The sequence below is a fragment of the Oricola thermophila genome (assembly GCF_013358405.1).
In the GTDB taxonomy this organism is placed as follows: domain Bacteria; phylum Pseudomonadota; class Alphaproteobacteria; order Rhizobiales; family Rhizobiaceae; genus Oricola; species Oricola thermophila.
Map to the genome: position 1 here is coordinate 2,380,073 of NZ_CP054836.1, position 57,182 is coordinate 2,437,254.

General features: G+C 63.2%; 52 protein-coding genes (2 of these 52 running past the window's edge). 26 read left to right on the forward strand and 26 right to left on the reverse strand.

What is annotated here, in order from left to right; genetic code table 11:
* The 6 genes from HTY61_RS11550 to HTY61_RS11575 all read right to left on the reverse strand — a co-directional run.
* On the reverse strand, positions 1-1,299 hold the 5' portion of the coding sequence (locus HTY61_RS11550; protein ID WP_175276932.1) for a sugar ABC transporter ATP-binding protein. It extends 186 nt beyond the left edge of the window; only the first 1,299 of its 1,485 coding nucleotides appear in the window; the start codon lies at positions 1,297-1,299; its stop codon lies beyond the left edge, outside the window.
* A 58-nt stretch (positions 1,300-1,357) separates the two neighbouring features.
* The gene (locus HTY61_RS11555) at positions 1,358-2,320 is read right to left on the reverse strand and encodes a substrate-binding domain-containing protein (protein WP_175276933.1); all 963 of its coding nucleotides are present in this window, start codon (positions 2,318-2,320) and stop codon (positions 1,358-1,360) included.
* Between the two features lie 274 nt (positions 2,321-2,594).
* The gene (locus tag HTY61_RS11560) at positions 2,595-3,572 is read right to left on the reverse strand and encodes a sugar-binding transcriptional regulator (RefSeq protein WP_175276934.1); all 978 of its coding nucleotides are present in this window, start codon (positions 3,570-3,572) and stop codon (positions 2,595-2,597) included.
* A 41-nt stretch (positions 3,573-3,613) separates the two neighbouring features.
* Entirely contained in the window at positions 3,614-5,077 is a 1,464-nt protein-coding gene (locus tag HTY61_RS11565; RefSeq protein ID WP_175276935.1) for an FGGY family carbohydrate kinase, read from the reverse strand.
* Positions 5,078-5,080: 3 nt separating this feature from the next.
* Positions 5,081-6,040 carry a transketolase family protein gene (locus HTY61_RS11570; protein ID WP_175276936.1) on the reverse strand — a complete coding sequence of 320 codons (960 nt, stop codon included), beginning with the start codon at positions 6,038-6,040 and terminating at the stop codon, positions 5,081-5,083.
* The gene (locus tag HTY61_RS11575) at positions 6,037-6,858 is read right to left on the reverse strand and encodes a transketolase (RefSeq protein ID WP_175276937.1); all 822 of its coding nucleotides are present in this window, start codon (positions 6,856-6,858) and stop codon (positions 6,037-6,039) included. The genes HTY61_RS11570 and HTY61_RS11575 overlap by 4 nt, the downstream gene beginning before the upstream one ends.
* A gap of 723 nt (positions 6,859-7,581) precedes the next feature.
* Between HTY61_RS11575 and HTY61_RS11580 the strand changes: the two genes are divergently transcribed.
* The 10 genes from HTY61_RS11580 (at position 7,582) to HTY61_RS11625 (ending at position 19,095) form a co-directional block, all read left to right on the forward strand.
* Positions 7,582-8,304, forward strand: a complete 723-nt coding sequence (locus tag HTY61_RS11580) for a FadR/GntR family transcriptional regulator (protein ID WP_175276938.1) — start codon at positions 7,582-7,584, stop codon at positions 8,302-8,304.
* A gap of 96 nt (positions 8,305-8,400) precedes the next feature.
* Positions 8,401-9,513, forward strand: a complete 1,113-nt coding sequence (locus tag HTY61_RS11585) for a substrate-binding domain-containing protein (protein WP_175276939.1) — start codon at positions 8,401-8,403, stop codon at positions 9,511-9,513.
* A gap of 70 nt (positions 9,514-9,583) precedes the next feature.
* Positions 9,584-11,149: a sugar ABC transporter ATP-binding protein gene (locus HTY61_RS11590; protein WP_175278527.1), complete on the forward strand. Its 1,566-nt coding sequence runs from the start codon at positions 9,584-9,586 to the stop codon at positions 11,147-11,149.
* On the forward strand, positions 11,146-12,174 hold the full coding sequence (locus HTY61_RS11595) for an ABC transporter permease (protein ID WP_175276940.1): 1,029 nt from the start codon (positions 11,146-11,148) through the stop codon (positions 12,172-12,174). Before HTY61_RS11590 ends, HTY61_RS11595 begins: the two co-directional genes overlap by 4 nt.
* A gap of 10 nt (positions 12,175-12,184) precedes the next feature.
* Positions 12,185-13,189 (forward strand): ABC transporter permease, encoded by a 1,005-nt coding sequence (locus tag HTY61_RS11600; protein WP_175276941.1) that lies wholly within the window; start codon positions 12,185-12,187, stop codon positions 13,187-13,189.
* A gap of 305 nt (positions 13,190-13,494) precedes the next feature.
* Positions 13,495-14,568 (forward strand): ABC transporter substrate-binding protein, encoded by a 1,074-nt coding sequence (locus tag HTY61_RS11605; protein ID WP_175276942.1) that lies wholly within the window; start codon positions 13,495-13,497, stop codon positions 14,566-14,568.
* Positions 14,569-14,682: 114 nt separating this feature from the next.
* Positions 14,683-16,146, forward strand: a complete 1,464-nt coding sequence (locus HTY61_RS11610) for an ATP-binding cassette domain-containing protein (RefSeq protein ID WP_175276943.1) — start codon at positions 14,683-14,685, stop codon at positions 16,144-16,146.
* An 86-nt stretch (positions 16,147-16,232) separates the two neighbouring features.
* Positions 16,233-17,114, forward strand: a complete 882-nt coding sequence (locus HTY61_RS11615; RefSeq protein WP_175278528.1) for an ABC transporter permease — start codon at positions 16,233-16,235, stop codon at positions 17,112-17,114.
* On the forward strand, positions 17,111-18,151 hold the full coding sequence (locus HTY61_RS11620) for an ABC transporter permease (RefSeq protein WP_175276944.1): 1,041 nt from the start codon (positions 17,111-17,113) through the stop codon (positions 18,149-18,151). The genes HTY61_RS11615 and HTY61_RS11620 overlap by 4 nt, the downstream gene beginning before the upstream one ends.
* 20 nt (positions 18,152-18,171) lie before the next feature.
* Entirely contained in the window at positions 18,172-19,095 is a 924-nt protein-coding gene (locus HTY61_RS11625; RefSeq protein WP_175276945.1) for an SMP-30/gluconolactonase/LRE family protein, read from the forward strand.
* A gap of 206 nt (positions 19,096-19,301) precedes the next feature.
* Here the strand turns inward: HTY61_RS11625 and nanR are convergent, their stop codons facing one another.
* On the reverse strand, positions 19,302-20,021 hold the full coding sequence (nanR, locus tag HTY61_RS11630; protein WP_197945309.1) for a transcriptional regulator NanR: 720 nt from the start codon (positions 20,019-20,021) through the stop codon (positions 19,302-19,304).
* A 423-nt stretch (positions 20,022-20,444) separates the two neighbouring features.
* Here nanR and HTY61_RS11635 point away from each other — a divergent pair, with 423 nt between their 5' ends.
* The 5 genes from HTY61_RS11635 to HTY61_RS11655 all read left to right on the forward strand — a co-directional run bounded on the left by HTY61_RS11635 (position 20,445) and on the right by HTY61_RS11655 (position 26,197).
* Positions 20,445-21,683: an ABC transporter substrate-binding protein gene (locus HTY61_RS11635; RefSeq protein ID WP_175276946.1), complete on the forward strand. Its 1,239-nt coding sequence runs from the start codon at positions 20,445-20,447 to the stop codon at positions 21,681-21,683.
* A 92-nt stretch (positions 21,684-21,775) separates the two neighbouring features.
* On the forward strand, positions 21,776-22,675 hold the full coding sequence (locus tag HTY61_RS11640) for a carbohydrate ABC transporter permease (protein ID WP_175276947.1): 900 nt from the start codon (positions 21,776-21,778) through the stop codon (positions 22,673-22,675).
* Entirely contained in the window at positions 22,672-23,550 is an 879-nt protein-coding gene (locus tag HTY61_RS11645; RefSeq protein WP_175276948.1) for a carbohydrate ABC transporter permease, read from the forward strand. The genes HTY61_RS11640 and HTY61_RS11645 overlap by 4 nt, the downstream gene beginning before the upstream one ends.
* A gap of 37 nt (positions 23,551-23,587) precedes the next feature.
* A complete protein-coding gene (locus HTY61_RS11650; protein WP_175276949.1) occupies positions 23,588-25,117 on the forward strand; it encodes a DUF5060 domain-containing protein in 1,530 nt (509 codons plus the stop codon).
* Between the two features lie 12 nt (positions 25,118-25,129).
* Positions 25,130-26,197, forward strand: a complete 1,068-nt coding sequence (locus HTY61_RS11655) for an ABC transporter ATP-binding protein (protein ID WP_175276950.1) — start codon at positions 25,130-25,132, stop codon at positions 26,195-26,197.
* Between the two features lie 69 nt (positions 26,198-26,266).
* Here HTY61_RS11655 and HTY61_RS11660 read toward each other — a convergent pair whose 3' ends face one another.
* The 5 genes from HTY61_RS11660 to HTY61_RS11680 all read right to left on the reverse strand — a co-directional run bounded on the left by HTY61_RS11660 (position 26,267) and on the right by HTY61_RS11680 (position 32,376).
* Positions 26,267-27,076 (reverse strand): SDR family NAD(P)-dependent oxidoreductase, encoded by an 810-nt coding sequence (locus HTY61_RS11660; protein WP_175276951.1) that lies wholly within the window; start codon positions 27,074-27,076, stop codon positions 26,267-26,269.
* Positions 27,073-28,596 carry an aldehyde dehydrogenase (NADP(+)) gene (locus HTY61_RS11665; protein WP_175276952.1) on the reverse strand — a complete coding sequence of 508 codons (1,524 nt, stop codon included), beginning with the start codon at positions 28,594-28,596 and terminating at the stop codon, positions 27,073-27,075. Before HTY61_RS11665 ends, HTY61_RS11660 begins: the two co-directional genes overlap by 4 nt.
* Positions 28,597-28,615: 19 nt before the next feature.
* Positions 28,616-29,755 (reverse strand): fumarylacetoacetate hydrolase family protein, encoded by a 1,140-nt coding sequence (locus tag HTY61_RS11670; RefSeq protein WP_175276953.1) that lies wholly within the window; start codon positions 29,753-29,755, stop codon positions 28,616-28,618.
* A 94-nt stretch (positions 29,756-29,849) separates the two neighbouring features.
* Positions 29,850-31,643: an IlvD/Edd family dehydratase gene (locus HTY61_RS11675; protein WP_175276954.1), complete on the reverse strand. Its 1,794-nt coding sequence runs from the start codon at positions 31,641-31,643 to the stop codon at positions 29,850-29,852.
* Positions 31,636-32,376 (reverse strand): GntR family transcriptional regulator, encoded by a 741-nt coding sequence (locus HTY61_RS11680; protein WP_175276955.1) that lies wholly within the window; start codon positions 32,374-32,376, stop codon positions 31,636-31,638. The genes HTY61_RS11675 and HTY61_RS11680 overlap by 8 nt, the downstream gene beginning before the upstream one ends.
* Positions 32,377-32,574: 198 nt before the next feature.
* Between HTY61_RS11680 and HTY61_RS11685 the strand changes: the two genes are divergently transcribed.
* The 3 genes from HTY61_RS11685 (at position 32,575) to HTY61_RS11695 (ending at position 36,087) form a co-directional block, all read left to right on the forward strand.
* Positions 32,575-33,588, forward strand: coding sequence for a TRAP transporter substrate-binding protein (locus HTY61_RS11685; RefSeq protein WP_175276956.1), 1,014 nt, complete (start codon positions 32,575-32,577; stop codon positions 33,586-33,588).
* A gap of 137 nt (positions 33,589-33,725) precedes the next feature.
* Complete coding sequence (locus HTY61_RS11690; protein WP_246272789.1) at positions 33,726-34,490, forward strand: TRAP transporter small permease subunit; 765 nt, start codon at positions 33,726-33,728, stop codon at positions 34,488-34,490.
* Positions 34,491-34,494: 4 nt separating this feature from the next.
* Complete coding sequence (locus HTY61_RS11695; RefSeq protein WP_175276958.1) at positions 34,495-36,087, forward strand: TRAP transporter large permease; 1,593 nt, start codon at positions 34,495-34,497, stop codon at positions 36,085-36,087.
* Between the two features lie 125 nt (positions 36,088-36,212).
* Here HTY61_RS11695 and HTY61_RS11700 read toward each other — a convergent pair whose 3' ends face one another.
* From HTY61_RS11700 to HTY61_RS11750, 11 genes are all read right to left on the reverse strand, one after another.
* Positions 36,213-37,055, reverse strand: coding sequence for a fumarylacetoacetate hydrolase family protein (locus HTY61_RS11700; protein WP_175276959.1), 843 nt, complete (start codon positions 37,053-37,055; stop codon positions 36,213-36,215).
* Positions 37,056-37,079: 24 nt separating this feature from the next.
* Positions 37,080-38,372 (reverse strand): L-fuconate dehydratase, encoded by a 1,293-nt coding sequence (locus HTY61_RS11705; protein WP_175276960.1) that lies wholly within the window; start codon positions 38,370-38,372, stop codon positions 37,080-37,082.
* Positions 38,373-38,394: 22 nt separating this feature from the next.
* A complete protein-coding gene (locus HTY61_RS11710; protein WP_175276961.1) occupies positions 38,395-39,129 on the reverse strand; it encodes an SDR family oxidoreductase in 735 nt (244 codons plus the stop codon).
* A gap of 19 nt (positions 39,130-39,148) precedes the next feature.
* Complete coding sequence (locus tag HTY61_RS11715) at positions 39,149-39,601, reverse strand: MaoC/PaaZ C-terminal domain-containing protein (protein WP_175276962.1); 453 nt, start codon at positions 39,599-39,601, stop codon at positions 39,149-39,151.
* A gap of 2 nt (positions 39,602-39,603) precedes the next feature.
* Positions 39,604-40,677 carry a Gfo/Idh/MocA family protein gene (locus tag HTY61_RS11720; protein ID WP_175276963.1) on the reverse strand — a complete coding sequence of 358 codons (1,074 nt, stop codon included), beginning with the start codon at positions 40,675-40,677 and terminating at the stop codon, positions 39,604-39,606.
* Complete coding sequence (locus HTY61_RS11725) at positions 40,670-40,999, reverse strand: L-rhamnose mutarotase (RefSeq protein WP_175276964.1); 330 nt, start codon at positions 40,997-40,999, stop codon at positions 40,670-40,672. Before HTY61_RS11725 ends, HTY61_RS11720 begins: the two co-directional genes overlap by 8 nt.
* Positions 41,000-41,002: 3 nt before the next feature.
* A complete protein-coding gene (locus HTY61_RS11730) occupies positions 41,003-42,124 on the reverse strand; it encodes a mandelate racemase/muconate lactonizing enzyme family protein (RefSeq protein WP_175276965.1) in 1,122 nt (373 codons plus the stop codon).
* Positions 42,125-42,128: 4 nt separating this feature from the next.
* On the reverse strand, positions 42,129-43,226 hold the full coding sequence (locus HTY61_RS11735) for an ABC transporter ATP-binding protein (RefSeq protein ID WP_175276966.1): 1,098 nt from the start codon (positions 43,224-43,226) through the stop codon (positions 42,129-42,131).
* Between the two features lie 2 nt (positions 43,227-43,228).
* Positions 43,229-44,095, reverse strand: coding sequence for a carbohydrate ABC transporter permease (locus HTY61_RS11740; protein WP_175276967.1), 867 nt, complete (start codon positions 44,093-44,095; stop codon positions 43,229-43,231).
* A gap of 2 nt (positions 44,096-44,097) precedes the next feature.
* Entirely contained in the window at positions 44,098-44,994 is an 897-nt protein-coding gene (locus HTY61_RS11745; RefSeq protein WP_175276968.1) for a carbohydrate ABC transporter permease, read from the reverse strand.
* 117 nt (positions 44,995-45,111) lie between these two features.
* Positions 45,112-46,428, reverse strand: coding sequence for an ABC transporter substrate-binding protein (locus HTY61_RS11750; protein WP_175276969.1), 1,317 nt, complete (start codon positions 46,426-46,428; stop codon positions 45,112-45,114).
* 167 nt (positions 46,429-46,595) lie between these two features.
* Between HTY61_RS11750 and HTY61_RS11755 the strand changes: the two genes are divergently transcribed.
* Positions 46,596-47,375 carry an IclR family transcriptional regulator gene (locus tag HTY61_RS11755; RefSeq protein ID WP_175276970.1) on the forward strand — a complete coding sequence of 260 codons (780 nt, stop codon included), beginning with the start codon at positions 46,596-46,598 and terminating at the stop codon, positions 47,373-47,375.
* Positions 47,376-47,447: 72 nt separating this feature from the next.
* The gene (locus HTY61_RS11760; RefSeq protein ID WP_175276971.1) at positions 47,448-48,284 is read left to right on the forward strand and encodes an amidohydrolase family protein; all 837 of its coding nucleotides are present in this window, start codon (positions 47,448-47,450) and stop codon (positions 48,282-48,284) included.
* A gap of 6 nt (positions 48,285-48,290) precedes the next feature.
* Here the strand turns inward: HTY61_RS11760 and HTY61_RS11765 are convergent, their stop codons facing one another.
* From HTY61_RS11765 to HTY61_RS11775, 3 genes are read right to left on the reverse strand one after another with little or no spacing between them, the layout of a single operon-like run.
* Complete coding sequence (locus tag HTY61_RS11765) at positions 48,291-49,424, reverse strand: extracellular solute-binding protein (protein WP_175276972.1); 1,134 nt, start codon at positions 49,422-49,424, stop codon at positions 48,291-48,293.
* Positions 49,421-50,581 (reverse strand): CaiB/BaiF CoA transferase family protein, encoded by a 1,161-nt coding sequence (locus HTY61_RS11770; RefSeq protein WP_175276973.1) that lies wholly within the window; start codon positions 50,579-50,581, stop codon positions 49,421-49,423. The genes HTY61_RS11765 and HTY61_RS11770 overlap by 4 nt, the downstream gene beginning before the upstream one ends.
* Positions 50,578-51,141 (reverse strand): MaoC family dehydratase, encoded by a 564-nt coding sequence (locus HTY61_RS11775; protein WP_175276974.1) that lies wholly within the window; start codon positions 51,139-51,141, stop codon positions 50,578-50,580. Before HTY61_RS11775 ends, HTY61_RS11770 begins: the two co-directional genes overlap by 4 nt.
* 287 nt (positions 51,142-51,428) lie before the next feature.
* On the opposite strand from HTY61_RS11775, the gene HTY61_RS11780 reads away from it, so the two are divergent.
* The 6 genes in view from HTY61_RS11780 to HTY61_RS11805 are tightly spaced (at most 54 nt apart) and all read left to right on the forward strand, a layout consistent with a single transcriptional unit that may run on beyond the window.
* Positions 51,429-52,595, forward strand: coding sequence for a substrate-binding domain-containing protein (locus HTY61_RS11780; RefSeq protein WP_175276975.1), 1,167 nt, complete (start codon positions 51,429-51,431; stop codon positions 52,593-52,595).
* A gap of 54 nt (positions 52,596-52,649) precedes the next feature.
* Entirely contained in the window at positions 52,650-53,390 is a 741-nt protein-coding gene (locus tag HTY61_RS11785; protein WP_175276976.1) for an ATP-binding cassette domain-containing protein, read from the forward strand.
* Positions 53,387-54,139, forward strand: coding sequence for an ATP-binding cassette domain-containing protein (locus tag HTY61_RS11790; RefSeq protein WP_175276977.1), 753 nt, complete (start codon positions 53,387-53,389; stop codon positions 54,137-54,139). The genes HTY61_RS11785 and HTY61_RS11790 overlap by 4 nt, the downstream gene beginning before the upstream one ends.
* Positions 54,136-55,134 (forward strand): ABC transporter permease, encoded by a 999-nt coding sequence (locus HTY61_RS11795; protein WP_246272790.1) that lies wholly within the window; start codon positions 54,136-54,138, stop codon positions 55,132-55,134. The genes HTY61_RS11790 and HTY61_RS11795 overlap by 4 nt, the downstream gene beginning before the upstream one ends.
* Positions 55,131-56,090: an ABC transporter permease gene (locus tag HTY61_RS11800; protein ID WP_175276978.1), complete on the forward strand. Its 960-nt coding sequence runs from the start codon at positions 55,131-55,133 to the stop codon at positions 56,088-56,090. The genes HTY61_RS11795 and HTY61_RS11800 overlap by 4 nt, the downstream gene beginning before the upstream one ends.
* Positions 56,091-56,093: 3 nt before the next feature.
* On the forward strand, positions 56,094-57,182 hold the 5' portion of the coding sequence (locus HTY61_RS11805; RefSeq protein WP_175276979.1) for a lactonase family protein. Its footprint extends 15 nt past the window's final position; the window shows 1,089 of its 1,104 coding nt (coding positions 1-1,089); the start codon lies at positions 56,094-56,096; the stop codon falls past the right edge of the window.

A 57,182-nucleotide genomic window follows, 5' to 3' on the forward strand; every position in this document is an offset into this window, starting at 1 on the left:
CAGCTTGGCATTGACGTCAATGCCGCGCGTGGGTTCATCGAGGATCAGGATGCGTGACTCGCGCAGCAGCCAGCGAGCAAGGATCACTTTCTGCTGGTTTCCACCGCTCAGGCTCGTAATCGGGTCACTCGCTTGGCCGACCTTGATCGGAATGCGCCGGATATAGCTTTCGACTTCCCGGAGCAGGTCGGAATGGCGAAGCCCCAGGAGGCCGCTCCACTTGCCCATAGTGGCTATGCCCATGTTCTCCGCAATCGAGAGCAAAGGGAATATGCCGTCCTGCTTCCGTTCTTCCGGCAGATAGACAAGGCCAGCGGCTATCGCATCAGCCGGGTGGCTAATGCGGCGCTCGGACCCGAAGACTTCAACCGTGCCGGAATGCGCCCGCGTCACGCCAAAGAGGCAACGCCCCACTTCGGTGCGGCCAGATCCCATCAGGCCCGCGACCCCGAGGACCTCACCGCGCCGGAGTTCGAAGCTTATGTCGCTGAACTCGCCTTCCCGGCTCAGGCCGTCGACACGGAGCACGACTTCTCCGTGATCACGCGAGATACCGTGCGGTTCGCGCTCGCCGACATCTCGACCGGCCATGAGACGCACCATCTCGTTCTTGTCGGTCTTGGCCGGGTCGAGTTCCCCCACCAACGCGCCATCCCGCAAGACGGATATGCGATCGGCCAGGGCGAGTATCTCCTCGAGACGGTGGGATATGTAGAAAACGGTTCCGCCTTGATCACGGAAGTGACGAATGAAGGCGAACAGACGATCAGACTCACGCTGGGTCAGCGCTGCCGTCGGCTCGTCGAAAATCAGCATGCGAGCGTCGGTCGCCACCGCCCTTGCTATCTGGACGAGTTGCTGCTGGGCCTTGCTGAGAGTGGATACCGGGGCATCAGGATCGATAGTCTCGTCGATCTTTTGCAAGTTTTCCATCGCGCTCGCCCGGGTCGCCTTCCAATCGATGCCGAAAGGAGTGGTCACGTGCGCACCAAGCGCCACGTTTTCGGCAACCGTCAGGAGCGGAACAAGGTTGATCTCCTGCGGCGCGATCGCGATGCCTGCATTTTGTGCATCTATCGGCGTCTGGAAATTCACCGACGCGCCATTGCAGAAGAGTTGGCCGGATGTCGGCCTGAACCTGCCACAGAACAGGTTCATCAACGTACTCTTGCCGGCACCGTTCTCGCCGATGACCGCATGCACCTCCCCAGGTGCCGCTCCCAGGCTGACGTCGCGAAGGGCTTGGACCACGCCAAAGGATTTTGAAACGTTCCGAGCTTCGAAAAAGAAGGATTGCATTACATCATCCGGAAAAATCGCGCGCGGATCGACCGCGCGCGATGGGGCTGCAATGGGATTACTGGGTCAGCAATTCCTTGGTCAGGATCTGCGACCCTGTCGCGTGCTCCTGCGGCGTGGTGTGGTTCTGGTTCATTGCCACCAGATACTTGACCGCCCAGTAGCCGATCTCCCACTGCCGTTGCGCCTTGACACCGGCGATAACGCCATCCTCGATGAACTGGAGCGTTTCCGGAAGATCGTCCATCCCGACGATAGTCACCTGATCGGTCTTGCCAGCATTCACGACTGCGCGTGCCGCGCCGATCGGGTTGGAGGCGTTTGATCCGAATATGCCCTTGATATCCGGATTGGCCTGCAGGGCGTTCTCGGTGAGGCTGACGGCCTTTTCCAAATCGTCGTCATCGGGCTGTTCGAACACGATCTCGATGCCGGGATGCCTGGCCATCTCGTCCTTGAAACCCTGCACCCGTGCGGCATGGTTGGCTGCCGTCAAGCTGCCGGCAAGTATTCCGACCTTTCCTTCATCGCCAATCTTTTCGGCAAGAAACGCAGCGAGATCCGCACCATCCTTGGCATCGTTCTTGTGCCCGACGAACTTGAAGTCGTCCGAGCAGAACGTATCGAAGGTGATTACGTTGGTACCGGCTTCCACCGCTTCGCCAAGCAGCTGCACATTGGTCGATGGATCCAGGCAAGACACCGCCAGTCCGTCGGGCCGACGGCCGATATTGGTTTCGATACGGCGATTGTGGTCGGCAACATCCGCCTGCGGCAGCTCGTCCCAGATCACATCGATTTCAACGCCCTGGGCCGCGAATTCCTCGGCTGCGGTAGCCGCACCCGCCTTAACGACCTCATACCAGGGGTGGATGACCTTCGGGATAAAAACGAAAGTCAGCTTGCCTTCGATCGGCTTGATCAGATCGCCCTGGTCGAAAGCCTGGGCAGGCTGACCGGCGATTGCCACTGCGGCAGCCACGAACCCGGCTACCGCCCAGGTTGCCATACGATTTTTCATGATACTCCTCCTTGTCATCTCGCTACTCCTCCCCCCGACCCGGCACCCAGAGCCGAAATCATCATGAGATGAATATTTATTCATCGCCGGAAGTTTTTTCATAGTAGATACAGGGCGACGGTCAGTCAAGCGCAGAAACCTCATGGACGAGGCAAAACCGCGCCATTTTCCTTGGTATGCATAACTGCATATATATTCACGGTCGATTGCGCGAATTTCGCGAGTCGGGACCGATCCGGGCCGTCTCCGCAGCCCCGCAACGATGCAGATGCCGTTAGCCGGCGGCCTCGCGCGCGCCGGAGGAGCCGACGAGGCGCCCAGCAGTAAATCTGTCGGTAATCAGGATATCGATGACACCCGTACGAAGCGCGCCGCGGATGGCGGCTGTTTTCGACCGGCCGCCCGCCAGCGCAATTACCCGGTCGACTTTCGACAGCTCCTCGAACGACATGCCGATCACCCGCTCGTCCAGCGGCGTCTTCACCAAGCCACCTTGCTCGTCGAAGAAGCGCAGGCTTATGTCTCCGACGCCACCGGCCTCGGCGATCTCCGCCAACTCCCGCGACGAAAAGACATTGCCACTTCGCGCCAGCATGCTCGATGGCTCCATTGCCCCGATTCCCACGATCGACAGGGTGATCTTGCCGAACAGGTTCATGGTTTCCCGAACAAAGGAATCGCTGAGGAGGACGAGTTTGGCCTCGCGCGACTGGGCCACGCCGGGCGCGCTCAACAGATGCGGCTCGGCCCCGGTCAGTTTCGCCAGCCTCGTCGTTAGCTGGTTGGCGTGCGTTTGAACTCTCGGATCCCCCATGCCGCCAAGCGTCTGCACGACGTACTTGGCCTTCCCGCTCTTCATCGGGTGAATGTTCTCCACCATCCGGAGAATCGTTTCCGACCAGCTGGATACCCCGATAATTTCGTCGGGCTGGAGCGTCGCTTCGACGAAATGCGCCGCGGCCTCCCCGATGCGCGCCATGATGGCGCCTTCGCGATCCTCCTGACATTCGACAACGACAGCCTCGGAAATCCCGAACCGCGTCCGCAATTCCGCTTCGAGCTCGGCATAGGTTCCCGACGGCGCGACCACCGTCGTGCGCACGATCTCCTCTTCCTGCGCCCGCTTGAGCATTCGCGAAACGGTCGCCTGCGATATGCGAAGATGCGAGGCGATCTCGGCCTGCCGCAGGCCTTCGATATGGTACATCTGAGCAACCCTGGCGATCATGCGGAGTTCGTTCAGACGGGACATGGAGCAAAACCTTCAGACAATATGCATTGAATATTTATTCGCTACACTTCCAGCGTCGTACGGGCAATGGCCCTGGCCCAGGCCGCAAGGCCGTCTTCCCGTTTTTCCCTTGATATGGACGGCAAAATTTCCGCGCCGTGATCGACAAGCCCGGATATGACGTCAATATCCGACCAGAACCCGACTGCCAGTCCAGCCAAGTAGGCAGCGCCCATGGCGGAGGCTTCGGAATTCCTGCTGGGCGCAACCGGACGGTCGATATAGTCAGCCACGAGCTGCATCAGGAATCTGTTTCGGCTCGGCCCGCCATCGACGAAGACACGCCCGACACCCTTCGCCGCCGAGGCGACGAGGGAGAGGATGTCATTGACCTGGAACGCCATGCTTTCCGCAGCGGCTCGGGCCAAGTGACCGGGCCCGGAATTGAAGGAAAGCCCGCAAACCAGACCGCGCGCATCAGCATTCCAGTGCGGAGATCCCAGACCGACATGCGCGGGCACCAGCGAGACGCCCTGTGCATCTTCCACGCTTTGCGCGAGATCGAGCAGGGCATCAACATTTCCAAGCCCCAGCATTTCCGCCGCCCAGGGAAGAATAGACGCGCTAACGAGGATGTTGCCTTCGAAAGCGAAGGTGGAACGACCACCCAACGACCATGCGATCGTGGTCGTGATGCCTGCTGGCGGCAGGGTGAATTCCGGCATCGTGGTCATGATCGACGACCCCGTGCCGAATGTGATCTTGCCGTCGCCCGCGCCGAAAGCTCCGTGACCAAAGAGCGCCGCATGCGAATCCCCGATCGCGGAAGCGACCGGAATGCCATCAGGCAAGCCCCCGACACCTGCTGTCTTTCCGAAGACATGCGCGGAATCGCGTACTTGCGGCAGCATCTCGACAGGCACGCCGAAGAGATCGCACAGATCTTGATCCCAGTGCCCTTCGGCGAGGTTGAACAACTGGGTGCGCGCGGCGTTCGACCGGTCGGTCTCGTGGACAACGCAGCCGGTGAGTTTCCAGATCAGCCAGCTGTCGACCGTACCGATACAAATGTCGCCGCCGGCCCCCGCACAATTCCCGAGCAGCCAGGCCGCCTTCGTCGCGGGGAAAAGCGGATCGAGCGGCAAGCCAGTGCGCGCGATGACATCGGGTTCATGCCCGGCCTGCCTGAGAGCGTCGCAGACTGCAGATGTGCGGCGGCATTGCCAGGTCACGACCGGCCCCAACGGGGCGCCAGTCGCGCGGTCCCAGATCAGTATCGACTCTCGCTGGTTCGATATTCCCAGCGCGACAATCTCGACCTCGGGCACCGATTTCAGGCAACCGGCAATGGCCGCCCTCGTAGCCATCCAGATCTCGCTTGCATCCTGCTCGACCCAGCCCGATCGCGGATGCCGGATCGGTACGGGCGCAGAGCTGGCGGCAACGATCTCGCCGGAGGCGGACACGAGCACGGCCTTGGAATTGGTCGTCCCCTCATCGATCGCCAGCACGGCCGCACGCGGCATCGCCTATCCTTTCCGGTCCAGGAGCCGTATTGCGCCTTCAACAATACCATCGGGCGACATGCCGAATTCGTCCAGCAGGAAATTGGCCGATCCGGTGGGAGCGAATATCCCCGGCACCCCCAGCATCTTCATCGGAACGGGATGTGTCTCGACCACGACCTCGGCGACCGCGCTGCCTAGCCCGCCAAAGACTGTATGCTCCTCGCAGGTAATTATGGCACCGGTTTGCACTGCAGCTGCCCTGATCGCATCAACATCGGCGGGCCGGACGGTTGCCATGTTTAGAACACGTGCCTGTATTCCACGGCCCTCCAGGATTTCGGCGGCCTGCAATGCTCGATGGGTGAGTACGCCGTTGGCAATGATCGTCAGGTCGGTGCCCTCATGCAGAACATTTGCCTTCCCCACCTCGAATGCATGATCCTCGGGAAAGACATCCGGTACGCCGACCCGGCTCAGCCGCAGAAAACAGGGGCCATCATGCTGCGCGGCCCATTTCACCGCGGCTGCGGTTTCGATGCGGTCCGCCGGCGCGATTACCGGGATGTTCGGCAAGGCGCGTATCCAGGCGAAATCTTCAATGGAATGGTGGGTGGGACCAAGTTCGCCGTAGGCCATGCCCGAGCTGATCCCGACCAACTTCACATTTGCCAGGGAATAGGCGACATCGGCCTTGATCTGCTCGAGGGCGCGCCCCGTGAGAAACGGCGAAGCCCCGCAAACAAACGGCACCTTGCCCCCATTGGCCATGCCGGCACCAACACCGACCATGTTCTGCTCGGCAATTCCCACATTGATCAGCCGTTCGGGAAACTTCTCCCGGAACCCGCCAAGTTTCGACGACCCCACCGAGTCGTTGCAGACAGCAACGATATCCCTGTTCGCGCGCCCCAGTTCTTCAAGCGTTTGGGCGAAAGCATCGCGGCAGTCGTGAAGCTCAGATGCATCGAAAAGAGCACTCATTGGACCGCACCTTCGAGTTCGGCCATGGCCAGCTTGTACTGTTCCGCGTTCGGCACCTTGTGATGCCAGGCGACATTATCGGACATGAACGATATGCCCTGCCCCTTGTTGGTGTGGGCTACCACGCATTTCGGCCTTCCGGCGGTCACCGCGTCACGCGACAATGCCCGGCATATCTGCTCCATGTCATGACCGTCGACTTCCTCTACGGCCCAGCCGAACGCCGCGAGCTTGGGAGGCAGGGGGGCGATTTCGTTCGTGTCGGCCAGGCGAGCGCCCTGCTGCAGCCTGTTGTGGTCGATGATCAAGGTGAGATTATCCAATCCAAACTGGGAAGCAGCCATGATCGCCTCCCAATTGGAACCTTCCTGCATTTCGCCGTCCCCGGTAACGACGAAGGTCCGCCAGCCGTCTCCGTTCAGCCTTGCCGCCTTGGCCATACCGACGCCGACCGGCAGCCCATGCCCGAGCGGACCCGTGTTCGTCTCGACGCCGGGCACCTTGACCCGGTTCGGATGGCCGTTCAAACGGGAATACGGCTTCAGAAATGTGGAAATCTCGTCCCTGGGAATGAAGCCACGCTCTGCCAGCACAATGTAGAGTGCGAGCGCCGTGTGCCCCTTGCTGAGGACCAACCGATCCCGCTTCGGATCCAACGGCTCCTCCGGATTCACGGACATCGTGTGGAAATAGAGGACGGTCAGGATGTCGATCACCGACATTTCTCCGCCGATGTGGCCCGCTCCCGCCTCGTAGACAGCCTGGAGATCACGCCGCCTGACGCCGTTTGCAATCCTGCGGAGTTGTTCAATATCCATCATGTACCTCTGAATAAATATTCTATGCTAATTAGACATGCATTCACTGCCAATGTCAACAACCAGGAACCTGGCGCGTACCCACCCTCGACAGCGGATCGAGAAAGCGCTGAACGCAGCGATTTCACCGCAAGGAATGTATAGGCTTAACCGAATAAATATACATTTGATACGATACCATCGACGGCACGCAGGCTTGAAACAGCCTCAACACAAACCTCGCTGACGGCGCAATTTCGCCCCGGTTCTCGAAAGCGGCAGCTTCGGAAACCGCAAGAAGGGCGCGAGCACCATGCGTCCCATTGAAGCCATGGCGGGTGGCCTGTCTTTCAGCCGGAACAAGCGCTCCGCCTTGCTGCAGACAGCGCCTTCGCGGCGCCCCTCACGAAGGGCAGCACATCATCGACACAGCAGGCCCGGTCGAGGCAACGGGTCTCGCCGAGACCCTGCCGATTTCAGCCGACAGCATGAAGGCTTGCCCCCATCGGGGACCCGATTTTGGTCCAATAAATTGCAGATCGTCCCTGACGCCTCACGCATTTTATCTTTGGATATTCGTCGCCATCCCGCTGTTTTTATGCAATATTTCTGTGTTCTTCACATGAATCCAAGAACTTCAGCCAAATAGATTGACACAATCGTAAACCCGCCTTACCAGTATTGGTCCAACAAATGGGCTGGAACTGCCCGTTTGCCGAATTGGATCAGTGGGCGGAGAAGAGCGTGAACAAGTATGCAACCCGCCCAGACCTGTCTCGCATCAAGGACTCCGCCGTCGATATCGTCGTACGCCAGATCCGCGACCTGATTGCGGAAGAAGGGCTGAAGGTGGGAGACCGCCTGCCGACGGAACGCGAACTGTGTACCCGCTTCAATGCGGCCCGCAACACGGTACGCGAAGCAATGCGCATCCTGAAGGCTTACGGCATGGTCGAAGTACGTCCGAAGGTCGGCGCGACCATCGCCGACAACCGCATGTCCCGGGCCTTCGAACTGTTCTCCTTCAACACCATGGAAGTGTCGCGCAAGACCTTCACCGACATCCAGGCCTTCCGCGATCTCCTGGAGGTCGGCTCGGCGGAGGCGATACTCGAACGCTGCTCGGATCAGGACATCGAGGAATTGCGGAGCATCAACCTGCAACTGGCCGAAATCCATGATCTCGAAGAGGCCTCCGAGTTCGATTTCGCCTTCCATGTGCGATTGATCTCGATCCTCGACAACGCTGCGATCCTCGACGTCTACACCGTCATGAAGCCAGTCATTCTCCGGATCATGCTGAAGGGAAAGACCCGCCGGACATTCAAGACGGAAACCTACAACGAACATGAGGGCGTCCTCGAGGCGATGGCTGCGCGCGACCGGCTGGCATTCCAGTACAGGCTCCGCAACCACCTCATGAAGGGCTTCAGAAACTTCAGCGAAGAATTGGAAGCTTCGATCTGAGGGTGGGAGCGCCACGGGCGCTCCGGTCAACGCGGAATGAACGTGCCGACCATTCGGCCAATCCGTGAAATGCCGAATTCCAAGGGAGGAAATGCAATGAAATCACTGCTGAGATACACGACATCCGTCGCCGCGCTCGCTCTCGCCACACAAATGGCCGTGGCAGGTCCCGAAACAGTATCGGGGCCGGGAGCCGATCCGGAATGTTTCGCGCCGGTGTCCGAAGACACGCCCCACTTCAAGTGGGAAGCCCGCGAAGGGCCGTACAAGGTCGCGCTGGTAAACGGCTTCATCGCCAATGACTGGCGGGTGCAGATGATAGCGGTCGCCAAGGCTTATGCCCAGCAACCCGATGTCGCTGCCGAGCTCGAGGAGTTCAAGGTCGTCTCGGTAGGCGAGGATATCGCCGCCCAGATCGCCGCCGCCAACAACTTCATCGACCAGGGCTTCGACGCCATCATCATCAATGCCAACAACACCGCGGCCTTCGGCTCCGTGGTCCGCAAGGCCAATGCCGCCAATGTGGTGGTGCTGTCCTTCGACAACGTGATCGACGATCCGAACCAGATCGCCATCAATGTCGACCAGAAGGGCCTCGGCAAGTCCGCCGCGGAATTCCTGCTCTCCAAGACCGACGCAGACCCGGCCAAATTCCTGCATGTGCGCGGTCCTGCCGGCCAGCCCGTGGACATCGCCCGCAACGAGGGCTTCCATGAGGTCATCGACGCGTCGGGCCGCACGGTCGAGGTGACCGATGTCGTGGGGAACTGGGCGCCCGGCGATTCCCAGAAGGTCACGGCGGATGCAATCGCTGCCGGCGGCGTCTTCGACGGCATCTATGTGCAGGGTGGCTCGCAGGGGGCAACGACCGCGCTTCTCGATGCCGGCCATCCCTTGGTGCCGATCACCGGCGAGACGGAGAACGCCTTCCGCCAGCTCTGCAATGAAAAGGGCCTGGAATGCCAGTCCGGCGGAACGGGACCGGCCCAGTCATCCGTGACGATCAAGACCGCCATCGCCGCGCTGAAGGGCGAGGTCGTTCCGCAGCAGATCGCGCTGCCCACCTCGATCTCGTACGCACCGTTCGAGGAAGGCGTCGATGTCTTTCCCGAACTGCCGGGCAGCTTCTTTGCCGGCAACAACTTCGATGCCTGCAACATCGGCTTCACAGCGGAGGAGATCGCATCTCAGACCGGTGACGACAACTAGCCTTTCACACAACCAGGCGCCGCCGGTGATCGACTTGCCGGCGGCAGCCCTGTCACGGGACTTATCTGAGATGGCGGATTCCAATGCCGCGCCGCTGCTGCGCATGTCGGGCATCACCAAGAGTTACGGCGGTGTACGGGCACTTCAGGACGTGCATTTCGAGGCGAACCGGGGAACCATTCACGCCCTGCTGGGAGAGAATGGCGCGGGCAAGTCAACCCTGATAAAGGTCCTGTCGGGCGTGGTGCGGCCCGATTCCGGCTCGATCGAGCTAGACGGGAAACCGGTCCGGTTCGCCAATCCCACCGAGGCGAACGACGCCGGCATTGCCTGCATTTTCCAAGAGCTCTCATTGCTTCCGGACCTTACGGTCGCGGACAATATCGGCATTACCCGGCCGCCGAAGCGCTTCGGCCTTATCGACTTCCGTGCCCAGCGGCGGCTTGCCGAGGAAGCGCTGGCGCGCGTCGGCGGCGAAAGCATCCATCCATCGACCACGGTCCGCGAACTGCCGCTTTCGCGCCGCCAGATGGTGGAAATCGCCAAGGCGCTGGCCCGCGATCCGAAAATCCTGATCCTCGACGAGGCCACATCCGCGCTGACGGCAGCGGACGTCGAGAAGGTTTTCGTCATGCTGAACAGGCTGCGCGAAGAGGGTATGGCGATCATCTACATCTCTCACCGCATGAACGAGATCGCCGAACTCGCCGATGTCTGCACTGTCTGCCGCAACGGCCAGAAGGTCGAGACGTTCATGGCGGGCACGAGGTCGGACAACGCCATTGTCGAGATGATGATCGGCCGCGAATATGAAAGTGTGTTTCCGCCGAAGGCCAAAGACAAGCCGGATGTCGCGCCGATCCTCAAGGTCCGAAACCTGTCATGGCAGGGCGAGCTGAACGGGATCGACCTCGATATACGGCCGGGCGAGATCGTCGGCCTCGGCGGTCTTGACGGACAGGGTCAGCGGCAATTGCTGCTGGGATTGTTCGGCACGCTCATCGGCACGACCGGAACCGTCGAAATCGGCGGCAGGAAGGTCAATCTCACGAGTCCGAAGCGGGCCAAGTCGGGCGAGATCGGGATGGCACTGATCCCCGAGGACCGCAAGGCGGAAGGACTGATGCTGCCGATGACCGTGCGCGAGAACCTGTCGTTTGCAGCCGTCGAGAAGGTAAGCCGCTTCGGCATTGTCGATCTCGCCGCAGAGGAGCGTGCGATCGACGACATGGTCGCGCTGCTGAAGATCAAGGCCGCCGGCATCGACGGTCCGGTCGGTGCGCTGTCGGGCGGCAACCAGCAAAAGGTCGTGATCGGCAAATGGCTGATGACGAAGCCGAGCATCATCCTGCTCAACGACCCGACCCGCGGCATCGACGTCGGCACGAAGCAGGAGATCTACCAGCTCCTGCAGAAGCTCGCGGCCGACGGCGCAGCGATCCTTTTCTATTCGACCGACTACGACGAACTGATCGGCTGCTGCGACCGCGTGCTGGTCATGTATGGCGGCAAGGTGGTGCGCAGCCTCGCGGGCAGCCAACTTAACGAGACAAACCTCGTGTCCGCCGCACTCAACCTGCCGGCCGGCACCGACGAGTTGGCATTGGCCGCCCATGCAAGGGAAGCTGCACAATGAGCGCGCCCGTCGAAACCGTCGGAACCAACGAAGCTCCCGCGCCGCGTCGTCGGTTCTCCGTCCGCCTGTCGGCCGCCCAGCGCGGCATCCTGATCGCCGTCACGATATTCGCCGTCATGTTCGCGGTCTACGGATGGAAGCAGCCGGTCGGCCTCACCGCGAATGTCATCAACACGGCGTCCAACAAGGGGGCGCTGCTCGCCCTCGTCGCCATGGCGCAAACGCTGCCGGTACTGACGGGCGGTCTCGACCTTTCTGTGGGGGCCATATTCGTGCTGGCGAACTGCCTGGCGTCCACCATCGTCGTCGGCGACCCGGTTTCGACCGCGCTCGGCATCGTCGCCGTGCTGTTCGTCGGGTTCCTGTGCGGCGCCACCAACGGGATCGTCATCGTCTATGGCCGACTGCAGCCGCTGATCGTCACGCTCGCAATGGGGGCGGTCTATTTCGGAATCGCCCTGGCGCTGCGACCGCAACCCGGCGGATCGGTCAATTTCGAGCTTGCCGATTTCATGACCCGTTCCACTTTCGCGATCCCCCACTCGGCCATCCTGCTGCTGCTGGTCGTGCTGATCGTGTGGATCCCCTACAGGCGCTCGGTGCCGGGCCGCGCCGCCTATGCGATCGGCTCCTCCGAACAGGCCGCCTACATGTCCGGCGTTCCAATCGACCGGGCGAAGGTCCTGGCCTATGCGCTGTCCGGGCTGCTGGCAGCGATCGGCGGGCTTCTGCTCACCGCCATCACCTATTCGGGCGCCGCGAAACTGTCCATCGCCAATGACTACACGCTCAATTCGATCGGTGCGGTGGTGATCGGTGGCACGTCGCTGTTCGGCGGCATGGGCAGCGCCATCGGCTCGATATTCGGCGCCTTCGTCATGCGCACCGTCGGCGACCTGCTGATCGTCTTCGACATCAACCCGGTTCTCCAGCCGCTGTTCGTCGGCATCGTGCTCCTTGCCGCCGTCTGCATCGGCTCTCTCAGGGTGCTGCGCATCAAGAACAAACTCGATCTATACAGATAGGATAGCGGTGATGGGTCCCGTGGACATCATACTCAGGCAGTTCGACAGGGCGACCGTCATCGCCTTCGCCTGCATCGTCGTGCTTCTCTTCATAGGCGCGCTGGCGGAACCGGCGTTCCTGTCACCGAAGTACCTTGTACAGCAGCTTCACGTGGCCTCGTTTCTCGGCGTGGTCGCCACCGGCGTGATGCTGGTCATCCTGCTCGGCCATATCGACCTGTCGATTCCGTGGACAATCGGCGTCGGCGGCATGATGGCAACGGGCGCCGCCGGCATTCTGGGGCCCGAACTGGGCGTTCCGCTGGCCATCCCGTTCGGCATATCTTGTGGTGCCGCCATCGGCTTCATCAACGGTCTGGGGGTTGCCTATCTGCGCGCTCCGGCAATGATCTTCACGCTTGGAATGAACGCCGTGGCGCAGGGGCTGATGGTCTATCACACCGGCGGCTTCGCGCCTCAGGACCGGGCGACGGAGTTCATGCGCGAACTCGCCGTCGGCCATCTCGTGCCCGGCGTGCCCAATCCGCTGCTGATCTGGCTGGTGCTCGGCGCCGCGACCATGTTCATGCTCAACCGCACGACCCTGGGGCGGCGGATATACGCCATCGGCAACCAGGAACGCGCGGTGTTCCTGAGCGGCGTCGATACCCGAAGAGTGGTCCTGATATGCTTCGTGATTTCGGGCGCCTGCGCCGCGGCGGCGGGCGTTCTGCTCGCGGGATGGGCCAACCGGTCCTACCAGGCGATGGGCGACCCCTATCTCCTGCCGACCATCGCGGCGATCATCCTCGGCGGCACCAACGTGCTCGGCGGACGCGGCAAGTACATCGGCACCGTGGCGGGCGTGATCCTGATCACCATCCTGCAATCGATGCTCTCGGTGGTGCAGCCCCAGCGCTATTTCGTCCAGCTCGGCCTCGACATGCCGGCGGACACGTTCCGGCAGGTGGTGTTCGGCCTCGTCATCATAGCGATGCTGCTGCTCTACGGCCGCAACCAGCGCGTCACGGCTTGACGGCGTCACCGAACTTGCCGGGAGCACCTCCGGCCGACCGGACGATCGCCCGCCTGGCAGATCCGGTGACGCAGACTCTCACGAAATGCCGAACCGCGCGCCGGCATGTGCGCGGTGTCGCGATCAAGTCGCACCGCTAAACTTGACATCATGAGGTATACATATCATACAAGTTATATTCGCATAAGATGTAATAACTGTATCTTGGGCACATCTAATGCAGGAGGGCTCCTGCCAGGGAATCCGGATGACGTTCCGGTGGCACAGTCTTCGACACCGTTTTGGGAGGAATGGGAGGAATGCACGTGAAACTATTCAATCGTCTCACAAGACTGGCGGCAGCGTCCGCTCTGGTCGTAACGGCGGCGGTGATGCCGTCTTCGGTGTCCGCCATGGACAAGGAAGCCCCCAGCGTCGCGCTCAGCAACGCATTTCTCGGCAACGCCTGGCGCCGCTCGATGATCACGGCTTTCGAGGAAGCCGCCGCCAAGGCGCAGGAAGACGGGCTCATCAGCTCTTGGAAAGTGTCGAACGCGCCGGGCGAGAACTCGGCAACCGAACAGATCGCCCAGCTCAAGGCGCTTCTGCTTGACGAGCCGGATATCCTGCTCGTTAACCCGGCCTCTCCGACAGCGCTGAATCCGACACTGCAGCAGGCGTGCGATCAGGGCATCGTCGTCGCCGTGTTCGACAGTTCAACCGATCTCGAATGCGCCTATGTCGTGACCAACAGCTTCAGCGACTGGGCGCGGCTGTCGACCCAGGCCATCATCGACGGCATCGGCGGCAAGGGTAATGTCGTTCTGGCACGCGGTGTTCAGGGTTCACCGCCCGAGATCGAGATGTACGGCGTGCAGAAGGCAATGCTGGACGCGAACCCCGATATCGAGGTTGTCGCCGAACTCTACACATTCTGTGATTCCGCCAAGGCGCAGGAAGCCCTGCTTGGCACCATCGCAAGCCTTCCCGACGTCCACGGTGTCGTCGGCTGCGGCGAAGGTCTCGGTGCCGTCCAGGCGTTCCAGACCGCAGGGCGGGAACCGCCGGTCGTCGCTTTCGCGCCGAGCGGCCGTGCCCTGAAATTCTGGGGAGAGGGTAATGGCGCGCCGGGCTCGGTTGCGGTCATGTCCGACCCCGGCCAGGGGGTAGCGGCGCTCTTCACCGCCATCAATGTTTACCAGGGACAGGAAGTTCCGCGGACCACGATCTTTCCGCCGGTGGTGGTAAGCGACGACGCTCGCGACAAGTGGATTGCCGCCGTCGGCGATGACGAGATCGCCTCCTGGCAGTGGACAAAGGAACTGGTCGACGCACAGATCAAGGCCAATATCGACGGGACGGTTGAAGACGCCCCGCTCCCGCCGGTTCCTGTCAGGTAACACAGTGACCAATCGCGGACCGGCCAGCGCCGACATGGCGCCGGCCGGTCTTCCTTACCGATGCCAGCCGAATACAGTCGATCGCCGATTGCCATGCACGCCACCGTGAATGACATGAACTCCAAAGACGACGTTCCGCTCGCGCGGATCCAAAGCGCGGTCAAGACATATGGACCGACACGAGCCCTTTCCGGTGTCACGCTAGACATATATGCGGGCGAAGTGCTGGGAATCGTCGGCCACAACGGCGCAGGCAAGAGCACGCTCATGCGGGTGCTGAGCGGTCTGGAAGCCATCGATTCCGGCTCGGTCACGATCGGGGGCATTTCCTCGCCTCCGCATACCGGGTATCCCGGCGTGCGAATGGCATATCAGGAAGGCTCGCTCGCACCCGAACTATCGGTGAAGGAAAACATCTATATCTCGAGCGCCGCCTGGATGCCGCGCTGGCGGTGGCACCGGCCCGCGGCCGAACACGCCGCCGCGCGTCTGGCGGAGATTTTCCCGGACCACTCGATACGACCCGCCGACTTCGTGGACGACCTGCCTCTCGCCGACCGCCAGCGTGTCGAAATCGCCCGTGCGACGATCACCGACGACCTGCGCCTGCTCATACTAGACGAGCCGACAGAGTCCCTGAGCGGAAGCGCCGTCGACCAGCTCTACGACTATGTCCGAAAGCTGCGCGCCGGCGGAACCGGCATCATCCTGGTGTCGCATCGCCTCACCGAGATACTCTCCGTCTGCGACCGCGTCGCGGTAATGAAGGACGGGGCCGTCGTTTCGGTCTACCGCGCGGCAGACGTGTCGGAGCGGGACCTGTTCATGGCGATGGGAGGCGAGGTCGTCGTCACGGAGACGGTCGATGCGGCGGCCGCGCCCGCCGCCGACGGCTCGCGTCCCGTTGCGGCGCGCATACCGATGACGACTGTCGACGCGGAGCCAGCGGAGATCATCGCCTACAAGGGCGAGGTCATCGGCCTGGCCGGCATTGCCGGGCAAGGACAGGAACAGGTGCTCGACCGCCTTTGGCGCGGATCGGGCGGCGATGTCAAAGTCAGCGCCCGTCGCGCCTATGTCCCGGGCGACCGGCAACGATCGGGTATCCTGCCGCTATGGGACGTTGCGGCAAACCTGTCGATTACCGCTATTCCGGGCCTCGCGCGACACGGCATTCGCCGGATCGACCGGGAGGCGTCGCTTGTCTCCAAATGGGTGGACCTTCTGAATGTGCGAGGCGGCGCGCGCGCGCCGATCACCGGCCTTTCGGGAGGCAACCAGCAAAAGGTGATCGTGGCGCGCGCATTCGCGTCCGATGCCGAAGTCATCCTGCTTGACGATCCGTTTCGTGGCGTCGACATTCACACCAAGGCAGAACTTTACCAGCTGATCCGGAAGGAAGCCGATAAAGGCCGCACGATCCTGTGGTACTCCAGCGAGAACTCCGAAATGCAGCATTGCGACCGCGCCTATGTGCTGCGCGCAAACCGCATCGCGGGCGAGCTTCGCGGCGCGCAGATCTCGGACGAACGGATCATTTCGCTTTCATTCATCGAATCCAAGGAAACCGCCGCGTGAATACCGCCAGTAGCGTTCTGGTTCCCAGCAGTCTGCCCAAGGGCTTAGCACGCCGCACTCTGCCGGGCCTCCTCACCTTGCTTGCAATGATCGTAATCCTGATAGTCTGCGGCATCATCCAGCCACGTATCTGGTCGCAGGGCGGCATGACGCTGATCATGTCGCCGATCGTCGCACTCGCCATTGCCGCCATGGCACAGATGGTGCTGATGAGTATCGGCGACATCGATTTGAGCATCGGTTATTTCGTCGGCATGGTGACGACCATCGTCGCCACCCTGATGCGCGAAACGCCGCTCATCGGCGTCATGGCACTGATCGGATGCGTCATTGCCTATGCCCTCATGGGCGCCCTCGTCCAGCTGCGCGAAGTACCCTCGCTGATCGCGACACTCGGCGCGTCATTCGTCTGGCTCGGCATAGGCCTGTTCATCCTGCCGGTGCCCGGAGGCCTGCCACCCGACTGGCTGTTCAAATACGCCCTGTGGAGGCCGCCCCTGTCGATACCGGCCCCCATCATCACGATGGTGGCGGCCACGGCCATCACTTGGTTCGTCATGCAGCGTACGCGACTCGGCACGCGCTTCCGCAGCCTTGGCAGCAATCCGGCAGCGCTTGCGCGGACCGGCGTGTCCCTGCTGGTCACGCGGATGCTGGCGTACACCACTGTCGGCATACTCGGAGTGCTGGCCGGCTTTACGCTGACCGCCGAAATCGGCGGCGGCGACGTCAACGCCGTACCCGGTTACACGCTGACAACCATCGCGGCGGTGATCCTCGGCGGCGGGATGTTTACCGGTGGCCGTGGCGTCGCCTGGGGCACGTTGTTCGGGGCGATCACGCTCGGATTGATGACAGTGCTGCTCACGCTCCTGAACCTGTCCTCGAACCTGCAACCGGCCGTCCAGGGATCCATTGTCATTGCGGTCATGGCCGGCCGCCTTTTCGTGGAGCGCATCAGCCGATGAGAAGCCTGAGCGAAATTTCCTTCCCGCCTTGGACCTGGTCGTTCCTCGCAGCGGTGATCGTACTCATACTGACATTCATGGTTTCGGGCAGCGGCGGCACCCAGACGCTCACGCTCGCCTTCACCGTGGCGCCCTATCTCGTGCTGGTCGGCCTGGGACAGATGCTGGTGATGAGTACCGGCCCCGGCAATATCGACGTCTCGGTGGCGAAGGTGTTTTCGCTCGGCGGTCTTCTGTCGATCGCGGTCGGCGAAGCAACCGGATCGTGGGTCCTCGGCATCGGGGCGGCCATGGCCGCCGGCCTTGCACTTTCCACCATCAGCGTCCTGGCAATCCTGTACATACGCATTCCGCCGATCGTTGCCACGCTGGCCACGAGCCTGATCACATCCGCAATTTCGCTGACGCTCGCGAAAGGCTTCCAGGGATCCGCCGACCCGGCGCTGAAGGGCTTCCTCAGCTGGGCTCCGTTCGGCGTGCCCGCTTTCGCTGTCGTCGTGATCGCCTTCACCGTGCTTGTTTCATTCCTGCTGAAATGGACCGTCTGGGGCACACAGACCCTCGCCTACGGGCAGGCACGCCGCGCCGCGGAATATGCCGGCATCAACTCCACCAGGGCCCTCGCCGTGGTCTACCTGACAAGCGGCGTGCTCGCGGCGCTGGCGGGCGCCCTGCGCGCGGCGTTCTCCGCTCCGAATGTCGAGCTCGGCAACGACTATCTGCTCGACTCGATCGCCGTTGTCGTGATCGGCGGCACGCTCATCACCGGCGGGCGCGCGGTGCCGTGGGGTGTCTGGGGCGGCGCCCTCTTCTTCATTCTGCTGGACGGCCTGCTGAACCTGATCGGCTGGAACTATGCCGGACAGAACGTGCTCAAGGGCTTTCTTGTCCTTGGGGTACTCTTCCTGGCGGGCGGCGCACCGGTTCTCCGCCGACGCAGCAGCAAGGCCCCGGAGCAGATCGCCGATGGCGGTCCTCCCGATGAATCGGCCAGTATGCCCGCGGCCGCGGCAGAATCGCAGCCGTCCGGGAACTAGCGCCAACGAAGGGATTCGACATGACAGGGCCAATCGAGGGAACCGGTTTCGAGGTGCTGGACAAGGAGTTCAAGTCCCTGTTCGCCGCCCATATCCACGTGGAGCGCCTGTGGACAGGTGCGCGATGGAGCGAGGGACCCGCATGGTTCGCCGCCGGACGATATCTCGTCTGGTCGGACATACCGAACAACAGGATGATGCGCTGGGACGAGACCGACGGGTCGGTCTCCGTGTTCAGGTTCCCCTCCAACAATTCCAACGGAAACACCGTCGACCGCCAGGGACGGCTCGTGACCTGCGAGCATCTCACGCGGCGGGTCACGCGGACGGAACACGACGGCTCGGTCACGGTTCTCGCCGACAGCTATGACGGCAGGCGGCTCAATTCACCCAATGACGTCGTCGTCTCGTCCGACGGCAGCATCTGGTTCACGGACCCGTTCTACGGCATCATGACCGACTACGAGGGCGACCTCAGCCCGATGGAACAGGACGGGTGCCACGTCTACCGGATCGATCCGGACGGGACGATCGACCGCGTGGCCGACGATTTCGTGCAGCCGAACGGGCTGGCGTTCTCGCCCGACGAGAGCCTTCTCTACATCGCCGACACCGGGAGAAGCCACGATGAGGACGGCCCCGCCCATATCCGGAAGTTCAAGGTCGACGCAAACGGTCGCCTCTCCGGCGGCGAAGTTTTCTCGGAGAGCACGAGCGGCCTTTACGACGGCTTCCGTGTCGATCGCGACGGACGGGTCTGGACCAGCGTCGCCGAGGGCGTGCACTGCATAAACCCGGACGGCGCCGTGATCGGGAAGATCAGGATTCCGGAAATCGTCGCGAATGTCACCTTCGGAGGCGCCAAGCGCAATCGCCTGTTCATCTGCGGCACAACCTCCCTGTACTCGGTCTACGTCTTCACCAACGGCACCACCCCGGGCTAGGAGGCTTCAGCGGGAAGGCGCCGCACGCACAGCGCAAACGGGCTGCTTCTTGCAGATATCCCCGACCTGCTTCGGGACGGCATCGGGCGAGAACACCTCGCCCATCCACCCTTTTCGGAACATGACGTTTCGCGCCTTTTCGAAGGCAATCAATCCGCCGTCGTAAAACCGGCCCTCCGGGAACACGCCGAACGCTATGGCCAAGCCTAAGCCGACATAGCCTGCAGGTTCAGGTGTTTCTGATGGTAGAGCTTGTTGGCACGATTGAGATGATCACGCATCCGGTTCGCGGCAGCTTCGCTGTCACCCGCAGCAATGGCATCGAGGATGCTGCGATGCTCTTCGAGCGTCAGTTCCTCGTTACCCGGCATGCGGACGAAATCAACGTGGAAATGCGCGAGCCAATTGAACAAGGCCGCGCTTAGCGACTCGAATATCGGGTTCCCGCTCATCTTCGCGATACGGCGATGAAATTCGCCATCCTGGCGCAAAAACCGGTCGGGTTCCGCCTTGAGGGCTGCCTGCTTTTCCAGAGCCTCCCTCAGGGCCGCAATGTCGGCTTCCGTCCGGTTGCGGGCAGCGGCGCTCGCCATCGCCGTCTCGAAGGCGACGCGAGCGCCCTTGAGATGCTCCATCGTGGTCGTCGAATGGGCGAGCAAATGCTGCATGGATTGGGCCATCTGCCCTACGAGCGTTTCAATCGACGGCTCGGCCACCGTCGGACGCTCCCCCTGGCGCACGCGGACCATGCCCATCCATTGCAGGTTCTGCATGGCTTCGCGGATCGCAGGACGACCCACTTCGTAGAGGTTCATGAGTTCGCGTTCTGATGGCAGCGGATCTCCGGGTTTCAGCCCGTTGGCCTGAATATAGGAGATGATGCGATCGTGCACTTCATCCGCAAGCTTGCGGCGTCGAATCGGCACTGGTTGACTTGTCATATGTGTCCATTGCCACGGTCCTGCGGCTCGTGCAACTGGTTCCAGGCTCCTTTCATCCCCTCGAAATTCGCCAGCTATAGGGTGCACCCCCAAGCGAATCCGGTCGACTTTCGCTCCCCCGATGGAAGCCTCGACCGCCAGCAACTTACGCAGCGGAACACAATCTGCCGGCATCTCCTTTATGGAGCTGAAATATCACGCGAATCTCCGCCGGCCACGGTTCGAGCATCATGAGAAACCGCCTGCCCTTTCCACGGCCACGACCCAAAACACCGCCGCGCGTGCGCATGACGGGCGACCGCGACCAATTCAAGGTATACTTATCATACCTGTTGACAAAATGATCATCAGCCCGGATGGTTGAAAATACAAAATACCAAATGCACAGAACCTTGGGAGGGAATTGTGATGAGGGTTGCAAAACTGGTTGGCGGCTCGCTGGCGGGCTGCCTCGCGCTTGGAGGCGCGGCACTGGCTGAAGATCTTACGGTCTGGACGCTGAACTATTCTTCGGAAGCGCAGGTTGCTGCCCTTGATGCCGCAGAAGCGAAATTCGAGGAGCTGCATCCGGGTGTGAACGTCGAAATCGTCAAGCGCGGCACCGACGAGCACAAGACCGCGCTTCGCGTCGCCACCGGATCCGACACGGGGCCGGATGTCTACTTCATGTGGGCCGGCCTTGGTCTCGGCGGTGAATACGTCAAAGCAGGCCTCAGCCTCGACCTTACCGGGTATTATGAAAAATACGGCTGGAAGGATCGCGTTTCCACGCCCTCGCTCGCCTTCGTCGAGGCCTTCGGCCCGGGAATGCACGGCGCGCCGTACCGGTTTACCGGCGAGGCCATCTACTACAACAAGGGTCTCTACGAGAAGGCGGGCATCACCGAGGAGCCGAAGACCTACGAGGAACTCGTCGCCGCGGCGAAGAAGCTCAAGGAAGCCGGCATACCCGCATTCACCTTCGGCGGCACCGTCAACTGGCACGTAATGCGGCTGATGGACGTCCTGCTGGAGACAACCTGCGGCGTCGAGACCCATGACGCGCTGACCGGCATGGAAGCGGACTGGAGCACAACGCCCTGCGCCGCCGAGGCATTCCAGGAACTGAAGATGTGGTCCACGGAGTACATCCTCGCGCCGTTCATGGGCATCGACAACCGGCAGTCGACCAACCTGTTCCTCACCAACCGGGCAGCCATGATGCTGGAAGGCGACTGGCAGGTGAACGTCATCAAGGAAGGCGCGAATCTGGACGATTTCGCGGTCTATCCGTTCCCCACCGGCACAGACCGTCTCTACGGCTTCGCTGAATATCTCTACATCTCGAACAAGTCGAAGAACCCGGATCTGGCCGCGGAATTCCTCGACATGTTCAGCTCCACCGACTTCCAGAACCAGATCAAGGGTGCTTTCGGCGCGTTGTCGGTCAACAAGGAGGTGGAACTCGGCGACGACGTGCCCGAATTGTACAAGACGTGGAAGGAAATCTTCGCCAACGCAAAGGGCACCTTTGTCAATGGCGACCAGGCTTTCCCGCTTGACGTGACGACCGAGTATTTCCGCATCATCAACGAGGTTGCATCTGGCAACATGGAGCCGCAAGCGGCCGCCGATGCGATGCAGGCTTTCATCAGCAAGCGCTCGTGATGCGTGAATAAAGCTCGCGACAGCTACGCCGCGGGACCTTTTTCGGCGGCGTCCCGCACAAGGCGGGGCGTCCCGTGTTCCGGACTGACAGCATGTTCCACACTGCGTATCTGAAAACTCCCCGCGCCCAGGCCCTGATCCTGCTTGTGCCCGCTTTCGGCGCCTACACGGTATTCGCGATCTGGCCGATGATCGACGTCGTGATCCTGAGTTTCCAGCGTTGGAACGGGCTGTCTGCCGACCGCTTGTGGGTCGGGCTGGACAATTACCGTCACATCTTCACCCACGACCCGGTCTACTGGATCGCTTTCAACAACACCGTGATCTGGACCATCCTGTCGGTGATCTTCCCCCCGTTTGTCGGACTGCTGCTCGCCCTGGGCCTGAACGAAAAGCTGTTCGCCCGCGGCACGATGCGCGCCATCTACTACCTGCCTGTCATCATTGCCCCGATCGCCGTCGCCACGATGTGGCGCTGGATGTACGACCCGTTCTTCGGGCTCTTCAACCAGGTGATGACGAGCTTCGGCCTGCAGTCGTGGATTCAGGACTGGCTGGGCGATCGCGACGTCGCGCTCTATTCGATGTTCGTCGCCTTCACCTGGCAGAATGTCGGCTTCTCAATGGTGCTGTTCCTGGCCGGGCTACAGAACGTCGACCGTTCGCTCGTCGAGGCCGCGCGCATCGACGGCGCGGGCCGCTGGCAGGTGTTTCGCCATGTCACGCTGCCGGCGCTTCAGGTGACAGTGACCATCGTCATCGTGCTGTCGACGATTTCCTCGCTGAAAGCATTCGACATCGTCTACGGGATGACCGGCGGCGGCCCGGCGCAATCGACGCAGATGCTGGCGCTGTGGGCGTTCACCCAGTCAATGCAGATCTTCGACTTCGGCCGCGGCTCGGCAATTTCCGTGACGCTGCTGCTCATCACCCTCGCAGTCGTCGTCCCCTACCTGCGCTGGTCGCAGAAGCGCGAGGAGGCAGCCCGGTGACCGCATTGTCCGCTTCAACTGTCCGCGACGAGGAGAAGGTCGTGCGGCTGCGGCGCGACCCGCTGCTGATTGCGCTCTGGATTCTGCTCGCCGCAGTCGCGCTTGTCTGGATCGCGCCGTTCATCTTCATCACGTTCACGGCGCTCAAGACCGGCTCCGAGATCATGACCACCAACGCGTTCGCGCCGCCAAGCACGGTTGCCGTGGAGAATTTCTCCGGAGCATGGGTCAAGGGCAACTTCTCGACCACCTTCTTCAACAGCGTGATCATCACCGTGATCAAGGTGCCGCTCGGCCTGATGATATCGGCCATGGCTGCCTATGCACTGGCGCGCATCAAGCTGCGCTGGAACAAGCTGCTCCTGGTTTTCGTCCTGTTCGGCGCCATGATCCCGTTCCAGGTCATGCTGGCGCCGCTCTTCACGCTGGTGAACTCGCTCGGCCTGATCGACACCTATATCGGCATCATCCTCCCCTATCTTGCCTTCGGCGTTCCCTACCAGGTGTTCATTCTGCACGGCTTCTTCAATGCAATCCCCAAGGAACTGAGCGAGGCCGCGCTGATCGACGGGGCGTCGCATCTGACAACCTTCCGAAGGATATTCCTGCCCATCTCGCTGCCGGTTCTGGCCGCCTTGCTCATTCTCGATTTCGTGGCCACCTGGAACGAGTTCGCCATGGCGCTGGTCCTGCTTCAGGACAAGCACATGTGGACCCTTCCGCTGGGCCTGATGTCATTCCAGGGACAATTCTCCAACAATTACGGCCAGTTGAACGCGGCCATCGTCATGACGGTGATCCCTGCCGTCATCGTTTACCTGATCTTCCAACGCTACTTCGTTTCGGGCCTGACATCGGGCGCGATCAAAGGGTGACGGAAGGTCTCCAACCAGAAAGAAAGAAAGCCAGACCATGACCAATTCGACCGTCGCCCTGTGGGACATATTCGAGTTTTCCGCCCAGGGCCCCTCGAATGGCAATCCCTTCGTGGATGTCTCCTTCAAGGCGGAGTTCATTTTCGGCAACCGCCGGGTATACGTCCCGGGTTTCTATGATGGCGACGGAACCTATCGCCTGCGTTTCAGCCCCGACACTGAGGGCGAGTGGCGGTTCGTTACCTCGTCCAACGCTGCCGAACTCGACGGGCTGGAAGGAACGCTGACGGCCGGGCCGCCTCGCAAGGGCGTTCGCGGTCCGGTCCGGGTGCAAAACCGGCATCATTTCGCCTATGCCGACGGAACCCCCTACCTGCCGTTCGGAACCACCTGCTATGCGTGGACCCACCAGCCGGAAGCGATGCAGGACGAGACGCTCGCCACGCTGGCCAAGGCCGGGTTCAACAAGATCCGGATGGCGGTGTTTCCCAAGCACTATCCATACAACTCCAATCCCGCCCTGCATAACATCTACGAGAAGACCGGCGACGGCGAGGCGGACATGGATTTCGACCGTCCCAACCCGGTGGCGTTCAGGCATTTCGAGAACCAGATCGGCAAGCTGGCGGAGATGGGAATCGAGGCGGACATCATCCTGTTCCATCCCTATGACCGGTGGGGCTATGCGGACATGACGCCCGAGCAGGATTGCCGTTTCCTCGAATATATCGCGGCGCGGATTTCGGCCTACCGCAATGTCTGGTGGTCGCTTGCCAACGAGTATGACTTCCTGCTCAACACCAAGCCGATGGAACTGTGGCACAAGTTCTGCCATGTGCTGGAAGAGAACGACCACATGCAGCACCTGCGCTCGATCCATAACGGCAACCCGGCCAAGAACTACAACCACCGGCTGCCCTGGATCACCCATGTCTGCATCCAGCATTGGGACGTCAAGCAGACGCCGCTGTGGATCGAGGCCTATGACAAGCCGGTCATCAACGACGAGCCCGAATACGAGGGAAATCTCTACCAGAGCTGGGGCAACATCTCGGCCGAGGAACTGACGCACCGGTTCTGGACCACGACGATGCGCGGCGGCTACGCCGGTCACGGCGAGACCTACAACGATCCCGACGACCTGATCTGGTGGGCCAAGGGCGGCAAGCTGCACGGCGAAGCGTGGAAGCGGATCAAGTGGATGCGCGAACTGCTCGAAGAGGACGTGAAACACGGGCTGACGATGCTGGGCGACTACTACGCCTTTCCCTATAGCCGCATTTCGGCATGCCAGGATGGCGAGGACGGAACACGGTACTTCTATTTCGGCGAGCACCAGCCCGCACGCTGGGCCACGGGATTGCCGAATGATGGCGGTCAGTACGACGTCGACCTGATCGACACATGGAACATGACCATCGAGCCGGCGAAGATCGTGGACGCATACTACGTGCCGCCGACGCGCCACGGCAATGTCACCAGGGGCGGGGGCGTGGAATCCGATTTCGCCGTTGAACTGCCCGGGCGGCCGCGACTGGCTCTCAGGGTTCGGCCCCGCAAGACATAGAGGCTGCGTAGCATGGCGACGGTCGAACTTTCAGCTGTTCGAAAATCCTACGGTGCCGCGGAAGTCATCCACGGCATCGACATCGACATCGAGGATGGCGAATTCGTCATCCTTGTCGGCCCGTCCGGCTGCGGCAAGTCCACCTTGCTTCGGATGATCGCCGGGCTCGAGGAAATCAACGCCGGAACGATCAGGATCGGCGAAAGGGTGGTCAACAACCTGACGCCGAAAGAGCGCAACATCGCGATGGTTTTCCAGAACTACGCGCTTTACCCGCAAATGACGGTGGCGCAGAATCTCGGCTTCTCTCTGGAGATTTCGGGGCTGGCCAAGGCCGACATCAAAACCAAGGTCGAGGACACCGCCGAGATACTGGGTCTGACGCCGCTATTGTCGCGCAAACCTTCGCAGTTGTCGGGCGGCCAGCGTCAGCGGGTCGCGATGGGCCGGGCGATCGTACGCGACCCCGATGTCTTTCTGTTCGACGAACCGCTGTCCAACCTCGATGCCAACCTGCGCGTCCAGATGCGCGCGGAAATCAAGGCCCTGCACCAGCGGCTGGGCTCCACCATCGTCTATGTCACGCATGACCAGATCGAAGCGATGACGATGGCGGACCGGATCGTCGTGCTGCGCGCCGGGGTGGTCGAACAGGTCGGCACACCGCTCGATCTCTACGAGCGGCCCGCGAATGTTTTCGTGGCAAGCTTTCTCGGATCGCCTTCGATGAACTTCCTGCACGGACGGCTTGCCAATGGAGGCGAACCGACCCTGATCCTGTCCGACGATTGCAGGCTGCGTCTGCATTCGAGCTTCAAGGCGAGACCCGGGGAGAAGGTCATCATGGGCATACGCCCGCAAGACATCGTCGAGGACCAGGAGAACGGCACGGCCGCAACCGTTCTCGTGGTCGAACCGACCGGCGCCGACACCCATGTGACCGTTGAATTGGCCGGCAATAGGCTGACCTGCGTGCTGCCGGCCCATTTCAACAAGGCTGTCGGCGACGAGATCATGCTGTCGGCGGCGACGCCGAAAGCGCATTTCTTCGATGCCGACAGCCAGACCAGGCTCGATTGACGGTTTGGCCCCGCTTTGCGGGACCAGCACCACGCCAGCGCGCGCGCCGGGGCGCGTCGCCGTGATGGCCTAGTCGCGCAGTTCGACCGTGAACTCGCCGTCAATCGGCCAGTTGATGCCCGCCGAGGCGCCGCCATCCACCCGGATGACCTGGCCGGTCAGGAAAGCAGCCGCGGGCGAAGCCAGGAAGATCGCCGCGCCGATCAGGTCTTCCACCGCGCCCATGCGGCCCATCGGGGTAACGGTCTTGTTCCAGGCCTGCAGGTTCGGATCGCTCCAGAGCTTCCCGGTCAGGTCGGTCAGGATGAACCCCGGCGCCACCTCGTTCACCCGCACACCGTGCCTGCCCCATTCGAGCGCCATGACACGGGTCATCGAGGACAGGGCGGACTTCGACATGCCGTAGGGAGCAACCTGGGCCAGCGACCCGTAGGTCGACAGGCTGCCGATATTGATCTGGCTGCCGCTGCCCTGCTTCACCATCTGCCTGCCGACCGTCTGCGCCATGAAGAACGCGCCGCGCAGATTGGTGTCGATGATGCGGTCGAAATCCTCCGGCGTGTAGTCCAGAGCGGGCATCCGCTTGTTGATGCCCGCGCAATTGACCAGCGTGTCGATGCGTCCGTGATCGGCGATGACGGCATCGACGCAGGCGGAAATCGCGTCCGTGTCGGCGACATCGCAGGGTTGGTACGTCATAGCGAAGGGCGCGGGCGTGACGGCATCGCAGGCCGCACGCAGCGTATCCTCGTTCCGGCCGGTGATGATGACCTTCGCCCCGCGGGACAGGAACGCTTTCGCGATGGCAAGCCCTATGCCCCTGCTGCCGCCTGAAACCAGAACCACGGTCCCCGATACATCGAAAAGCGCGTCCGTCATGACAGGCCTCCCCCTTGCGCAAGGTCTTCCGGCAGGACGTCCGGCGGGATGTTCTGGTAGCAGACCGGACGCAGGAAGCGCCGGATCGAGAGCGTGCCGACGGAGGTCGCGCCGAAATTGGTCGATGCCGGATACGGGCCGCCATGAACCATCGCGTCGCAAACCTCGACCCCGGTGGGGAACCCGTTGGCCAGCAGGCGGCCGGCCTTGCGTTCGAGGATCGGCATGAGCGCCCTGGCCTGCGCGCTGTCGGCGTCGTCCATGTGCAGCGTGCAGGTCAGCTGCCCGCGCAACGATCTTGCGACGGCGATCACCTCGTCCATGTCGCGGGCGGTGACGATCAGGCCGAGCGGACCGAACACCTCCTCGCCCAGTTCCGCGTTGGCCAGCCATTCGGCGGCCGTGGTGGAGAACAGGTAGGGCGTCGCGTTACGCATGTCGCAAGTGGTGGTCAGCACGTCCTGCACGCCCTTGGTGGCGGCGATCCGATCGGTGCCCCGGTGATAGGCGTCGGCGATGCCGTCGGTCAGCATGGTCTGCGCACCGGTCTTTTCGAGAGCGGCCCGCGCGGCGTCGGCGAAAGCCTTTGCCTCCGGTCCGTCGATGACAACCGCCACGCCCGGATTGGTGCAGAACTGCCCTGCCCCCATGGTCAGCGAGCCGGCCCAGCCGGCAGCGATCTCGCCGCCACGGCTGGCCAGCGCGCCGTCGAGGATGAACATCGGATTGACCGAGCCCAGTTCGCCGAAAAACGGAATGGGTTCCGGACGGGCCGCGCAAAGGTCGAAGAGTGCCCGCCCGCCGGCGAGCGAGCCGGTAAAGCCGACGGCGCGGATCAGCGGATGCTGTACCAGCGCCTGCCCGACTGCACGGTCGCCGCCCTGTATCTGGCTGAACACGCCGGGATGGACGCCACGGGCCCTGATCGCCGCGTCGATCGCCTGGGCCACGAGATCCGAGGTGCCGGGATGGGCCGAATGGCCCTTGACCACGACCGGGCAGCCGGCAGCCAGCGCGGCGGCGGTGTCGCCGCCGGCGGTGGAGAAGGCCAGCGGAAAGTTCGAGGCGCCGAACACGGCCACCGGGCCGATTGGGCGCTGCATCATGCGGATGTCCGGACGCGGCAGCGGCGCGCGGTCCGGCAGCGCCGGATCGTGGCGCCGGTCGAGGTAGTCACCCGCCTCGACATGGTCCGCGAACTGGTTGAGCTGCCCCGTTGTCCGGCCGCGTTCTCCGACCAGCCGGGCTTCCGGCAGGCCGGTTTCCCGGCAGCCCATTGCGGTGATCTCGTCGCCGCGCGCATTGATCTCGCTGGCGATGGCGCGCAGGAACGCGGCGCGTTCTGCGCGGGACGAATAGCCGTAGGACCGGAATGCCTCTTCCGCGGCCCGCGCGGCCTTGTCGACGAGACCGACGGTGCCGACAGCAAATGTATCGGCATCCCCCGCAACCGGCCGGTTTGTGAATGTCTTCTCGCCGCCAATCCATTGGCCGGCTATCAGGTGAGTGCCTCTAAGCATTGTTCCGTCTTTCCGTGTTCTAAAGCAGGCCGCGACGCGCCAGGTTGCGCATCAGTTCGCGTATTCCGAATGTCCATTCCGCGCACTCGGTAGACAGGCGAACGGTGTTGGTCAGGCAGCCCAGCATCGGCGACGAGATGGACACGACATCGCCGAGCTTGTGGGTGAATCCCTCGCCGGGGACGTCGCGGTCCCGGGTCGGCGCGAAGAGTGTGCCGAGGAAAAGCATGAAGCCGTCCGGGTACTGGTGATGACGGCCAATGGTCTGGCGGACCAGGTCGAGAGGATCGCGGCTGATCTCCTTCATGGAGGACGAGCCCTCCAGCCTGTAGCCGTCGATGCCGGTCACGGTCAGGTCCAGCTCGGCAGCGCGCACGTCGTCCAGCGAGAAACCGTCGTCGAACAGGCGGATCATCGGGCCGATGGCGCAGGAGGCGTTGTTGTCCTTGGCCTTGGAAAGCAGCAGGGCCGAACGCCCCTCGACGTCGCGCAGGTTCACATCGTTGCCGAGGGTCGCGCCGACGATCCGGCCGGCTGACGACACCGCCAGCACCACCTCCGGTTCCGGGTTGTTCCAGTTCGAGATCGGATGCAGCCCGACATCCGCGCCGGGTCCCACCGAAGACAGGGTTTGCGATTTCGAGAAAACCTCGGCATCGGGCCCTATGCCGACCTCGAGATATTGCGACCACAGCCCTTCGCCGATCAGCGCCGCCTTGACCTTCGCCGCCTCGTCCGATCCGGCCTTGATGTTGTTCAGGCTGTCGCCGATCACCGCCCTGACGCGTTCGCGGATGGCGGAAGCCTTCTGGACGTCGCCGGCAGCCTGTTCCTCGATAACCCGCTCGACCATCGACCTGGCAAACGTTACCCCGCAGGCCTTGATCGCCTGCAGGTCGCAAGGGGCGAGAAAATGCGTCTGGCCGGCGTCCCCTGCCCTTGCATTCAAAATCGCGTCGACCGTGCCAAGGGACGGGCCTTCGGCGGTGCGCACGTAATCCGCAGGTTCGGCCATTTCGCAGATATCGCGGACCAGCGGTGCGTTCCTTGCGGTGATGTCGATCACCTGCCCGTCGCGGACCGTCACCACTGCGGGCCCTTGTATCTCGGCATTCCAGACGCGCCCCAGCAGTGTCGCGTTTTCCGGCAGAATGTTCATTGCGCGCTCCTCGTTGCAGTGCGGGGATGCGACTGGCGCGCGCTGCCACATGCGCCCGTCCCGGCAGCCCTCCTCCCCGTCGGCCGCGGATTTCCTAGTGGCTGTGACGCGGCATGAGCCGTCTGACCTTCTGGTACGCGGTCGCCAGTTCCAGGCACCCCCCGTCGGCCAGTTGCCCCACATTGGTGCGGTAGATCTCCTGCCACGGCGTCTGGTTCGTCAGTTCGGGCGGCACCCAGTTCGCGCTCCGCTCGGCCCATTCCTCGTCGTCAACCAAGGCGTCGAGCGTACGCGCATTCAGGTCGAGCCTGACCCTGTCGCCGGTCTTCAGAAGCGCCAGTCCTCCGCCGACAACGGCTTCCGGCGAGGCATTGAGAACCGAGGGGCTCTCCGACGTACCGGACTGTCGGCCGTCCCCGACTGTCGGCAGATGCATGATTCCCGCCTTGAGAATGGCGTCCGGCGGCTGCATGTTCACGACCTCGGCCGACCCCGGATAGCCGACGCAACCGGTCCCGCGGATGAACAGAATGCAGTTTTCGTCGATCTCGAGCGCCGGATCGTTCAGCGCCGCATGATAGTGTTCAGGGCCATCGAAGACGACCGCCCTTGCCTCGTAGACATTCTCGGCATCCGGCCTGTTCAGATAGCGCTCCCGAAAGGCGTCGGAGATCACGCTGGTTTTCATGAGGGCGGAATCGAACAGGTTTCCGCTCAGTACGAGGAATCCGGCATTCTCGCGCAGCGGCTTGTCGACGGTCGCGATCACATCGTGGTCACGGCTGCGGCAGCCGTCGAGGGTATCGCCGAGCGTTTTCCCCGAGACCGTCACCACGTCCCTGTGCAGCAGGCCCGCCTGGTCGAGCTCACCCATCACCGCCGGGATTCCGCCTGCCCTGTAGAAGCTCTCGCCGAGATACCTGCCGGATGGCTGCATGTTGAGCAGAAGCGGCAATTCGTAGCCGATCTCCTGCCAGTCATGGACGTCCAGTTCGACGCCGACGTGACGAGCGATGGCCTGCAAATGGGGAGGCGCGTTGGTGGAACCGCCAATCGCGGTATTCACCCGGATGGCGTTCTCGAATGCCTTTCGCGTCAACACCTTCGACGGTGTCAGATCCTCGGCAACCATGGCGACGATACGCTTGCCGGTTTCGTAGGCCATGTTCATGCGCTCGCGAAACGGCGCCGGGATCGCCGCGCAACCTGGCAGGCTCATTCCGAGGGCCTCGGCCATCGCGTTCATCGTGCTGGCCGTGCCCATCGTGTTGCAGTGCCCCAGCGACGGGGCCGAGGCGCAGGCGCGGCTGATGAACTCGTCATAGTCGATCTCGCCCTCGGCAAGCAGGCGGCGACTTTCCCAGATGATGGTACCCGAGCCGGCCAGCTCGCCCTTCCACCAGCCGTCGAGCATGGGTCCGCCGGACAGCACGATCGCCGGCAGATCGACCGTGGATGCGCCCATCAGCATCGCCGGCGTGGTCTTGTCGCAACCCGTCGTCAGGACGACCCCGTCAAGCGGGTAGCCATGCAGGACCTCGACCAGGCTCAGATAGGCGAGGTTGCGATCCAGCGCCGCCGTCGGACGTTTGCCGTTCTCGTGGATCGGGTGGACCGGGAATTCCATCGGAATTCCGCCGCCGTCGCGGATTCCCGCCTTGATCCGGTGCATCAGGAACACATGGATCTTGTTGCAGGGCGCGAGATCCGACCCGGTCTGCGCAATACCGATGATCGGTCGCCCGGACTGCAGTTCCTCGCGCGTGTATTCGTGATTCTGATAACGCTCCAGGTAGAGCGCGGTCATTCCGGGATTGGTCCGGTCGTCGAACCAGTCACGAGAGCGCAGTCTTGCCTTCGCACCTTTCTCCGGGTCGTCGTCATCCATCCGTTTGCTCCAGCTTCCTGTCCGCCGGAGCTGTCGGATCATTCCTGCTCTCTTCCTGCACGTAGATGCTCCTGATGTTCTCGATCGCCGTACGCAGGTGCTCCTTCAATCTCGTGGATACGAGTTCCTTGTCGCGCCGGCGAAGGCCCTCGACGATCCGTCCGTGCTCGATCATCGCCGCCTCGCGGGCAGCCTTGTGCTGCGCAGACAGGAACCGGGCACGCCACAGCCGGGCGTGGTATTGCTTGTGTGTCTTGATCAGCGAGAGGTTCTTGGTCGAAGCGACGATCGCCTCATGGAATCCCATGTCGATCTGGAAGAACTCAATGGGATCCGGGTTGTCCACGGTGGCGAGCATGGTCTGGTGCATCGACTCGATCTCGTCGACCTCATCGTCCGAGGCCTCGTCACAGGCACACTCCCCCGCGAGCGCCTCCAGCGCGGATTGAACCAGCAGCAGATGAGTCACCTCGACCAGCGACGGCTTCGCGACAATCGGACTGCGGGCAGGCGACATCTCCACCAGGCCTTCCGCCTCGAGCATCAGCAATGCCTCGCGAAGGGGAGTACGACTGACGCCCAATGCAGCCGAGGTTTCCCGTTCAGGGATGTTGTCGCCGGGCTTCAGGTCTCCCAGCAGGATCTGCTGGCGCAGGATGTCCGCAATCTGATCGCCAAGACGCTGGCGCGGCAGGGTTGGAAGATCGATCGACGTAGATTTCTTCGGTGCCACTTCTAATTCCTTGTTTCGAATAATGATTCTCCGCTCTTACACAACCATCCCGAATGCGGCGAGCGCAATATGGTATACCGTATTATTGACCGTATTTTGCATATGGTATACCAAGATGGCGTGACCATGGCAATCTCTGTGCCGTATGACTTGGAGGAGGTCGGAGGTCGCGAGAGACATTCACCCCGGGAGGAAAACATGAAGATTGCTAAACTCGCCGCCGGCCTTGCCGCCTCGTCGCTCTTGACCACGGCCAGCTTCGCCGCCGAATTCAACCTGCGCATGCAGACGCAGTACGCAGCCGAAACGGTATCGGGCAAACTCGCCCAGGAATTCATCAAGAATGTCGAGACCATGTCCGGCGGACGCGTCGACATAGAGATGTTCTGGTCGTCGGCCGTCGTCGCAACCGTGGAGGGATTCGACGCAGCAGCCACAGGCGTTCTCGACGGCGAAATGCATGGCGGCGCCTACCAGACCGGCAAGAACCCCGCCTTCCAGTTCGTCGGCGATCCGATGGGCGGCTACGACACCCCGTACGAGCTCTACAGCTTCTTCTACTTCGGTGGCGGCCGCGAGGCTGCGAACGAGCTCTACGAGGCATACAACATGCACCTCGTCGGCTGGTGGACAGGCGGACAGGAATCCCTGTCTTCGTCCAAGCCGATCCGCGGCCCCGAGGATCTCAAGGACTGGAAGTTCCGCTCGCCTCCGGGCCTCGAGACCGAAATCTTCGCCGAGCTGGGGGCTTCCCCGATCGTCATGGACTTCACCGAAGTCTTCACGTCGCTAGAAACCGGCATCATCGACGGCGCCGATGCGTCCAGCCTGGCCAACAATGTGGGCCTCGGACTCTATGACATCGTCGAACATGCCACCTATCCCGGCTTCCACTCCATGCCCGTCGACCACGTGACGTTGAACCTCGACGTCTGGAACAGCTTCCCGGATGACATCAAGGCGATCTTCGACGTGGCAACGCAGGCACTTGCCCTGCAGACCGCGATGACGATCGAGATCGCCAATGCGGAAGCCGCGACGCAGCTCCAGGCAAAGGGCGTGACACTACACGACTGGTCGCCCGAGGACCGTGCCGAGTTCCGTGCCGGTGCACAACGCGCATGGGACGGATGGGCGGCCAAGACACCGGAAGCCAATGCGCTGGTCGAAGCGCATCGCGCCTTCCTGCGCCGGACAGGCAAGATCGACTAGTCCGGGCCTACTTGCCCTCGAAACGAGCGACGGGCCCAGCGGGCTCGTCGTGATATGCTGACTACCTGACAACCCGTGGGACGGCATCAATGGCCGAAAAAGCTGAAAGTGTGTGGCTTGGACCCGCGCGGAGGCCGATGCGCCTGGTCATGCTGGCCGGTGCGCTCTGCACCGGCGCCATGGTCCTGCTACTGGTTCTGGGCCAGTTCTTCTTCGATACCGGCGTTACCTTGCGGGCCTTCCTTTCTCCCGCCGACAAGCCCCTTGTGCTGGTGACCATGATCGCCGGCACCGTCGCACTGCTGTCGGCCAGCATCTACCTGTCCGATACGCGTGGAGCGATCGAGTCGGAGCCGGCCGGCTTCTTCGACATTGTCAGCCTAGTGTGCTCGCGCCTGGCAATGATTGCCACTGCCGCCATCGTCGTGGTCATGTTCTACGAGGTGGTGTCGCGCTACGTGTTCCAGAAACCCACCTTGTGGGCGAACGAGTTGTCGCTGTGGATCGCCGGTTTCGTGTTCCTGCTTTCCGGCCTCTACGCCATGCAGCAACGCAGCCATATCCGCATCTATGTGGTCTATGACCTGTTTCCGCGGCGGCTCCAGCAGCTCTCCGACATCGCCTCCGTCATTCTGATCTGGGTGTTCACCGTCCTTCTCATCTGGGGCGGATACAACGAGGCGCGCGACAAGCTGCTGCGCTGGGAGACGTTCGGCACGGCATGGGATCCGCCGATCCCGGCCACCATCAAGCCCGCCATCCTCGTCATCGTCGCCCTCGTGGCGCTGCAGGCGCTGTCCAACCTCATTGCAGACTGGAACAAGTTGCCCGAGCACCACACGCCTCTGGACGAAATCGATGAGGCGGAGATCGACGATATCCGCAAGAGCATCGGGGAATAATCAGATGGATATTGGTACGCTTTCGCTGATCCTGCTGATTGGCCTCTTCGTGCTCCTCGCGATGGGCATGCCGCTCGGCTTTGCCTCGGCCTCGCTGGCCTGCGCTGCGCTGGTCATGAAATTCGGACCGGACATACTGTTCCGCGATTTCGGGCGCGGGCCGCTGGCGGTGGTGGCGCAGGCGGTCTACCGCCAGATGACCAATTACGTCCTGATATCGGTTCCCCTGTTCATCTTCATGGCCGCGCTTCTGGAACGCAGCGGCATCGCCAGGGACATGTATTCCTCGCTGAATGTGTGGCTGAGCCGTACCCGGGGCGGCATAGCCATCGTGACTTCCGTCATGGCGGTGATCATGGCAGCCATGTCGGGAATCGTCGGCGGTGAGGTGGTGCTGCTGGGCCTGATCGCCCTGCCCCAGATGCTGCGGCTGGGGTACAACCAGAACCTGGCGATCGGCACGATCTGCGCCAGCGGCTCCCTCGGCACGATGATCCCGCCGTCCATCGTCCTGATCTTCTACGGGCTGGTGACGGAGACCTCGATCAAGGCGCTGTTCACCGCGTCCTTCCTGCCGGGCTTCATGCTGGCATCGTTCTTCATCATCTACATCGTCGCCCGCACCCGGCTGAACCCCGAACAGGCTCCCCTGCCCGAGCCGGATCCCGACGATCCGCCCGGCCCGGAAAAGGCAATCCTGTTCGCCGGCTTCATGACCGTCATCGTCGCGGCAGCCACCGCCCTGCTGCTGGTGCGGGCGCTGTTCCTGACCGTGACCGGGGGAAACATCATCGAGGAAGGCGGCGACCCCGCCCGGCTCGGCATGGTCGCCGACATTCCCTACCTGCTCGCCGTGCTGGCCGGCTGCGCCCTGTTCGCGCAATTCGCGATCGGGCGCGAACGCGTGCGCACCGGATGGCAGATGGGCAAGGGCCTCGTCGCGCCACTGGTCGTCATCGGGGTCGTGCTGGGCTCCATCTACGGAGGCATCACCGGCATCACCGAGGCCGCGGCCATGGGCGTCGTCGCGGTGTTCGTGATCACACTGGTGCGCGGTGAAATGACATTCGACGTCGTCTGGGTCTCGCTGATGCGGACCATGAAGTCGACGGGTACGATCATCTGGGTGACCGTCGGCGCGGCTGCGCTGGCGGCGTCCTACACGCTTGTCGGCGGGCCGACCTATGTCGCCAACCTGATCGTCGGCGCGGAGCTGCCTACCATGGGTGTCATCCTGGTCATGATGCTGGTGTTCCTGGTCATGGGCATGTTCATGGACTGGGTCGGCATCGTGCTGCTGATCATGCCCGTCTTCCTGCCGATCGTCATGGTTCTGCCGGTCGAGGAGCTGGGCTTCATCGGCACTCTCGAGCCGAAACATGTGGCGATCTGGTTCGGCGTGCTCTTCACGATGAACATGCAGGTCAGTTTCCTGTCGCCCCCCTTCGGCCCGGCGGCGTTCTACCTGAAATCCGTCGCCCCGTCGCACATCTCCCTGACCGACATCTTCAAGGGCTTCCTGCCCTTCATCGGCATCCAGCTGCTGGCCTTGTTGGTGTTGTTGTTGTGGCCGAACCTGATCGCAGTCTTCTTCTGACAGCCGGCGGCAGGCCCGCGGCGTGAATCACGGTCCTTGCGAATCCGGAACCAGGGACACGAAGTGCCCCTTGGGCGGCGTAGGCAACCGGGCCCGTTCCGCCGCCTACCCTTCCCGTCGCTGCATCAGGCGTCGGCGATGACATCCTGGCGCTGGCTGCCCAAGCCCTCGATACCGAGCTCGACCACATCGCCGGGTTTCAGGAACTGCTGCGGCTTCATGCCGAGACCGACACCGGGCGGCGTGCCGGTGGAGATGATGTCGCCGGGCTGAAGGGTGAAGAACTGGCTGAGATAGGAGACGACATGGGCCACGCCGTAGACCATCGTCCGCGTCGAACCGTCCTGCATGCGCTTTCCGTTGACATCCAGCCACATGCCGAGGTCCTGCGGGTCGGGCACCTCGTCGCGGGTGACAAGCCAGGGTCCCGTCTGACCGAAATTGTCGCAGGACTTGCCCTTGGTCCACTGGCCCGCGCGCTCGGCCTGGAAGGCGCGCTCCGACACGTCGTTGATAACGCAATAGCCGGCCACGTGTTCGAGCGCCTCCGCTTCCGAAACATACTTGGCCGGCTTGCCGATCACCACGCCAAGCTCGACCTCCCAGTCGGTCTTCTGCGAGTTGCGGGGAATGATGATCGGATCGTTCGGCCCGCAGATCGCGCTAGTCGCCTTCATGAAGATCACCGGCTCCGGCGGCACCTCGGCACCGGTCTCGGCGGCATGGTCGGAATAGTTCAGGCCGATGCAGATGAACTTGCCGACCTGTCCGACGCACGGGCCGATGCGACCGCCGTCGAGTTCGGGAAGGTCCGACGGGTCGAGCGCCTCCAGCCTGGCCATCGTTTCCGGCAGCAGTGTATCGCCGGCAATGTCGGCAACCACAGACGACAGGTCGCGCGGTATTCCGTTTCCGTCGAGGATGGCAGGTTTTTCCCTTCCGGGCTCGCCGATGCGAAGCAGTTTCATTTTTCTTTCCTTGCTGTCTTGAATTCAGGCGGCCTTGGTCTGGCCGCGGAAGACGTTCTGCTCGATGGAAGCGGGCTTCATCTCGATCGAGAATCCCGGCTTCACGGGCGGCATGTAGGCCGCGTTGCGAATGTCGCAGGGGTCGACGAAATGCTCGTGCAGGTGGTCGACATACTCGATAACCCGCCCCTCCATCGTGCCCGACACGGCGACGAAATCGATCATCGACAGGTGCTGCACATACTCGCAAAGCCCCACACCGCCGGCATGGGGCCAGACGGGGAGACCGAACTTGGCGGCCATGAGAAGCACGGCCAGCACCTCGTTCAGCCCGCCCATGCGGCAGGAATCGATCTGCACGATGTCGATGGCGCCGCCGGAGATCATCTGCTTGAAGACGATGCGGTTCTGGCACATCTCGCCCGTCGCGACCTTCACGGGCGCGACCGCCTCGCGGATGCGGCGATGCCCGGCAATGTCGTCGGGACTTGTCGGCTCCTCGATGAAGAAGGGATTGGCAAAGGACAGCTGCCGCACCCAATCGATAGCCTGATCGACCTCCCACACCTGGTTGGCGTCGATCATGAGAAAGCGGTCGGGCCCCAGTTCCTCGCGCGCGATGCGGAGGCGGCGGATGTCATCCTCGAGATCGCGCCCGACCTTCAGCTTGACGTGGTTGAAACCGGCCTCGACGGCCTCGCGACAGAGACGGCGCAGCTTGTCGTCCGGATAACCTAGCCATCCCGCGGACGTCGTGTAGCAGGGATAGCCTGTCTCTTCGAGCCGGGCGATGCGCTCGGCCTTGCCCGGCTCGGCGGCCTTCAATATCGCCAGCGCTTCCTCGCGGGTGATTGCATCGGTCAGGTAGCGGAAATCGACGATGTCGACGATCTCCTCCGGGCTCATGTCGGCGACCAGCCGCCAGACCGGCTTGCCGGCCTGCTTGGAAAGAAGGTCCCAGACAGCGTTGACGACCGCGCCGGTGGCCAGGTGCATCGCGCCCTTGTCCGGTCCGATCCATCGCAGCTGGCTGTCCGATGTCACATGACGCCAGAAACGACCGGGATTTTCCGCGATCCAGTCAAGATCGAGCCCCGCCACGAGATGGCGCATCGCCTCGATCGCCGCGACGCAGACCTCGTTTCCGCGCCCTATCGTGAAAGTCAGCCCGTGCCCCTCCAGGCCGTCCTGGTCGGTTGCGAGCACGACATATGCCGCCGAATAGTCGGGGTCCGGATTCATCGCGTCTGAACCGTCGAGGTTCTGCGAGGTCGGGAAACGGAGATCGAATGTCTTGAGGCCGGTAATCTTGGTCACGGAATTGGTCCCTGGGTGGGTTTCAGATCGTCCAGCCGCCGTCGATGGCGTAGGCTTGGCCGGTGGTATAGGTTGCGTTGGCGAGATGGACCGCGAGATCGGCGATCTCGTCGGGGGTGCCGATCCGGCCCATGGGCTGGCGGGCGATGAACGCGGCGCGCGCCGCCTCGAAATCGCCCTGCGCGCGCATCCGGTCATGCAGCGACGGGCTTTCGACCGTGCCGGGACAGATGGCGTTGCAGCGGATACCCTGCCCGACATAATCGGCGGCCACCGCCTTGGTCAGCCCGATCACCGCCGCCTTGGTCGTACCGTAGGCGAAGCGGTTCGGCACGCCCTTCATCGAGCTTGCCACCGACGACATGTTGATGATCGCCCCGCTGCCACGCTCGAGCATGCCGGGCAGCACCGCCCGGATCGTCCGGATCATCGAACGGACATTCAGATCGACGGCAAAATCGAAATCCTCGTCCTTCATCTCGAGGATCGATCCGGAGTGCACGAAGCCGGCACCGTTGAAAAGAACGTCAACCGGTCCGACTTCCGCGACCGCGTCGCGGACATCCGCGTCTTTCAGCACGTCGAGCCGGCGCGTTTCGATACCGCTTGCCTCCGCGAGTTCCGCGAGCGCCGTCTCGTTGATGTCGGTCGCGACCGTTCGCGCGCCGGCGGCGGCGAAAGCAAGCGCGGTCGCGCGGCCGATTCCTTGTCCGGCTGCCGTTACCAACACGGTCCTGCCCTTGACCCAGTCTGCCATGTTCTCTCCGTTCGGCCCGTCAGGCGGGCTTCTTCCTGCGTTCGACGATGTAGATGTGATCCGCGACAAGAACGACCTCGTCGCGCTGGTTGAGCACTTCCGTGCGCTCCACGACCCGCCCGCAATCGGGACGCTTCGGGTCGTCTTCCTTCGAGATGATGGTCGCCCGGGTGCGGATGGTGTCCCCGATGAAGACCGGCCTGACGAAGCGCAGACGGTCGTAGCCGTAGGAAAAGGCGACCGGGTTGATGACGCTCGCCGTCAGTCCGACACCGATGGAAAAGACCATCGTGCCGTGGGCGATACGCTGGCCGAAGGGTTGCGTCTTCATGAACTCGGCGTCCATGTGGTGGGGGAAGAAATCGCCCGTGTGACCGGCATGAACCACGAAGTCCGTCTCCGTGATCGTGCGGCCCGACGTAACGCGCTCGGAGCCGATTTCGTATTCCTCGAAGTAGACGGCCTGTTCCATCGTCAGGGCTTTCTCGCGAGCGGGGTCGCCGGGGATGCCGAAGAGGCATAGGCGGCCTCGACCAGAGCCATGGTGTTCCACGCGTCCTCCACCGAGCTCACCAGTTCGGCGTCCTCGCCGGAAACGAAGCGCTGCAGGTTGGCCATCCGGCCGACGAAGGCGTCCGGGAACCATGCACCCCTGAGCGGCACCGTCACCCAGTCGTCCCCTCCCTTCGGGAATATCTCCAGGATATCCGGCTCGCCGCGCGGATAATCGAGGTTGACGCCGAGCTGGAGGTAGGCCGCTCCCTCGGTGCCGCAGATCCGGAACTCGCAGGCCTGGTGCCTGCGGCCGAACTTGTGATCGTGATTGATGGAGAGTGCGCAACGCACCGTGTCGCCGTAGTCGAGGATGGCGCTGGTGCGGGTCTGCGCCATTTCATGGTTCGGATGCCCCAGCGATTTCGCGTGCACGCCCTCGGGATCGCCAAGTATTTCGCGGATCAGGTCGAGATAGTGGATCGAATGCATGGTGATCTCGATACGGGGGAGGCCCTTGAGAAAGGCCCACAATTCCCACGGCGTCGCCAGGGCCAGCCAGGCGTCGAAGTCGACGACATCGCCCAGCCAGCCCTTCGCGATGGCGTCCTTCACCGCCAGCATCATCGGCGCGAAGCGCAGCTGGAAATTGACCGCGGCCTTCAGGTGCCTCCCGCGACAGATCTCGAGGATCTCGGTCGCTGCGTCGAGGTCGCTGCCCATCGGCTTCTGGATCAGGGCTGCAGCGCCTTCCGGCAGCAGGCGCAGAATGTCGGCATGGACCTTCGGCGGCGTGGCAAGATCGAAGACGGCGCCGGGCACGGCGGCCGCTTCCTCCGCCGAGGAGAAGGCCTTCACGCCCCATTCGGAGGCCAGTTTCTCCGCCTTGGCCCTGTCCGGATCGTAGAGGCCGGCGACCGGTAATCCGGCCTTCCTGTAGGCCGGGAAGTGAGCGTCGCCGACGATCGAACCTGCGCCGAAGGTCACGATCGGGCGCGGGGCCGACGGAAGCGGCCATTCCTGGACAAGCGCGGCGGGATCGAAGCGCTCAGTCATGGTGGAATACCTCCTCCATCATGGCCCACCATTCCCCTTCGCCACGGGTCTCGAAGGGCTCCTGGCAGGGCATGCAGACATCCCACCATTCCTGCGTCTTCGGGTCGGCGGCCATCTTCGCCGCGTCGGCCGCGAAATCGGTACCGTGATACTCCCAGTAGCCGAACAGCAGGTTCTCCGGTTCCTTCAGGAAGATCGAATAGTTGCGGATGTTGCACTTGGAGATCATGTCGAGAACCTCCGGCCAGACTGCCGCGTGCAGGCGCTTGTACTCGGCAACCTTTTCCGGTTTCAGGCCGATCACCATTCCCATTCGCTGCATGGCTCAGTCCCCCCTTTCCGTGACCGTCGCGGTGAATTCCGGAATGCTCATGCCGAGCACGGCATCCCAGTCCCAGTCGATACCGATGCCCGGCTCGGCCGGCGCCAGCGCGTGGCCATCCTCGATCGTCATTCGGCTTCCGGTCAGTTCATCCAGTTGCGGGATGTACTCGACATATTTTCCGTTCGGCACGGCGCATGTCAGGCTGACATGCAGTTCCATCAGGAAATGCGGACAGACCGGGATGTCGAACGCTTCCGCCGCATGGGCCACCTTCAGCCAGGGCGTGATGCCGCCGATGCGCCCGACATCGACCTGCACGATCGAACAGGCGCCCTTTTGCATGTATTCCCGGAAATGGCGGATGGAGTAGAGCGACTCGCCGATTGCCACCGGCGTCGCCGTCGATGATGACAGGCGGACATGACCGTCGATGTCATCGGCCGGCAGCGGCTCCTCGATCCAGGCGAGATCGAGTTCGCGGAGCCTTTCGGCGCGCCGGATGGCCTCGTCGACCGCGAAACCCTGATTGCAGTCCGTCATGATCTCGTAGCCGTCGCCAACGGCCGCGCGTACTGCCGCCAGTCGCTCGAAATCCTCCGCGCCGTGCGGCTTGCCGATCTTCACTTTCGAACCGTTGAACCCCTTGGACTGCGCCTCGAGGGCGTCGTCGACCAGGGCCTGCGTATCGATATGAAGCCAGCCTCCCTCGGTCGTGTACAGCGGGCAGCGGTCCTTCGCGCCGCCGGCGAGCTTCCAGAGGGGCAGTCCCTGCTTGCGTGCGCGCAGATCCCAAAGCGCGGTGTCGACTGCCGCCAGCGCAATGGAGGTGATGGCGCCGATCGTGGTGGCATGGGTCGCGAATTCCAGTTCGTGCCAGATCGCCTCGATCATGTCCGCATCGCGCCCGATGAGCCGCGGTGCCAGGTGATCGGCCAACAGCCGCATGACCGACGAGCCCCCGGTTCCGATCGTGTAGCTGTAGCCTGTTCCGGTCGCACCGTCGGAATCGGTGATCGTCACGATCGGCGTTTCCTGGCTGACGAAACTCTGGATCGCATCGGTGCGCTTCACCTTCGGAACCAGGTCCACCATGCGCAGTTCTATCTTCTCGATTCGGGCCATGGTGCTAGCGCCTCAAGGATTTGCCGGTTTTCGCATCGAACAGATGCGCCTGGCTTAGGTCGAAGCTGAGTTCGATTTCCTCGCCGGACTGCAGGGCTTTCGGGTTGAGCATCCTTGCGATCCAGTCGCCGCCGGCGAAGGTGACGAAGACCAGGGTCTCGTTGCCAAGCGGTTCGGTGATCGTGACCGGCACCCGCATGGCGTGCACCTCGTGCGCCTCGCCGGAATGAATCCCGTGGCCGGTCGGATAGAGATCGTCGGGACGCAGGCCGAAGGCGACCCTCTGGCCCGCGGAAACAGCTTCGCGAAATTCGGCGGGAAGAGGCAGCCGGTCGCCATTGTCGAAGACGAGCCCGCCATCATCGATCGTCGCCTCGCGCAGGTTCATTGTCGGCGAACCGATGAATCCCGCCACGAAATGCGTTGCCGGCCGGCGGAACACCTCGTCGGGCGTGCCGACCTGCTCGATATGACCGTCGCGCATGATGACGATCCGGTCGGCGAGCGTCATTGCCTCGACCTGGTCATGCGTCACGTAGATCACGGTCGACTGGACCTGCGCATGCAGCTTCTTGATTTCCGTGCGCATCTGCATGCGCAGCTTCGCGTCGAGGTTGGACAGCGGCTCGTCGAACAGGAACACGTCCGGCTTGCGGACGATCGCGCGCCCCATGGCAACGCGCTGGCGCTGGCCGCCGGAAAGCTGCGAGGGTCGGCGATCCAGCAGTTCCCCGAGGCTCAGGATTCGCGCCGCCTCGGCCACAGCGGCATCGATCTCGGGCTGCGTGCGCCCGGCGATCTTGAGCGAGAACCCCATGTTCTCGGCGACCGTCATGTGCGGATAGAGCGCATAGGACTGGAACACCATGGAAATGTTGCGCTGGCGCGGCGGCAGGTCGTTGACCACGCGGTCGCCGATGCGGATCTCGCCCGAGGTGATGTCCTCCAGCCCGGCGATCATTCGCAGCGTCGTCGACTTGCCGCATCCGGACGGGCCTACGAGCGCGATGAACTCGCGGTCGTTGACGTCGAGGCCGATGGAATGGACGACCTCCAGCTGCCCGTATTTCTTGACCAGGTTCTTCAGAGAAACTGTAGCCATTTCTATCCCTTCACCGCGCCGGACGTGAGACCGGAGACCAGGTGTTTCTGAACGATGAATGTGAGCGTGAGCGCCGGGATGATCATCACCACGGCAAGGGCGCACATGCCGCGCCAGTCGATGGTGAACTCGGCCGTGTAGTCGAGAAGGCCGACCGGCAGCGTCTTCGAATTGGTGGATCGCGTCAGCTGGGAGGCGAGCGCGAACTCGTTCCACGAGATCAGGAAGGCGAAGATGCCCGCCGATGCTATGCCCGGCCGGGCCAGCGGGAACTCGACCTGCCAGAAGGCCTGCCAGCGGGTGCATCCGTCGATCTGTGCCGCCTCTGCCAGATCGCGCGGCACCTGCCGGAAGAAGCCGTCGATCAACCAGATCGTGAAGGGCACGTTGAGCGCCACATAGGCGAGGATGAGCCCGAAATGGGTGTCGATGATGCCGAGCCGCGCATAGACGAAGAACAGCGGCAGCGACAGCGCGATGCCGGGAACCGTCCGCGTCAGCATGAAGCCGAGAAAGATGGCGGACTTGCCCCTGAACCGGTAGCGGGCGAAGGCGTAGCCACCGGCCAGCCCGACCGCCAGCGCGATCACCGTGGACGTGACCGAGATGATGAGCGAGTTGCGGAAATACTCCAGGACCGGAATGCCCCCCTGCCCGACGCCGGAGAACATGTTCACATAGGCCTCGAGCGACACCTCGTTCGGTATCCAGACCGGCGGCTTGGCCATGATCTCGACGGTCGGCCGGAGCGAGGACAGCACGACCCAGAGCCCCGGCAGGCAGATGATCGCCATGGCCAGGAACAGACCGACCGCGTGCCCGATCCGGAGCACTCCGCGCTTGATACGATTTACGGCATTCTCGTCCATCGTCACCACTCCGCGCCGATCTGCTGGCGTGCCTTCGCGAGTTGCCGGAAGAACATCGCCGTGAACAGGATGGAGAGCAGGATCGCGATGTAGGACATGGCGTTGGCCAGCCCCATGCGCGCATCCGAATAGGCGGTCCGGGCGATCAGGGTCCAGAGGATCTCGGTACGACCGGCCGGCCCGCCGTCGGTCATGATTTTCACGATGTCATATGCCCGGGCGATGTCGAGGGAACGGATGGTCATCGCGATGAAGGCGAACGGCATGACGAAGGGCCATGTCACGTAGCGGAAACTCTGCCAGGGCGTGCATCCATCCACCTTGGCCGCTTCCAGCGGTTCCTTCGGCATCGCCATCAGGCCCGCCAGGATGAAGATCGCGAACACCGCGGTCGAGGACCATATCTCGGCAATCAGGATCGAGATGAACGCGAGATGGCCGTCGATCAGCCACGGAATGGCGCGGTCGGTCAGACCGAGCGCCTGCAAGGCGTTGTTCACGACGCCGATATTGTCGTTGAACATGAACTTGAACTGGAAACCGACCAGCACCGGCGAGAACATCATCGGAAACATCATGATCGTGCGCAGTATGCGCTGTCCGCGCGTCGCCTTTTCGACCAGCATGGCGAGGCCGAGGCCGAGGATCATTTCCAGGTTGAGCGCGAATGTGAGCAGCAGGACGGTCCGCCCGAAGGCGATCCAGAAATCGCGGTCCGCCAGGAGGCGCTCGTAATTGCGGAAACCGATGAAGGTATAGATGGATTCCGGACGCGTAAGCCGGAAAGGCGTAAAGCTCGAATAGAGCGACAGGAGCAGCGGGACCACGACCACCGCGGCCAGCACGATGAAGGCCGGCAACAGCAGCAGCACGTGCGGAGCGGGCTTCCACCCTTTCATGGCGTCCTCTCGAAAGTTTCAACTGGGATGCGGAGCGTCTGCGATCGGACCGGCAACCTCGCGGCCCGGCCGGGAAAAAGGGGCACGGCACCGCCGCGCCCCCCTTCGGGAGGAACCCTAGAGCTCTCCGGCATCCTCCAGGATCGCGGTTGCCTCGGCTGCCGCGTCGTCAAGCGCCTCCTGGGCAGTCTTGTCGCCGAGAATGGCGGCCTGCAGCTCCGGATAGACCGCGTTGGATATCTCGATCCAGGACGGCGATTGCGGAACCGGATAGGCGCCAGCCGCGGCTTCCTGGAAGGCCGCGAGGACCTCCTGGCGATAGGGATCACCCGCCGCCTGCTCGATGACCCAGTCCCAGACGGCGTCGCGCGTGGGCAACGGGCCGGCCGAGGCCTCGAGCTTCTGGCTGTCCTCGTTGGTCAGGAACCAGACGAGCGAGGCGGCAGCTTCCTTGTTGTCACAGTTCTCCGTGACGGAGAAACCGTGATGGCCCGACCAGCCGGTACGTGCGCCCGAAGACCCCTTCGGCGGCGCGACGACGCCGACATTGCCGGCGACCTTCGACGAGGCGGGATCGTTGAAGAAGCCCGCCCAGCCCGGCCAGTCCAGGTTGAGCGCAACCGTGCCGGAAGCGAAGCCCTGGCCGAGATCGTCCCACAGATAGTTGGTGGTGCCGGCAGGCACGGCCTTGGCCTGGTAGAGATCGACAAACCAGTTGAGCGCCCGGACGCCGGCTTCCGAGTTGAATGCCGGACGGCCGTCGGCATCGAGATACTCGCCACCCTCGGCGCGCAGCATCTCGTAGAACCGGCCGTTGATCGCCTCTTCCTTGCCCGCATACTGCGTGCCGTAGAAATCCGGCGGGTTGGCGAAGAACTTGGCCTGGTCGCTTACCTGCTCCCAGGTTTCCGGCGGCGCAAGGTCGTAACCGTACTGCTCCTTGAACCTCGCCTTGTTGTCCTCGTCCTCATACAGGCTCTTCTGGTAGTAGAGCGCCGATACATCGAACTGGGCGCGCGGCAGCATGACGAGCTTGCCGCCGAGCGTCGAGGCCGCGATGTTGGCGTCGACATAGGCGTCGATCTCCTCCTGCGGCAGGAGAGCCGCGAGATCGGCATATATGCCGGGATACTGGGGCGCGAACGAGGAATGGTTCGAACCCACGCACCAGTCGATCGCACCGACCGCGATGTCCGACTTGATTTCCTTGTCGAGGTCGAAATGGTTCTTCTTGGATATGACGTTGACCTTGGCGCCGGTCGCGGCCTCCCATTCCGCAATGCGCGCATAGAGCCGCTCGTACTGCTGTCCGCCAATCAGCTTGGCCTCGATCGTGACGCCTTCGAATTTGCCAGGCAATTCCTGCGCCAACGCGAAACCGCCGGCATGCAATGCGAGGACACCGGCGGAAACGCCGGCCAGTAGCTTTTTCATGAGCCTCCTCCCGAGACATTGAATCGTTGTGGGTACGATACCCAAACCCTCACGGATGAGTGGTTCATTCATATGCAAACATCTTCTTTATTGGCGGTCAAGGCTTAATTTCGTTGTTATCCGACCGGTTCCTGCGTATATGAAGCCCGGAATTCACGGAGAAAACCATGACGCAGGAAGACGATCGCTACCGGGCGCCGGCCCTCGACAAGGGTCTCGACATCCTGGAGCTCCTCGCACAGATCGACGGAGGCCTGACGCAAGCCGAGATCGCGAAGCGCCTGGGACGCAGCCCCAACGAGTTCTACCGGATGCTGGATCGTCTCGTGCGACGCGGCTACGTGTCCCGCATCGATGGCGACCGGTACTCGCTCACCCTGAAACTGTTCGGCCTGGCGCAGTCGCACGCGCCGGTTCGGCGGCTTGTATCCTTCGCGACGCCGCTTATGCGCGAACTCGCCGAGGAAACCCGGCAGGCAAACCAGCTCGCGGTCTTCGACCGCGGGTCCGTCGTCGTGGTCGCCCAGCAGGAAGCACCGGGATACTGGGGAATCTCCATCCGCGTCGGGTCCCACATCAGCCTTTACGACACCGGATCCGGTCACGTGCTCCTCGCATTCCGGTCCGAGGAAGAACGGCAGATGATGATCAACGAGCACTCCCGCAGCAACGAGCAACCGGCACTGTCGAAGGAATTCTTCGATCGCCTGAACCAGATCCGCGAGCGCGGCTACGAGATGATGCCAAGTGCGCAGACCGCCGGAGTGTACAACCTTTCCGCTCCCGTTCTCGCACCCGACGGCCGGGCCATCGCCGCGCTCACCGTCCCCTACATCACCCTCGTAAACAGCTCGGAGGCGCCCGACATCACCCAGACACTGGACATGCTTTCCAACACCGCCCGGCAGCTATCGAAGCTGGCGGGAACGGAACGCAAGGACGATTGAATAATTCTTATTTGAATATCTTATTTTCATGTGAGAGCATACGGTCGATCGAACCCGGTGGGAGGACAAACGATGATCGTCGATACGCATCTGCACGTCATCGACCGTTCAGTGCTCGACTATCCCTGGCTCAGCGGTGTCGAGCCGCTCAACCGCGACTGGCCCTATGCGAGTTATGAGCGCGATGCGCGGCGGGCGGGCATTTCGGCCACACTGCACATGGAAGTCGATGTCGAACCCTCCATGATCGAGGCCGAGACCCGCAATGTCGCAACGCTCGCGGACCGGCCTGACAGCCTGATCGTCGGCGCGATCTCATCCTGCCGCCCGGAAAAAGACGACTTTGCGGAATTTCTCGAGCGCCAGCGCGCCAATCCGCTGGTCCGGGGCTTCCGGCGGGTCTTGCATGTCATGCCGGACGAACTCTCCGAAAACGCGCTGTTCCGCGAAAACATGGCGCGCCTGTCGGGATCGGGCCTGACCTTCGATCTCTGCGTCCTGCCCCGGCAGCTGGACAAGGCCATCGCACTTGCCGATCTCGCGCCGGACGTAACCTTCATCCTCGATCACTGCGGCGTGCCGGACATCATGGGCGAGGAGCGCCAGCCGTGGATGGAGCGTATCGGCGAGCTGGCGCGGCGACCGAATGTTCATGCAAAGATATCGGGCGTTGTCGCCTATGCCGATCCGGAAACCTGGATCGCCGAGACCCTGCGGCCATGGGTGGAACACACGATCGAGGCTTTCGGCTGGGACCGCGTCGTGTGGGGCAGCGACTGGCCGGTTTGCACGCTCGGCGGAGGATTGCTTGCGTGGGTCGCGGCGACGCATGCGCTGCTCGATGGCGCGAGCGCGGACGAGCGCAAAAAGCTCCTGTCGGAGAATGCCAGGCGAATCTGGAACCTGTGACCGGTATCAGCCGCAGCTCCTCGCGAACATCTCGTTCAGGTCTGCAACGACGGCTCGCGCATCCTCGCCGGATTGCAGCCCGGCGTTGAGACGCTCCGAGGCCAGCGCCTGAAAGGCCATGTAGCCGCGGTGGCGCGGCCTGATCCAGGCGCCGTCGAGAGTGCGTCGGGTGTTCCGGTAGAACTGGCCCGCAGCGGCGTTGACCCCGTCGTCGTCCCAGGCCTCCGCGTGACCCGGCTGTCCGCCGGCGGCGGCAAAGGGCCCGCGCTGCACCGCGCCGCTTGCGATCCAGTAGGCGAAATCGCGGGCCTCCGCGGCATGGGCCGAGAATGCCGACACCGCGATTCCCGTTCCGCCGAGCGTCGATCCGGCAGGCCCCCGATCACCGGCGGCCGGCATGTCGGCGAAAGCCAGCGCCCTGGGACGGAATCCCTCCAGCCCGTAGCTGACATAGCCGTAGATCAGCGGCGCACATGCAAAGGTGCCGGTCGCCTCGCACATCCTTTCGGACACGGCGATCGGATCCATGTCGTAGCAATCTTCGGGCACATGGCGCATGAGTCCGGCAATCATGTCGTAGACCCGCGCACCGGCATCCATCGCGATCAGCTCGCCGGAGCCGCCGGTGGCGACAGGCGTGCCGAGATTTGCGGCAAGCGAAAAGTATGTCATCAGCGAGTGAGGGGGACGCATCGGGATCAGCACGCGGCCCCTTTCCGCGAGTGCCATTGCGTCCTCGAAACGCTCGACGGGCCGGTCGATCAGGTCCGGCCGGTACGCCTGCACCTGTGCAGCCGCATCGATCGGAAACGCCCATTGATGCCCTTGCCAGTTGTAGCTGGCGAACGACCCTCCGACGCTGCCGTTTTCCAGCGCGTCGTACTCCGCGCGACGCCGCTCGGACTCCAGCGGCAACAGGCAGTCCTGCGCCGTTACCTCGCCGACATGGGGATGGTCGATCACGATCAGGTCGTATGCGCGCGCCAGCTCCTCGACGGGAAAGGATTCGAAATCCTGCAGGGACCGCTTGTCCCACGCTATCTCCACGCCGGTCCTCTCCCGCCAGATTCGCGAACATGCGACCATCGGGTCGTAGCCCCTCGGATGGCCCCATGTCATGCCGTTCAGCCTGATCGTCACAGGCCGAACTCCGCGAAAATTGCGTCGGTGTGCTCTCCGACGCGCGGTGCCGCGCGGGCGATCTTCGGGCGCTCGCCGTTCACCCGGATCGGTGAGCGCGTGGTGCGGATCGTGACGTCGTCCTCGCGCTCGACCGTCTGCAGCATGTCCAGCATGGCAAAGCCCTCGCTCTCCATCAGATCGTCCCAGTCGAGCACCGGCGAGCACCACACGTCGGCCGGCTCGAAGACGGCCAGCCATTCGCCGACGCTGCGCTCCGCGATCGCACCTGCAACCAGCCGCTTGATCTCGTCGCGCTTGGTGAACCAGCTCGCCGGATCGTCGCAATAGGGATCGAGAGCCTCAAGTCCCATCAGCTCGCGCAGTCTCGGAATCGGCGTCATGGCGATGGCGATGAAGCCGTCCTTCGCCTCGTAGACGCCATAGGGCGCCGACAGATAGGCATGGGCGCTGCGAAAGCCCGAGCGCTTCGGCATCCGTCGGCCGTCATTCAGGTAAGTGGTCAGCACCTCGAACTGGAAGTCCACCAGCGCCTCCAGAAGGCTGGTCTGGACATGGCAACCCTCGCCTGTGACGCCGCGACGGACAAGGCCGGCGAGAATGCCTTGCGCGAGATCGGCACCTGCGAACATGTCGCCGATGGCAAGCCCGAAGGGCACCGGGCCGTCGCCGTCATCGCCGTTCAGCCACATCACACCCGAACGCGCCTGCGCGAGCAGGTCCTGTCCCGGCCGCTTCACCCAGGGGCCGTCCTCGCCGTAACCGCTGATCGAGCCGTAGACTATGCGCGGGTTGATGGCGCGCACGGCCTCGTAGTCGAGCCCGAGTCGCTCGATGACTCCGGGCCGGAAGTTCTGAACCAGAACGTCCGCCCTCTTGATGAGCTGCTTGAGCCGGGCGATGTCCCTTTCGTCCTTAAGATTGACCGCGAGACTCTCCTTGCCGCGGTTGATGGCATGGAAGATCGTCGAATCCCCGCCGATCTCGGTGTCGCTGAGATAGAGGGTGCGCGAAAGGTCGCCAGCGCCCGGACGCTCGATCTTGATCACCCGTGCACCGAGGTCCTGCAGGCGAAGCGTCGCATAGGGGCCGGAGAGGAACTGGCTCATGTCGAGCACGACCAGTCCGGAAAGCGGAAGGTCCTGCGTGGCGGTCATGACGGCCTCCGTTCGATCTGGTCGGCAAAATCCGCGGGGTTGCGATATTTCACGGTCTGCAGGTGCTCGCAGTAGAGGACCAGTTCCCCCTCGCCCTTGAAGACCTCGTAGGAGGCACGAATGAGGCCCATGTCCTCGTATTTCGGCCGTTTGTCTAGGTGGGTCCGAACGGTGTAGATCGTGTCGCCTATGAACACCGGCTTGATGAAGCGCAGCTTGTCGTAGCCATAGGAAAAGGCGTTGATGCAGTTGGTGGCAACGAGGCCCAGGCCGGCGGAAAACACGAAAGCTCCCGCGACGAGCCGGCGGCCGAATACGCCTTCCCGCTCCGCGAACATCTGATCCTGCACGTAGGGATGAATGTCGAACACGAGCGTGTTGAAGAGATGGCTTTCGCCTTCCGCGATGGTGCGACGCAGGGACCGTATCCGGTGCCCCGGCTGCCAGTCCTCGTAGAACCAGTTCTCGGCGTTCCATACGGGCAATTCGGCGTGTTCCGCCGGCATGTCGGACGGTCTCGTGCTCGAAACGCCAACCGTGGGTGCAAATGACGTGCTCATGGCTCCTCCAGGATTCCTATGTAATTCTTATCTTCACATTTGAGTTCACGACGTAAGGGCTGGCGCATGCGCACAACCCCCCGGTTTTGCTTGTAATTCGCCGTTTGATCTCGATTTCCACCGCATATCCGAGCGAATCCGCTACCCCCTGTCATACACACTTGTATCGTATATGAAAATATGTCTTATATACAAAAACCACTTCGGGAGGCGCCGGCCGTCGCATCCCGCTCGAAACCGGAGGCCCGTCCATGGCGGGATCAGGAACGGCTGCGGAGGAGCGAAAAATGAAACTGCGATATCTCTTGTTGGCAACGACACTCGTCAGCGGGCCCGCGGCGGCGCAGGATGCCCTGCCCAACGACCTGCCGGACAGCCTGATGAAACTCTACGAGGGGGCGACGACCGAAATCCTTCCGTCCGCCTATGACGACTTCAAGGTCGAGGGCACGGACTGGAAATGGTGCCACTCCGAGTCCTACCAGGGCAATCCGTGGCGCGTGACCGTGACGAACGAGATGCGCCGCCTGGTCGAGGGCCTGAACGACAACGGCATAAACGCGACCTTCGAGATATCCGATTCCAACGGGGACGCGGGCCAGCAGATCAACCAGATCCGTACCTTCATCGACCGCGGCTGCACCGTCATCACCTCCATCGTCAGCTCGTCGACCGCGCTCAACGACGCGATCAAGGCGGCCTATGACGCCGGCATTCCCTTCATCACCGCGGCGGGCGCGGTGACGAGCCCCTACGCGATCAACGTGGACTCCAACTACTTCAGCTGGGGCCATGACATGATCGAGGCGATCGCGGCCGCCGAAGGCGAGGATGCGACGATCCTCATGGTCGAGGGCATAGCCGGCCATCCGATCGTGCTGCAGGAGAAGGCCGGCGCCGACAAGGCGCTCGAGAACCACCCGGACATGAAGGTTGCCCGCACCGTCAACGGCAACTGGACGGCCAACGTCACCAAGAGCGCGGTCCTGCAGGCACTGGCCACCTATCCCGGCGAGATCGACGCCGTCTGGACCACCGGCTCCGAGTCACGGGCCGTGGCCGAGGCGTTCAAGCAGGCCGGCAGGAAGCCGCCGCTCGTCACCGGCTCGATAACCGGCGATGCGCTCGGCTACTGGAAGGAGAATCCCGACTCCTACCGTTTCCAGGGCCACGGCGTGCTGCCCCACATGACCGCGCAGACGCTCTTCCGCGTGGCGGTGCGCGTCCTGCAGGGACAGGCACCGAAGATGAACACCATCATGGTGCCGCTGCCGGAAGTGTCGATGGACGATTTCGACGCCCTCTACGAGGACTGCATGACGGTGGACTCGGTCTCCGTCTTCCCGGTCCCCGCCAGCGACCCGCTGCCGGCTGACCTGATGGACGCGTATTTCGCCAATCCCGCGCCGGTTCCCGGCTGGGATTACGCCGACGCTCCCTCGGCCTGCGAGTAGATCGCGTCTCCCGGTCCGGCTTCGGCCGGACCGGGGCCGCGCATCGGCCAGACCATGCTTGAAATCAGAAACCTGTCCAAGTCATTCGGCGAAACAAGGGCGCTGAAAGACATTTCCGTGAACTTCGCGCCCGGGACGGTGCATTGCATCCTGGGCGAGAACGGCTCGGGCAAGTCCACGCTGGTCAAGATCCTGTCGGGCATCGTCCGGCCGAATACCGGATCGCTGACGCTCGACGGACGCGCCCTCCCGACGGGGCGCCCGCGCGCCCTGCTCGACATCGGTCTCGCCACCGTCTTCCAGGAAGTGCTGATCGCCCCGAACCGGCCGGTCATCGACAATATCCTGCTCGGCCTCGAGAAGCCCTTTGCCGCGCCGATGCCGCGCGCACGCCGCCTCGAGATCGCGGGCGAAGCACTGGCGAAGATCGGCGCCGGCAAGCTGCCGCTGGACATCGAGGCGGGCCGGTTGCCGCTCGCCCACCAGCAGCTGGTCGTCATCGCGCGCGCGCTGGCCCGCGACCCGGGGATCCTCGTCCTCGACGAGGCGACAGCGGCCCTCGACCACGACGACCGGGACGCCGTGTTCGAATGCATGGAAGCCATGGCCGCGGCGGGCCGCTACGTGCTGTTCATTTCCCATCGCATGGAGGAGGTCATGCGCCTGTCCGACCGCGTTTCCGTCCTGCGCAACGGAGAACATGTCGCGTCCTTCGCCCGCGGGGAGTTCTCTCCCGCCGACCTGCTGGAAAAGATGGCCGCGCCCGGGCACGCGCGGAACGGGGGAGCCGCATGACGATGGCCGCAGCCAGTTCCCCGCTGATCGCCAGCGATCTTGTCCTCAAGCCCGGTGCCCGCCCCGTGACCCACGCCTTCGGCGCGGGGCGGATAACCTGCCTTGCCGGCCTGGACGGACACGGGCAGGAAGCCTTCCTCGAAACGCTCGCCGGGTGGAACCAGCCCGCGGGCGGCGCCGTAAGGGTCAGGAACTCGGACCGGGAAGACACCGTTCGCGGCGGGCGGCAGGCACACCGGCTGGGCATTGCCTACCTGCCGCGCGACCGCCGTTCCAACGGCATCTTCCCCAGCCTCTCGATCCTCGACAACTTCGCCATCTGTTCGGCCGGCCGGGACAATGTGGCGGGCCTGGCGAGCATGTCCCGCCGCAAGCGCCGCTTCGCGAAATATCGCGACATGCTGTCCGTGGTCGCCGGCCAGCCGGAGAATCCCATCACCTCGCTCTCGGGCGGCAACCAGCAAAAGGTGCTCATCGCGCGCCTGCTGGCGACCGATCCCCGGATACTCCTGCTCAACGATCCGACCCGCGGCGTCGACGTGGCCACCCGCCAGACGCTCTACGGCATCTTCCGCAAGCTCGCGCAGGAGGGCATGACCCTCGTCCTGGTGTCGACGGAGATCGAGGAAGCCGTCGAACTGTCGGACGAGGTCGTCGTCTTTCGCGATCACGCGATTTCGGCCGTCCTGTCCGGGCACGACAAGACCAACCACAACGTTCTTTCCGCCATGTTCGGGGAAAACGCATGAGTGCCGCCGAGGAGACACCTATGCGGAAAACGCCAGTCACCGACCCGTCGCGCTTCGCGCCCGCGGCACTGCTGCGCACGCTGGGCGTCGGCGGGTCGGTCATGATTGTCCTGCTGATCGCGAACATCTGGTTCAACCCCCAGCGTTTCGCACCTTCCGCGTGGGGAACGCTGATCGGCCTCGCCGCGCCGCTGATCGGCGCCGCACTCGCATCCACGCCGGCCATCCTGTCCGGCCGCGGCGGCCTCGACATTTCCATCGGCCCGCTGATGGGCTTCGTGAACGCCATCGTGGTCGTCTATGTCATCGGCGCCGCAGGACTGCACGGTCCCGTTCCCGTCATCGCCGCTTCCGTCGCCATCGGTACGCTGTTCGGGGCGTTCAACGGCCTGCTCGTCACCGTGCTGCGCATACAGCCCATCGTCGCCACCCTCGGCACCTTCCTCATACTGGAAGGCCTGACGACCACCTTCGTGCCCTCTCCCTCGGGCACCATTCCCGAATGGCTGCGCTCGCTTTCGGGCGCATGGTCGATCCTTCCGCTCATCGCGATCGGCGCGATATGGGCAGCACTCTCCAGGCTCCCCTATATCGGCCTGCTGCTGGCATGCGGCAGCGATGACCGGGCGGCGTATACCGCCGGCGTGAATGTCAGCCTGATCCGCTTCCTCGCCTATGTCCTTGGCGGCCTTTTCGCCGGGCTGGCAGCGCTGTCGCTTTCGGCGCTGATCGGTTCCGCCGACCCGAACATCGGCGCGAACTACACCCTGCTGGCGATTTCCTCCGCCGCGCTCGGAGGCGTCAGCCTCGCCGGCGGCCGCGGCGGCCCGTGGAACGCGGTCATCGGCGCGATGGCCATTTTCCTGCTTCAGAGCATCCTGGTCTATTTCAACGTTTCGACCTTCATCCTGCAGATGGCCTATGGCGCGATCCTCGTGTTCGCCGTCTGCGCCACGCAGATCGAGAACCGGCTCAGGGGAGGACAAGGCCAATGACCGGAACGCTGTTCAAGGGCAACCGCATCCTCGGCGCCCTCGCCATGCTGGTGGTCCTTCACGTCCTCGGCATGCTGCTGATCGACGGTTACGGGTCGGTGTTCACCCTTCGCTCCATTCTGGTGCTGAGCGCCCTTCTCGCCGTCGCCTCGGTCGGGCAGACCCTCGTCATCATCCTCGGCGGCATCGACCTGTCCATACCCTTCGTCGTCGGCGCGGCCAACGTCGTCGCGGCCCAACTCTACGGCGACGGCATGAGCTTCGCCCTCGTCTTCGCCATCGTCGCCCTGCTTGCGCTGGCAGTCGGGGCGGTCAACGGGCTGATCTCCGCGGGGCTCGGCGTGCATCCGCTGATCGTGACGCTGGGCGTCGGCACCGTCGTGCTCGGCGCGGTACAGCAGTGGACCGGCGGGTTTCCCTCCGGAACGGCGCCACAGTTCATTTCCGAGTTCGTGTCGATAGGCGGATCGCTCGGCCCCCTGCCCTTCCCGGGCATCGTTCCCGCGGCCTTCGTGCTTGTCGCCCTGGTCGTCCTGTTTCTTCGCCGCACCACCTTCGGGCGGCAGATCTACGCCCTCGGCTCCAATCCGTCGGCCGCGCGCTACGCACTGATCCCGCCGGTCGCGACATGGACGGCCACCTTCGCGCTCAGCGGTTTCTTCGCCTCGATCGCGGGCATCCTGCTTCTGGGCTTTTCGGGCTCCGCCTATGCCGCCGCCGGAGAACCGTACCTTTTCCAGACGATCGCGGCGGTCGTGATCGGCGGAACCGCCCTCACCGGCGGCGCGGGCTCCTTCGTCGGCACGGCCATCGGCGCCGCCGTCCTGACCGAGGTCAATACCCTGCTGATCGGCCTCGGGCTCGATCCGTCCGCGGTCCAGGCGGGGCTCGGTCTCGGGATACTGGCCCTCGTCGGCTTCTACGGCCGCGAACGAACAATTGCGGAGAGCATCTGAGCCATGACAGAAATCGATCTATTCATTTCGGGATGCAATCGTCCGACCGGCTATTTCGCCACGTCCAACTCGCCCGGGATACGATTGGTCCGCCTGGATACGGACACCGGGCAGCACAGGGTGCTGGCGAATTTCGGGGGCATCGAGAACCCGACCTTCGCAATCGCCTCGCCCGACCTGACGCACATCTACGCGACCACGGAAATGCCGCGTTGGCCGGAAGGCGCCGTCACGGCATTCGCGATTGCCCCGGACCGTGGCGCGATCACGCCCCTTTCCTCGCAATCGTCCGCCGGCTCGATCACCGCCCATCTGAGCCTCGACCGCTCCGGCCGCTTCCTCCTTGTCGCCAATCACGCCAATGACGAGGATTTCGGCGGCCGGGAAGAGGCCGTCGCCGTGCTGGCGCTGAAGCCGGACGGGGATATCGGCGACATCGTCGCGACCGCGGCCCAGTCAGGCAGCGGTCCGCAACTGCCCCGCCAGCAGCGCTCGCACCCCCATGCCGTTCTCGCCACCGCGGACAACCGCCACCTGATCGTGACCGATCTCGGCGCGGATGCCCTGTTCGTCTACCCGTTCAACGCCGATACCGGCGCCCTGGGGCCGGCCCGCACCGTCGCGCTAACGCCGGGCACCGGCCCGCGCCACATGGCGTTCTCCCACGGCGGCACGCTGTTGCATGTTTGCGGGGAAATCGATTCATCCGTCACCACGCTGCGCGTCGGACCGGGCGCGGAACCGGAGATCGTCGGCCGCTGCGGCACGCTTCCGCCGGGCGCGTCCGGGACGAACCATCCGTCCGAGATCGCCCTCGCGCCCACGGGCGAGCATCTCTACGTCGCCAATCGCGGCCACGACAGCATCGCGCGTATCGCCATCGGAAAGGACGGCGTGCCGCGCCTCGAGGAATGCACGCCGTGCGGCGGCACCACGCCGCGCCACTTCGCCTGCGACAGCACGGGCCGCTATCTCGCGATCGCCAACCAGGACAGCGACGAGGTCGTTGTCCTCGCAATCGGCGAGGACGCGGCGCTGGGCGGAACGGTGGCCACGATCGGCATCGGCACGCCGACCTGCGTCGGGTTCCTG

What these genes read in the sequence shown, in the direction of transcription:
- HTY61_RS11555 (WP_175276933.1), bottom strand. Translation starts at nt 2,320, where the DNA reads ATGAAAAATCGTATGGCAACCTGGGCGGTAGCCGGGTTCGTGGCTGCC.
- HTY61_RS11575 (WP_175276937.1), bottom strand. Translation starts at nt 6,858, where the DNA reads ATGGATATTGAACAACTCCGCAGGATTGCAAACGGCGTCAGGCGGCGT.
- HTY61_RS11650 (WP_175276949.1), top strand. Translation starts at nt 23,588, where the DNA reads ATGACCAATTCGACCGTCGCCCTGTGGGACATATTCGAGTTTTCCGCC.
- HTY61_RS11795 (WP_246272790.1), top strand. Translation starts at nt 54,136, where the DNA reads ATGAGTGCCGCCGAGGAGACACCTATGCGGAAAACGCCAGTCACCGAC.
- HTY61_RS11740 (WP_175276967.1), bottom strand. Translation starts at nt 44,095, where the DNA reads ATGGACGAGAATGCCGTAAATCGTATCAAGCGCGGAGTGCTCCGGATC.
- HTY61_RS11770 (WP_175276973.1), bottom strand. Translation starts at nt 50,581, where the DNA reads ATGACCGCCACGCAGGACCTTCCGCTTTCCGGACTGGTCGTGCTCGAC.
- HTY61_RS11800 (WP_175276978.1), top strand. Translation starts at nt 55,131, where the DNA reads ATGACCGGAACGCTGTTCAAGGGCAACCGCATCCTCGGCGCCCTCGCC.
- HTY61_RS11615 (WP_175278528.1), top strand. Translation starts at nt 16,233, where the DNA reads ATGATCGTAATCCTGATAGTCTGCGGCATCATCCAGCCACGTATCTGG.
- HTY61_RS11635 (WP_175276946.1), top strand. Translation starts at nt 20,445, where the DNA reads ATGAGGGTTGCAAAACTGGTTGGCGGCTCGCTGGCGGGCTGCCTCGCG.
- HTY61_RS11585 (WP_175276939.1), top strand. Translation starts at nt 8,401, where the DNA reads ATGAAATCACTGCTGAGATACACGACATCCGTCGCCGCGCTCGCTCTC.
- HTY61_RS11685 (WP_175276956.1), top strand. Translation starts at nt 32,575, where the DNA reads ATGAAGATTGCTAAACTCGCCGCCGGCCTTGCCGCCTCGTCGCTCTTG.
- HTY61_RS11695 (WP_175276958.1), top strand. Translation starts at nt 34,495, where the DNA reads ATGGATATTGGTACGCTTTCGCTGATCCTGCTGATTGGCCTCTTCGTG.
- HTY61_RS11620 (WP_175276944.1), top strand. Translation starts at nt 17,111, where the DNA reads ATGAGAAGCCTGAGCGAAATTTCCTTCCCGCCTTGGACCTGGTCGTTC.
- HTY61_RS11790 (WP_175276977.1), top strand. Translation starts at nt 53,387, where the DNA reads ATGACGATGGCCGCAGCCAGTTCCCCGCTGATCGCCAGCGATCTTGTC.
- HTY61_RS11730 (WP_175276965.1), bottom strand. Translation starts at nt 42,124, where the DNA reads ATGGCCCGAATCGAGAAGATAGAACTGCGCATGGTGGACCTGGTTCCG.
- HTY61_RS11560 (WP_175276934.1), bottom strand. Translation starts at nt 3,572, where the DNA reads ATGTCCCGTCTGAACGAACTCCGCATGATCGCCAGGGTTGCTCAGATG.
- HTY61_RS11755 (WP_175276970.1), top strand. Translation starts at nt 46,596, where the DNA reads ATGACGCAGGAAGACGATCGCTACCGGGCGCCGGCCCTCGACAAGGGT.
- HTY61_RS11780 (WP_175276975.1), top strand. Translation starts at nt 51,429, where the DNA reads ATGAAACTGCGATATCTCTTGTTGGCAACGACACTCGTCAGCGGGCCC.
- HTY61_RS11690 (WP_246272789.1), top strand. Translation starts at nt 33,726, where the DNA reads ATGCGCCTGGTCATGCTGGCCGGTGCGCTCTGCACCGGCGCCATGGTC.
- HTY61_RS11665 (WP_175276952.1), bottom strand. Translation starts at nt 28,596, where the DNA reads ATGCTTAGAGGCACTCACCTGATAGCCGGCCAATGGATTGGCGGCGAG.
- HTY61_RS11595 (WP_175276940.1), top strand. Translation starts at nt 11,146, where the DNA reads ATGAGCGCGCCCGTCGAAACCGTCGGAACCAACGAAGCTCCCGCGCCG.
- HTY61_RS11750 (WP_175276969.1), bottom strand. Translation starts at nt 46,428, where the DNA reads ATGAAAAAGCTACTGGCCGGCGTTTCCGCCGGTGTCCTCGCATTGCAT.
- HTY61_RS11590 (WP_175278527.1), top strand. Translation starts at nt 9,584, where the DNA reads ATGGCGGATTCCAATGCCGCGCCGCTGCTGCGCATGTCGGGCATCACC.
- HTY61_RS11610 (WP_175276943.1), top strand. Translation starts at nt 14,683, where the DNA reads ATGAACTCCAAAGACGACGTTCCGCTCGCGCGGATCCAAAGCGCGGTC.
- HTY61_RS11565 (WP_175276935.1), bottom strand. Translation starts at nt 5,077, where the DNA reads ATGCCGCGTGCGGCCGTGCTGGCGATCGATGAGGGGACGACCAATTCC.
- HTY61_RS11670 (WP_175276953.1), bottom strand. Translation starts at nt 29,755, where the DNA reads ATGAACATTCTGCCGGAAAACGCGACACTGCTGGGGCGCGTCTGGAAT.
- HTY61_RS11700 (WP_175276959.1), bottom strand. Translation starts at nt 37,055, where the DNA reads ATGAAACTGCTTCGCATCGGCGAGCCCGGAAGGGAAAAACCTGCCATC.
- HTY61_RS11775 (WP_175276974.1), bottom strand. Translation starts at nt 51,141, where the DNA reads ATGAGCACGTCATTTGCACCCACGGTTGGCGTTTCGAGCACGAGACCG.
- HTY61_RS11640 (WP_175276947.1), top strand. Translation starts at nt 21,776, where the DNA reads ATGTTCCACACTGCGTATCTGAAAACTCCCCGCGCCCAGGCCCTGATC.
- HTY61_RS11760 (WP_175276971.1), top strand. Translation starts at nt 47,448, where the DNA reads ATGATCGTCGATACGCATCTGCACGTCATCGACCGTTCAGTGCTCGAC.
- HTY61_RS11720 (WP_175276963.1), bottom strand. Translation starts at nt 40,677, where the DNA reads ATGACTGAGCGCTTCGATCCCGCCGCGCTTGTCCAGGAATGGCCGCTT.
- HTY61_RS11660 (WP_175276951.1), bottom strand. Translation starts at nt 27,076, where the DNA reads ATGACGGACGCGCTTTTCGATGTATCGGGGACCGTGGTTCTGGTTTCA.
- HTY61_RS11570 (WP_175276936.1), bottom strand. Translation starts at nt 6,040, where the DNA reads ATGAGTGCTCTTTTCGATGCATCTGAGCTTCACGACTGCCGCGATGCT.
- HTY61_RS11715 (WP_175276962.1), bottom strand. Translation starts at nt 39,601, where the DNA reads ATGGAACAGGCCGTCTACTTCGAGGAATACGAAATCGGCTCCGAGCGC.
- HTY61_RS11625 (WP_175276945.1), top strand. Translation starts at nt 18,172, where the DNA reads ATGACAGGGCCAATCGAGGGAACCGGTTTCGAGGTGCTGGACAAGGAG.
- HTY61_RS11745 (WP_175276968.1), bottom strand. Translation starts at nt 44,994, where the DNA reads ATGAAAGGGTGGAAGCCCGCTCCGCACGTGCTGCTGCTGTTGCCGGCC.
- HTY61_RS11710 (WP_175276961.1), bottom strand. Translation starts at nt 39,129, where the DNA reads ATGGCAGACTGGGTCAAGGGCAGGACCGTGTTGGTAACGGCAGCCGGA.
- HTY61_RS11735 (WP_175276966.1), bottom strand. Translation starts at nt 43,226, where the DNA reads ATGGCTACAGTTTCTCTGAAGAACCTGGTCAAGAAATACGGGCAGCTG.
- HTY61_RS11785 (WP_175276976.1), top strand. Translation starts at nt 52,650, where the DNA reads ATGCTTGAAATCAGAAACCTGTCCAAGTCATTCGGCGAAACAAGGGCG.
- HTY61_RS11600 (WP_175276941.1), top strand. Translation starts at nt 12,185, where the DNA reads ATGGGTCCCGTGGACATCATACTCAGGCAGTTCGACAGGGCGACCGTC.
- HTY61_RS11655 (WP_175276950.1), top strand. Translation starts at nt 25,130, where the DNA reads ATGGCGACGGTCGAACTTTCAGCTGTTCGAAAATCCTACGGTGCCGCG.
- HTY61_RS11675 (WP_175276954.1), bottom strand. Translation starts at nt 31,643, where the DNA reads ATGGATGACGACGACCCGGAGAAAGGTGCGAAGGCAAGACTGCGCTCT.
- HTY61_RS11725 (WP_175276964.1), bottom strand. Translation starts at nt 40,999, where the DNA reads ATGCAGCGAATGGGAATGGTGATCGGCCTGAAACCGGAAAAGGTTGCC.